Source organism: Streptomyces flavotricini, from assembly GCF_020639365.1.
Lineage (GTDB): Bacteria > Actinomycetota > Actinomycetes > Streptomycetales > Streptomycetaceae > Streptomyces > Streptomyces flavotricini.
On sequence record NZ_JAINUL010000001.1, the window covers coordinates 2,589,190 to 2,645,165 of the forward strand.

At 72.9% G+C, this 55,976-nt stretch carries 50 protein-coding genes (2 of these 50 only partly in view); 16 read left to right on the forward strand and 34 right to left on the reverse strand.

Annotated elements, in window-relative coordinates; translation table 11 throughout:
* Positions 1–473, forward strand: partial view of a S9 family peptidase gene (locus K7B10_RS11560; protein WP_229336022.1) — the final stretch only. It extends 1,600 nt beyond the left edge of the window; the window shows 473 of its 2,073 coding nt (coding positions 1,601–2,073); its start codon lies beyond the left edge, outside the window; its stop codon occupies positions 471–473.
* Positions 474–514: 41 nt separating this feature from the next.
* Here K7B10_RS11560 and K7B10_RS11565 read toward each other — a convergent pair whose 3' ends face one another.
* The 7 genes from K7B10_RS11565 to K7B10_RS11595 all read right to left on the reverse strand — a co-directional run bounded on the left by K7B10_RS11565 (position 515) and on the right by K7B10_RS11595 (position 7,909).
* On the reverse strand, positions 515–1,174 hold the full coding sequence (locus tag K7B10_RS11565; RefSeq protein WP_229336023.1) for an HAD family hydrolase: 660 nt from the start codon (positions 1,172–1,174) through the stop codon (positions 515–517).
* A 98-nt stretch (positions 1,175–1,272) separates the two neighbouring features.
* Positions 1,273–2,208: an ABC transporter ATP-binding protein gene (locus K7B10_RS11570; protein WP_229344948.1), complete on the reverse strand. Its 936-nt coding sequence runs from the start codon at positions 2,206–2,208 to the stop codon at positions 1,273–1,275.
* Positions 2,209–2,306: 98 nt separating this feature from the next.
* Positions 2,307–3,356, reverse strand: a complete 1,050-nt coding sequence (locus K7B10_RS11575; protein WP_229336024.1) for an ABC transporter ATP-binding protein — start codon at positions 3,354–3,356, stop codon at positions 2,307–2,309.
* The gene (locus K7B10_RS11580; RefSeq protein ID WP_229336025.1) at positions 3,356–4,342 is read right to left on the reverse strand and encodes an ABC transporter permease; all 987 of its coding nucleotides are present in this window, start codon (positions 4,340–4,342) and stop codon (positions 3,356–3,358) included. The genes K7B10_RS11575 and K7B10_RS11580 overlap by 1 nt, the downstream gene beginning before the upstream one ends.
* Entirely contained in the window at positions 4,339–5,358 is a 1,020-nt protein-coding gene (locus tag K7B10_RS11585) for an ABC transporter permease (RefSeq protein WP_229336026.1), read from the reverse strand. The genes K7B10_RS11580 and K7B10_RS11585 overlap by 4 nt, the downstream gene beginning before the upstream one ends.
* Positions 5,359–5,378: 20 nt before the next feature.
* Positions 5,379–7,121 (reverse strand): ABC transporter substrate-binding protein, encoded by a 1,743-nt coding sequence (locus K7B10_RS11590; protein WP_229336027.1) that lies wholly within the window; start codon positions 7,119–7,121, stop codon positions 5,379–5,381.
* Positions 7,122–7,258: 137 nt separating this feature from the next.
* Positions 7,259–7,909, reverse strand: a complete 651-nt coding sequence (locus K7B10_RS11595) for an HAD family hydrolase (protein ID WP_229336028.1) — start codon at positions 7,907–7,909, stop codon at positions 7,259–7,261.
* A gap of 153 nt (positions 7,910–8,062) precedes the next feature.
* Between K7B10_RS11595 and K7B10_RS11600 the strand changes: the two genes are divergently transcribed.
* A complete protein-coding gene (locus tag K7B10_RS11600) occupies positions 8,063–9,010 on the forward strand; it encodes an SMP-30/gluconolactonase/LRE family protein (protein ID WP_229336029.1) in 948 nt (315 codons plus the stop codon).
* 60 nt (positions 9,011–9,070) lie between these two features.
* On the opposite strand, the gene K7B10_RS11605 is transcribed toward K7B10_RS11600, so the two are convergent.
* From K7B10_RS11605 to K7B10_RS11645, 9 genes are all read right to left on the reverse strand, one after another.
* Positions 9,071–9,781, reverse strand: coding sequence for a GntR family transcriptional regulator (locus K7B10_RS11605; protein WP_229336030.1), 711 nt, complete (start codon positions 9,779–9,781; stop codon positions 9,071–9,073).
* Between the two features lie 56 nt (positions 9,782–9,837).
* Positions 9,838–10,800 (reverse strand): ornithine cyclodeaminase family protein, encoded by a 963-nt coding sequence (locus K7B10_RS11610; protein WP_229336031.1) that lies wholly within the window; start codon positions 10,798–10,800, stop codon positions 9,838–9,840.
* A complete protein-coding gene (locus tag K7B10_RS11615) occupies positions 10,797–11,843 on the reverse strand; it encodes a proline racemase family protein (RefSeq protein WP_229336032.1) in 1,047 nt (348 codons plus the stop codon). The genes K7B10_RS11610 and K7B10_RS11615 overlap by 4 nt, the downstream gene beginning before the upstream one ends.
* The gene (locus K7B10_RS11620) at positions 11,840–12,844 is read right to left on the reverse strand and encodes a proline racemase family protein (RefSeq protein WP_229336033.1); all 1,005 of its coding nucleotides are present in this window, start codon (positions 12,842–12,844) and stop codon (positions 11,840–11,842) included. The genes K7B10_RS11615 and K7B10_RS11620 overlap by 4 nt, the downstream gene beginning before the upstream one ends.
* A 28-nt stretch (positions 12,845–12,872) precedes the next feature.
* Positions 12,873–13,805 carry a dihydrodipicolinate synthase family protein gene (locus K7B10_RS11625; RefSeq protein WP_229336034.1) on the reverse strand — a complete coding sequence of 311 codons (933 nt, stop codon included), beginning with the start codon at positions 13,803–13,805 and terminating at the stop codon, positions 12,873–12,875.
* 97 nt (positions 13,806–13,902) lie between these two features.
* Positions 13,903–15,309, reverse strand: coding sequence for an FAD/NAD(P)-dependent oxidoreductase (locus K7B10_RS11630; RefSeq protein ID WP_229336035.1), 1,407 nt, complete (start codon positions 15,307–15,309; stop codon positions 13,903–13,905).
* Positions 15,290–15,604, reverse strand: coding sequence for a (2Fe-2S)-binding protein (locus tag K7B10_RS11635; RefSeq protein WP_229336036.1), 315 nt, complete (start codon positions 15,602–15,604; stop codon positions 15,290–15,292). The genes K7B10_RS11630 and K7B10_RS11635 overlap by 20 nt, the downstream gene beginning before the upstream one ends.
* 89 nt (positions 15,605–15,693) lie before the next feature.
* The gene (locus K7B10_RS11640) at positions 15,694–16,845 is read right to left on the reverse strand and encodes an NAD(P)/FAD-dependent oxidoreductase (protein ID WP_229336037.1); all 1,152 of its coding nucleotides are present in this window, start codon (positions 16,843–16,845) and stop codon (positions 15,694–15,696) included.
* Positions 16,846–16,948: 103 nt separating this feature from the next.
* Complete coding sequence (locus K7B10_RS11645) at positions 16,949–19,351, reverse strand: collagenase (RefSeq protein WP_229336038.1); 2,403 nt, start codon at positions 19,349–19,351, stop codon at positions 16,949–16,951.
* 201 nt (positions 19,352–19,552) lie between these two features.
* Between K7B10_RS11645 and K7B10_RS11650 the strand changes: the two genes are divergently transcribed.
* Positions 19,553–20,947 (forward strand): aminopeptidase P family protein, encoded by a 1,395-nt coding sequence (locus tag K7B10_RS11650; RefSeq protein ID WP_229336039.1) that lies wholly within the window; start codon positions 19,553–19,555, stop codon positions 20,945–20,947.
* Positions 20,948–21,011: 64 nt separating this feature from the next.
* Here the strand turns inward: K7B10_RS11650 and K7B10_RS11655 are convergent, their stop codons facing one another.
* Positions 21,012–21,431 (reverse strand): peptidoglycan-binding domain-containing protein, encoded by a 420-nt coding sequence (locus K7B10_RS11655; protein WP_229336040.1) that lies wholly within the window; start codon positions 21,429–21,431, stop codon positions 21,012–21,014.
* Positions 21,432–21,917: 486 nt separating this feature from the next.
* On the opposite strand from K7B10_RS11655, the gene K7B10_RS11660 reads away from it, so the two are divergent.
* From K7B10_RS11660 to K7B10_RS11680, 5 genes are all read left to right on the forward strand, one after another.
* A complete protein-coding gene (locus K7B10_RS11660) occupies positions 21,918–26,015 on the forward strand; it encodes a golvesin C-terminal-like domain-containing protein (protein ID WP_229336041.1) in 4,098 nt (1,365 codons plus the stop codon).
* A gap of 136 nt (positions 26,016–26,151) precedes the next feature.
* Positions 26,152–27,225 carry a peptidoglycan recognition protein family protein gene (locus K7B10_RS11665; protein ID WP_229336042.1) on the forward strand — a complete coding sequence of 358 codons (1,074 nt, stop codon included), beginning with the start codon at positions 26,152–26,154 and terminating at the stop codon, positions 27,223–27,225.
* Positions 27,226–27,449: 224 nt separating this feature from the next.
* Positions 27,450–28,328: a DUF2690 domain-containing protein gene (locus K7B10_RS11670; protein ID WP_229336043.1), complete on the forward strand. Its 879-nt coding sequence runs from the start codon at positions 27,450–27,452 to the stop codon at positions 28,326–28,328.
* Positions 28,329–28,564: 236 nt separating this feature from the next.
* A complete protein-coding gene (locus K7B10_RS11675; RefSeq protein ID WP_229336044.1) occupies positions 28,565–28,957 on the forward strand; it encodes a peptidoglycan-binding domain-containing protein in 393 nt (130 codons plus the stop codon).
* A gap of 92 nt (positions 28,958–29,049) precedes the next feature.
* On the forward strand, positions 29,050–29,445 hold the full coding sequence (locus K7B10_RS11680; protein ID WP_229336045.1) for a peptidoglycan-binding domain-containing protein: 396 nt from the start codon (positions 29,050–29,052) through the stop codon (positions 29,443–29,445).
* Positions 29,446–29,793: 348 nt separating this feature from the next.
* Here K7B10_RS11680 and K7B10_RS11685 read toward each other — a convergent pair whose 3' ends face one another.
* The 3 genes from K7B10_RS11685 to K7B10_RS11695 all read right to left on the reverse strand — a co-directional run bounded on the left by K7B10_RS11685 (position 29,794) and on the right by K7B10_RS11695 (position 31,978).
* Positions 29,794–30,321 (reverse strand): hypothetical protein, encoded by a 528-nt coding sequence (locus K7B10_RS11685; RefSeq protein ID WP_229336046.1) that lies wholly within the window; start codon positions 30,319–30,321, stop codon positions 29,794–29,796.
* A 110-nt stretch (positions 30,322–30,431) separates the two neighbouring features.
* Positions 30,432–30,836, reverse strand: coding sequence for a RidA family protein (locus K7B10_RS11690; RefSeq protein WP_229336047.1), 405 nt, complete (start codon positions 30,834–30,836; stop codon positions 30,432–30,434).
* The gene (locus tag K7B10_RS11695) at positions 30,833–31,978 is read right to left on the reverse strand and encodes an acyl-CoA dehydrogenase family protein (RefSeq protein ID WP_229336048.1); all 1,146 of its coding nucleotides are present in this window, start codon (positions 31,976–31,978) and stop codon (positions 30,833–30,835) included. Before K7B10_RS11695 ends, K7B10_RS11690 begins: the two co-directional genes overlap by 4 nt.
* Before the next feature lie 139 nt (positions 31,979–32,117).
* Between K7B10_RS11695 and K7B10_RS11700 the strand changes: the two genes are divergently transcribed.
* The 4 genes from K7B10_RS11700 (at position 32,118) to K7B10_RS11715 (ending at position 35,988) form a co-directional block, all read left to right on the forward strand.
* The gene (locus K7B10_RS11700; protein WP_229336049.1) at positions 32,118–33,761 is read left to right on the forward strand and encodes an AMP-binding protein; all 1,644 of its coding nucleotides are present in this window, start codon (positions 32,118–32,120) and stop codon (positions 33,759–33,761) included.
* Between the two features lie 27 nt (positions 33,762–33,788).
* Positions 33,789–34,595: a PaaX family transcriptional regulator gene (locus K7B10_RS11705; RefSeq protein WP_229336050.1), complete on the forward strand. Its 807-nt coding sequence runs from the start codon at positions 33,789–33,791 to the stop codon at positions 34,593–34,595.
* 150 nt (positions 34,596–34,745) lie between these two features.
* Positions 34,746–35,108, forward strand: coding sequence for a hypothetical protein (locus K7B10_RS11710; RefSeq protein ID WP_229336051.1), 363 nt, complete (start codon positions 34,746–34,748; stop codon positions 35,106–35,108).
* Positions 35,109–35,148: 40 nt separating this feature from the next.
* The gene (locus K7B10_RS11715; RefSeq protein ID WP_229336052.1) at positions 35,149–35,988 is read left to right on the forward strand and encodes a GNAT family N-acetyltransferase; all 840 of its coding nucleotides are present in this window, start codon (positions 35,149–35,151) and stop codon (positions 35,986–35,988) included.
* An 81-nt stretch (positions 35,989–36,069) separates the two neighbouring features.
* Here K7B10_RS11715 and K7B10_RS11720 read toward each other — a convergent pair whose 3' ends face one another.
* From K7B10_RS11720 to K7B10_RS11750, 7 genes are all read right to left on the reverse strand, one after another.
* Complete coding sequence (locus K7B10_RS11720; protein ID WP_229336053.1) at positions 36,070–38,355, reverse strand: bifunctional salicylyl-CoA 5-hydroxylase/oxidoreductase; 2,286 nt, start codon at positions 38,353–38,355, stop codon at positions 36,070–36,072.
* Between the two features lie 4 nt (positions 38,356–38,359).
* On the reverse strand, positions 38,360–39,187 hold the full coding sequence (locus K7B10_RS11725) for an enoyl-CoA hydratase family protein (RefSeq protein ID WP_030868826.1): 828 nt from the start codon (positions 39,185–39,187) through the stop codon (positions 38,360–38,362).
* Positions 39,188–39,320: 133 nt separating this feature from the next.
* Positions 39,321–40,334, reverse strand: coding sequence for an ornithine carbamoyltransferase (argF, locus tag K7B10_RS11730; RefSeq protein WP_229336054.1), 1,014 nt, complete (start codon positions 40,332–40,334; stop codon positions 39,321–39,323).
* A gap of 77 nt (positions 40,335–40,411) precedes the next feature.
* Complete coding sequence (locus K7B10_RS11735) at positions 40,412–41,638, reverse strand: arginine deiminase (protein WP_030868832.1); 1,227 nt, start codon at positions 41,636–41,638, stop codon at positions 40,412–40,414.
* 100 nt (positions 41,639–41,738) lie between these two features.
* Positions 41,739–42,206 carry a hypothetical protein gene (locus tag K7B10_RS11740; RefSeq protein ID WP_229336055.1) on the reverse strand — a complete coding sequence of 156 codons (468 nt, stop codon included), beginning with the start codon at positions 42,204–42,206 and terminating at the stop codon, positions 41,739–41,741.
* 197 nt (positions 42,207–42,403) lie between these two features.
* Entirely contained in the window at positions 42,404–44,950 is a 2,547-nt protein-coding gene (locus tag K7B10_RS11745) for a polynucleotide kinase-phosphatase (RefSeq protein ID WP_229336056.1), read from the reverse strand.
* Positions 44,947–46,410, reverse strand: coding sequence for a 3' terminal RNA ribose 2'-O-methyltransferase Hen1 (locus K7B10_RS11750; RefSeq protein WP_229336057.1), 1,464 nt, complete (start codon positions 46,408–46,410; stop codon positions 44,947–44,949). Before K7B10_RS11750 ends, K7B10_RS11745 begins: the two co-directional genes overlap by 4 nt.
* A gap of 214 nt (positions 46,411–46,624) precedes the next feature.
* On the opposite strand from K7B10_RS11750, the gene K7B10_RS11755 reads away from it, so the two are divergent.
* Positions 46,625–47,647 carry a hypothetical protein gene (locus K7B10_RS11755; protein ID WP_229336058.1) on the forward strand — a complete coding sequence of 341 codons (1,023 nt, stop codon included), beginning with the start codon at positions 46,625–46,627 and terminating at the stop codon, positions 47,645–47,647.
* On the opposite strand, the gene mmuM is transcribed toward K7B10_RS11755, so the two are convergent.
* Together mmuM and K7B10_RS11765 are read right to left on the reverse strand one after the other, a co-directional pair.
* Positions 47,626–48,561: a homocysteine S-methyltransferase gene (gene mmuM, locus K7B10_RS11760; protein WP_229336059.1), complete on the reverse strand. Its 936-nt coding sequence runs from the start codon at positions 48,559–48,561 to the stop codon at positions 47,626–47,628. The genes K7B10_RS11755 and mmuM overlap by 22 nt on opposite strands.
* A gap of 16 nt (positions 48,562–48,577) precedes the next feature.
* On the reverse strand, positions 48,578–49,501 hold the full coding sequence (locus tag K7B10_RS11765; RefSeq protein ID WP_229336060.1) for an LLM class F420-dependent oxidoreductase: 924 nt from the start codon (positions 49,499–49,501) through the stop codon (positions 48,578–48,580).
* A gap of 204 nt (positions 49,502–49,705) precedes the next feature.
* On the opposite strand from K7B10_RS11765, the gene K7B10_RS11770 reads away from it, so the two are divergent.
* Complete coding sequence (locus K7B10_RS11770) at positions 49,706–49,972, forward strand: hypothetical protein (RefSeq protein WP_229345778.1); 267 nt, start codon at positions 49,706–49,708, stop codon at positions 49,970–49,972.
* 89 nt (positions 49,973–50,061) lie between these two features.
* Here K7B10_RS11770 and K7B10_RS11775 read toward each other — a convergent pair whose 3' ends face one another.
* The 4 genes from K7B10_RS11775 to K7B10_RS11790 all read right to left on the reverse strand — a co-directional run bounded on the left by K7B10_RS11775 (position 50,062) and on the right by K7B10_RS11790 (position 52,764).
* A complete protein-coding gene (locus K7B10_RS11775) occupies positions 50,062–50,547 on the reverse strand; it encodes a DUF6099 family protein (protein ID WP_229336061.1) in 486 nt (161 codons plus the stop codon).
* 123 nt (positions 50,548–50,670) lie between these two features.
* Complete coding sequence (locus K7B10_RS11780; protein ID WP_229336062.1) at positions 50,671–51,081, reverse strand: nucleotide pyrophosphohydrolase; 411 nt, start codon at positions 51,079–51,081, stop codon at positions 50,671–50,673.
* Positions 51,078–52,301, reverse strand: a complete 1,224-nt coding sequence (locus tag K7B10_RS11785) for an AAA family ATPase (RefSeq protein ID WP_229336063.1) — start codon at positions 52,299–52,301, stop codon at positions 51,078–51,080. The genes K7B10_RS11780 and K7B10_RS11785 overlap by 4 nt, the downstream gene beginning before the upstream one ends.
* A 67-nt stretch (positions 52,302–52,368) precedes the next feature.
* The gene (locus K7B10_RS11790) at positions 52,369–52,764 is read right to left on the reverse strand and encodes a cell division protein SepF (protein ID WP_030154409.1); all 396 of its coding nucleotides are present in this window, start codon (positions 52,762–52,764) and stop codon (positions 52,369–52,371) included.
* A 163-nt stretch (positions 52,765–52,927) separates the two neighbouring features.
* Here K7B10_RS11790 and K7B10_RS11795 point away from each other — a divergent pair, with 163 nt between their 5' ends.
* Positions 52,928–53,641, forward strand: a complete 714-nt coding sequence (locus K7B10_RS11795; protein WP_229336064.1) for a DUF2470 domain-containing protein — start codon at positions 52,928–52,930, stop codon at positions 53,639–53,641.
* 49 nt (positions 53,642–53,690) lie between these two features.
* Entirely contained in the window at positions 53,691–54,611 is a 921-nt protein-coding gene (locus K7B10_RS11800) for an NADP-dependent oxidoreductase (RefSeq protein ID WP_229336065.1), read from the forward strand.
* Between the two features lie 53 nt (positions 54,612–54,664).
* Here the strand turns inward: K7B10_RS11800 and K7B10_RS11805 are convergent, their stop codons facing one another.
* A protein-coding gene (locus K7B10_RS11805) for an LLM class flavin-dependent oxidoreductase (RefSeq protein ID WP_229336066.1) crosses the window boundary here: on the reverse strand, positions 54,665–55,976 show its 3' portion. It continues 20 nt past the right edge of the window; the window shows 1,312 of its 1,332 coding nt (coding positions 21–1,332); its start codon lies beyond the right edge, outside the window; it ends in the stop codon at positions 54,665–54,667.

Consider the following 55,976-nt stretch of genomic DNA (forward strand, 5'->3'; position numbering starts at 1 on the left):
ACCAGGTCGCGGCCCTGCACGCGCTCGCCGACCGCCACCCCGACCTGGACCTCGGCCGGGTCGGGGTGCGTGGCTGGTCGTACGGCGGGTACCTCTCCGCGATGGCGGTGCTGCGCCGTCCGGACGTCTTCCACGCGGCGGCCGCCGGAGCGGCGCCGACCGACTTCCGCCAGTACGACACGGCGTACACGGAGCGGTACCTCGGCCTCCCCCAGGACCACCCGGACGTCTACGAACGGGACTCGCTGCTCCCCGACGCCCCGAACCTGGCCCGGCCGCTGCTGCTGATCACGGGCCTGGCCGACGACAACGTCCACCCCTCGCACACCCTGCGGCTCTCGCGGGCGCTGACCGACGCGGGCCGTCCCCACCAGCTCCTGGCCCTCCCCGGGGTCACGCACATGACCCCGAACGGGACCCGCGAGAAGATCACCGCGCTGGAGCTTGAGTTCTTCCGCCGCGAACTGGCCTGAGGGGCGCGCCCGGACACGGGACCTGACGGGCCCCGGGGGCCCTAAGCCGTGGGCGATCCCGCCGCGAAGGCGAGGATCGCGGGCGCCGCCTCGTGCAGGCTCGCGAAGTGGCGGTGCGCCCCGTCCACCGGGGCCGGTGTGTTGACCGCCCACACCGTCATGCCGGCCCGCAGCCCGGACTCGACCCCGGTCGGCGCGTCCTCGACGACCAGGCAGTCCTGCGGCCTCGCACCGAGGCGCTCCGCCGCCAGCAGGTACGGGACCGGCGACGGCTTGCCCTCGGCCACGGCCCCGGCGTCCACGAGCACGCCCGGAACCGGCAGTCCGGTCCGGGCGAACCGCCCGCGCACCCGGTGCTCGTAGTTCGAGGTCACCAGGGCCCAGCTTCCGGCGGGCAGGCCGGTCAGCAGCTCGGGGGCACCGGGGAAGGCGGCGTAGACACCGGAGCGGACGTCCTCGTCCTCCAGTTCGTGCAGCGCGGCCAGGCACGCCTGCGGGTCCCGCCCGGGCGCCACCTCCGCGAAGGTCTCCAGGGGGCGGGTCCGCAGTGCCACGCGGTGCACCTCGTCGGGGTCGAGTCCGTGGCGCTGCGCCCACGCCGCCCAGACCCGGCGCTGGTTCGCCACCGCATCGATCAATGTGCCGTCGACGTCGAAGAGGACGAATTTCACGGGGCCCGGCCGGGTGGTTTCGCTGATCACGTCGTGATCATGCCATCGGCGCGGCGCCGCGCGGACAGCGGGAGGACCCCGGGCCGATCGTGTCGGCCCGGGGTCCTCCTTCTTCCCCTGGATCCCCGTCAGTCACCGGGGAAGTGGCAGGCCACCTCGCGGGAGGCGGCGATCCGCAGCAGCGGGCGGTCCGTGCGGCAGACGTCCTGCGCCTTCGGGCAGCGCGGGTGGAAGGTGCAGCCCGGGGGCGGGGCGGCCGGGCTCGGCGGGTCGCCGAGCAGCACGATCCGCTCGCGCCGCCGCTCCGCCGCCGGGTCCGGCAGCGGTACGGCGGACAACAGCGCCCGGGTGTAAGGGTGCTGGGGGCTCTCGTACAGGGCGCGCTTCTCGCCGATCTCGACGATCCGGCCGAGGTACATGACGGCGACCCGGTCGCTGACCCGTTTGACCACGGACAGGTCGTGCGCGATGAACACGTACGCCAGGTCCAGTTCGCGGCGCAGCCGCTCCATCAGGTTGACGATCTGTGCCTGTACGGAGACGTCGAGGGCGGAGACCGGCTCGTCGGCGACGATCAGCCGGGGGCTGGTGGCCAGCGAGCGGGCGATCCCGATGCGCTGGGCCTGGCCGCCGGAGAACTCGTGCGGGTAGCGGTCGATGTGCTCCGGGATCAGCCCGACCAGGTCCATCAGCTCGGCCGCCCGGCGGCGCGCGTCGGAGGCGGACCAGCCCTGCACGAGCAGCGGGTCGGAGATGATCCGGGCCACCGTCTGGCGGGGGTTGAGGGAGGAGTGCGGGTCCTGGAAGACCATCTGGAGGTGGCGCCGGTGCGGACGGAGACCGCGCTGCGACAGCCTCGTGATGTCGCGTCCGTCGAAGGTGATGCTTCCGGACGTGGGCTCCAGCAGCCGCACCAGCATCCGGCCGGTGGTGGACTTCCCGCAGCCCGACTCCCCGACCAGGCCGAGGGTTTCGCCGGCCGCGAGGTCGAAGGAGACCCCGTCGACGGCGCGCACGGGCGCCCCCCGGCGCCCGGACGCGGAGCGTCTGCCGGGGAAGGTCATGGTCAGGTCGCGTACGGAGAGCAGCGGCCCGGAGGGGGCCGGGGCCGTCCCGGCCCCCTCCGCCCGGGCGGCGGTGTCCGGGCGGCGGGCCTCTACGGTCATCGGGTCGCCTCCGGAGCGGTCGCCGTGGACGGTGCGGTCGGTGCGGACGCCGGGGCACCGGCCCCCGCGAAATGGCACGCGGCGGCGCGCGGGCCGGCTCCGCGGGGCCGCAGTTCGGGGCGTTCGGTGGCGCAGCGGCCGCGCTGGTCCGGGGTGCCCGCGGCGGCGAGGCCGCACCGCGGGGCGAACGCGCATCCCGGGCCGGGCGTGAGCAGGGAGGGCGGGGAGCCGGGGATCGCGCGCAGCGGCTCGTCGTCGGCGTCGTCGAGCCGGGGCAACGAGTCGAGCAGCCCCCGGGTGTAAGGATGCGCCGGGTCGGCGAACAGCTCGTCGACACAGGCCTGTTCTGCGGCCCGGCCGCCGTACATGACCAGCACCTCGTGGGCGACGCGGGCGACGACCCCCAGGTCGTGGGTGATCATCACCACGCCGAGGCCGCGCTCCTGCTGGAGGCGCGCGATGAGCTCCAGGATCTGCGCCTGCACCGTCACGTCCAGGGCCGTGGTGGGCTCGTCGGCGATCAGCAGGTCGGGTTCGCAGGCCAGGGCCATGGCGATCATCGCGCGCTGGCGCATGCCGCCGGAGAACTGGTGCGGGTACTCCCCCGCCCGCCGGGCCGGTTCGGGGATGCCGACCTCGCCGAGCATGTCGACGGCCCGCTTGCGCGCCGCGGCCCGGCCGGCCTTGAAGTGCACGCGGAAGTGCTCGGCGATCTGCTCGCCGACCGTGTAGTAGGGGTGCAGGCTGGACAGCGGGTCCTGGAAGATCATGGCCATCTTCCGGCCGCGCAGCCGGGACAGCTCCTTCTCGGACAGGCCCGTGAGCTCCTGCCCGGCGAGCGCGATGGAACCGCCGACCTCGGCGCCCCGGTGCAGGCCCATGACGGCGAGCGAGGTGACGGACTTGCCGGATCCGGATTCGCCGACGATGCCGAGGGTGCGCCCGGTCTCGACGGTGAAGGCGAGCGAGTCGACGGCCCGTACGGGGCCGCGCGGGGTGGCGAAGGTGACGCGCAGGTCGCGCACCTCCAGCAAGGGGGCTCCCATCAGTACCTCACCCTCGGGTCGATGACGGCGTACAGGAGGTCGACGACGAGGTTGGCGACGACGATGAAGAAGGCGGCGAGCAGGGTGACCCCGAGGACCACCGGCTGGTCCGAGCTGACCAGGGCCCCGTAGAACAGCCGCCCGATGCCCGGGAGTCCGAAGATGGACTCGGTGATGACGGCGCCGGCGAGCAGTCCGCCGAGGTCCATGCCGAAGATGGTGAGGATCGGGGTCATCCCGGAGCGCAGCCCGTGCTTGACGACGACCGTGCGCTCGGGCATGCCCTTGGCGCGGGCGGTACGGATGTACGGCTCGGCCATCGCCTCGATCATCGAGCCGCGGCTCTGGCGGGCGTACATGGCCGCGTACAGCAGGGCGAGCGCGGTCCAGGGCAGCAGCAGGTTGGCCGCCCAGGCGAGCGGGTTGTCGGTGAAGGCCTGGTAGGTGGGGTAGGGCAGCAGCCCGGCGACCCGGATGACCCCGTAGATGAGCATCACGGAGGTGAAGTAGACGGGCAGTGAGGCGGCGGCGACCGCGCCGACCATCAGGGCCTTGTCGGTGGCGGTGTCCTTGCGCAGGGCGGCGGTGACCCCGGCGCCGAGGCCGAGGAGCAGCCACAGCGCGGCGGCGCCGACGGCGAGGGAGGCGGAGACCGGGAGGCGGTCCATCAGCAGGTCCCACACGGGCAGGGAGTTCTCGTACGAGTAACCCAGGCAGGGGAAGTCGCACTGGACGGCGTACTGGCCGGTGCCGAGGGTGCGGCCGGTGAAGATGCCGGTGAGGAAGTCCGCGAACTGCCGCCAGACCGGCCGGTCGAGGCCCAGGTACGCGCGTACGTCGGCGAGCCGTTCGGCGCTGCAGGTCTTGCCGCAGGCGGCCGCGGCCGGGTCGGTGGGCAGGACGTAGAAGATGACGAAGGTGACGGCGGCGATGGCGAGCAGGACGCCGGCGAGGGCGAGCAGCCGGCGCGCGAGGTAGAGGATCAACTGCGGCCGCCCCTCGGGTCGAGGATGTCGCGCAGGGCGTCGCCGAGCAGGGTGAAGGCGAGGACCGCGAGGAAGAGGAAGGTGCTCGGGATGACGAAGTACATGGGGTCGGTCTCGTAGAAGGCGACGGACTCGGCGATCATCTGGCCCCAGGACGGGGTCGGCGGGCGGACGCCCACGCCGAGGTAGCTGAGCGCGGCCTCGGTGCTGATCATGCCGGGGATGAGCAGGGTGGTGTAGGCGATGACCGGGCCCGAGACGCCCGGGAGGATGTCGCGGGTCAGGATCCGCCAGGAGCCGGCGCCGCCGACGCGGGCGGCGTCCACGTACTCGCGGTGTTTGAGGGAGAGGGTCTGGCCGCGGACGACGCGGGCGACGCCGGGCCAGCCGAAGACGCCGATGACGGCGGTCATGAGCAGGATCCTGTTGACGTCCTTGGCCACCGACAGCATCGCGATCATGAAGATGAGGGAGGGGAAGGACATGGTCAGGTCCATGAGGCGGGACAGGACCGTGTCGGTGCGTCCGCCGAAGTAGCCCGCGGCGATCCCGGCGGCGGTGCCCGCGACGACGACGATGGCGGTGGCGGCGAAGGCGATGAGGAGCGAGACCTGGGCGCCGTGGACGACGCGGGCGAACAGGTCGCGGCCGGTGACGGGTTCGACGCCGAGCCAGTGGTCGGGGCTGATCCCGCCGAGGGAGCCGAGGGGCTGGCCGCCGAGGTAGGGGTCGATGGCGCTCTTGTCGAATTCCTCGGGTGACCAGCCGCCGAGCGCGCCCAGCCAGGGTGCGGTGGCGGCCATCAGGACGAAGAGGAGGACGACGCCGAGGCTGACGCGGACGGCGGGGCGGCGGCGCAGCTCGCGCCGGGCGAGCTGCCAGGGGCTGCTGCCGGTGGCCGCCGCGGCGCGACCGTCCTCGGCGGCGGGGGCCGGGGGGCGGCCGGGGGCCTGGGCCGGAGCCGGAGCCGGGGTTTTGGCGGCCTCGCCTCCGGCGCCGGGTGCGGTGGTGGTCATGGTGTCGGGGTCCGTGTCCCTCAGCCCTGGCTCTTCGAGGGGTCCTTGAGGCCGACCGTGCCGTAGTCGATGGTTCCGGTCCACACGGGGTGGCCGTAGGCGCCGGCGATGTTGGGGCCGACGAGCAGCGGCTTGCGCTTCAGCATGACCGGGACGGCCGGGGACTTCTTCATGATCTCGGCGTCGAGGTCGATCCAGGCCTGGTTGGCCTGCTTGGCGTCGGCCATGGCATTGATCTCGTCGATCCGCTTCATGGTGGCCTCGTCGCGGAACTGGCTGTTGTTGCCCTGGTTGCCCTTCTCCTTGATGGTGCGTCCGTCGAAGACGAAGGGGATCCAGGTGGAGCCGGAGGGGTAGTCGGGGCACCAGCCGGTGAAGGTCATGTCGGGGGTGGTGGAGAGGTCGCCGATGACGTCGTAGTACGCACCGGGGTCGATGGTGTCGACGACGACCTCGATGCCGACGCGGGACAGGCCCTGCTGGATGGCCTCGGCCTTGCCCTTGTCACCGGTGGAGACGGCGAGGGAGACCTTGAGGGACTCCTTGCCGGCGGCCTTGAGGAGTTCCTTGGCCTTGGCCGCGTCTCCCGCCGGGGCGATCTTCAGGGTGTCGGCCTGCTTGCCGCCGGAGAGTGCCGGGGGCAGGTAGGCGGTGGCGACCTCGTTGAGCGCCGGGCCGCCGCCCGCGGTGATCACCGCCTCCTTGTCGACGGCGTACTGCATGGCCTCGCGGACCTTGGGGTCGTTGAAGGGCGCGCGGGAGTTGTTCAGGTAGAGCATCTCGGTACAGCCCTGGGACTCGGCGAGCAGGCGTGCCTTGACCTCCGGCTTCGGCAGCACCTTGGGGGCGCTCTCGGGGCGCATGTCCATGTACTGGACGGCGGAGGCGTCGGCGCCCTCTCCGGCGATGATCCGGTCGTCGATCTGGCCGCCCTTGAGGCCCATGACCACGACGAACTTGTCGGGGTAGGCCTTTCTGACGGTGTCGGTCTTCGGGTCCCAGTGCTCGTTGCGGACGAGGACGAGCTTCTTGTCGCGGTCGTACGACTCGATCTTGTACGGGCCCGAGGAGAACGGGCGGGCGTCGTACTGGGTGCCCTTCTCCTGGGACTGCGGGACCGGGGCGAAGGTGGGGAGGGTGGCGGTGGCGGAGAACTCGGCGACCGGGCGCTTCAGTTCGAAGACGATGGTGCGGTCGTCGGGGGTCTTGACGGAGTCGAGGTGCTGTCCCTGGAGCGGGCCCTTGTAGCCCTCGCCGCCGGCCAGGTACTGGGCGGCGTAGTCGGGGCCGCCGGTGAGGTCGGGGGCGAAGGAGCGCTCGACGTTGTACTTGATGTCCTGTGCCTTGATGGGCGATCCGTCCTCGTACTTCACGCCTTCCTTGAGGGTGAAGGTCCAGGTCTTGCCGCCGTTGGAGGGGGTTCCGAGGTCGGTGGCGAGATCGGGGACGAGCTCGCTGCCGCCCTTGCCGGGCTCGGCCTTGAAGGTGACGAGCGTGCGGTAGAGGAGGCGGGTGCCGAAGTCCATGGCCGGCATGACCCAGTTGCGGGCGGGGTCGAGGTGGGCGAAGTCCTGGTTGGACAGGACGGTCAGGGTCCCGCCCTTGACGGGGGTCCCGCCGAGGGCCTTGCCGTTGTTGGCGGCGGCGGGGTTGCTCGCGCCGGCGCCGGCCGAGCCCTTCTTGGGGTCGGAGCAGCCCGAGGCACCGAGTGCGAGTGCCGCCACGAGGGCGGTGGCGAGGGCGAGTTGGGTGCGCTTGGTCATGGGTCACTCCAGTGAAGGGCCGCGCTCTATGATGTGACCGGTAACATAGTAATGTGAAATTGCACTGACAAGGGTTTGGCAACGCCGTTATCCAGCCGTGCCCAAATCCCTTCCTTCCCGCGGGTGTTGCCGGCGGCTCAGCGTCCGGCGAGCAGCTCCGGCAGCCTGCGCATGTCGTCGAAGACGACGGTGCCGGGACCTTCGAGCCGCCCGGCGGGGGTCGGACCACCGCAGTAGCCGAAGGCCCGCATGCCGGCCGCCCTGGCCGCCCGGACGCCGGGCCCGCTGTCCTCGACCACCGCGCACACGTCCGGATCGAAGCCCATCCGCCGGGCCGCGTACAGGAAGAGGTCCGGGGCGGGCTTGCCCCGGGTGACCTCGCTCGCACTGTAGATGCGGCCCTCGAAGTGGCCGTAGAGGCCGGTGCGGCCCAGGGTGTGCCGCATCTTGGCGTGCGAGCCGCTGGACGCCACGCAGGTCGGCAGCGTGATCGCGGCGAGCGCCTCGGGCAACCCCTCCACCGGGTCCAACCCGAGGTCCACCGCGTCCCGGTGGCGTTCGATGAGCTGCTTCCACCAGAGCCCGGCCGTCCGCGCGCCGAGCCGCTCGGTGAGCTGTTCGACGATCGACTCCTTGGCGCGCCCGATGAATCGCTCGACCACCTCGTCCGCGGTCAGCGGCCAGCCCAACTCCGCCCCGAGCTGCACCTGGAGGCGGACGGCGAGGCGTTCACTGTCGACCAGGACACCGTCGCAGTCGAATATCACGAGCTCTATCGGCTTGATCATTCCCACAGGGTAGGTGGCGGGGCGACCGGCGGCGAGCGATGTGATCCACGCCTCTTCATTCGGAATTCACTGGCATTGACCATAGATCATCTCGCAATCTTCTTTATGTACCAGATGAGATTCGGCCAGTGGCCGCCAGAAGGGGAGGGCCCCATGACCAGCCAGCGCCCTGGGCTGTACGAGATGCTCGACGACCGCTTCCGGACCGGTCGGTGCATGAACGGTGATGACGCGCTGGAGGTCCTCCACACGGGCTGCCGCTGGGCCGAGGGGCCGATCTACCTGCCCGCCTGGCGGCAGGTGATCTGGAGCGACATCCCGAACGACCGGATGCTGCGCTGGGACGAGGAGACGGGATCCGTCGGCGTCTTCCGCCGCTCCGCCGGGAACACCAACGGCAACACCCTCGACCGTCAGGGCCGGCTGATCACCTGCGAGCAGGGGAACCGCCGCGTCACGCGCACCGAACACGACGGCACGATCACCGTGTTGGCGGACCGCTGGAACGGCAGACGTCTGAACAGCCCGAACGACGCGGCCGTCAAATCCGACGGTTCGATCTGGTTCTCCGATCCGGACTTCGGCATCACCAGCGACTACGAGGGCCACCGCGCGCAGAGCGAGATCGGCGCCAACAACGTCTACCGCGTCGATCCGGCCACCGGCGCGGTGCGGTTGGTCGCCGACGGCTTCGGTGCGCCGAACGGGCTGGTCTTCTCCCTCGACGAGCGGCAGCTGTTCGTCTCCGACACCCGGGCCGGCTTCATCCGGGTCTTCGACGTACGCGACGACGGCACGCTGTCCGAGGGGAGGGTCTTCGCCGAAGCGGCGCCCGGGAAGGCCCGCTTCGACAACCTCCGCTTCGACGACGGCGGCCGGCTCTGGGCCGCCGCGATGGACGACGGAGTGCACTGCTACGACCCCGACGGCACCCTGATCGGCCGGCTCAACGTCCCCGAGACGGTCTCCAACATCGCTTTCGGCGGCGCCAAGCGCAACCGCCTCTTCATCACCGCCGAGACCAGCCTCTACTCGATGGTCACGGGCGTCACCGGCACGCACCCGACCGGCCCCGGGCGCCGGCGCTGGCTCGACGACTGAAGACGCCCCCGCGGCCCCGGGGCGGCGCCGCCCCGGGGCCGAACCGCCCCGGGGATCCGCTCACAGACCCGAGCCGAGGCCGCCCGGGGTGCGGCCCACCGGCTCGTCGCGGCCCTGGGCCCACAGGGAGCGGACGTGGCCGAGGTGGCGGACCATGCAGGCCTCGGCCGCCTCCGCGTCCCCGGCGATCATCAGGTCGAGCAGCTCGATGTGCTCCTCGGCGGAGGAGACCAGCTTCCCCGCCTCGTCCAGGCCCGTCAGTCCGTACAGGCGCGAGCGCTTGCGCAGGTCGCCGACGGTCTCGACCAGGCGGTCGTTGCCCGCCAGGGCCAGCAGGGAGAGGTGGAAGCGGCGGTCGGCCTCCAGGTAGCCGATGAGGTTGTGCTCGCGGGCGCTGGTGACGATCTCCTCGGCGATGGGCCGCAGCTCCTCCAGCTGCTCCGCCGTGGCGATCTTCGCGATCCGGCCGATGGTCGGCACCTCGATCATCGTGCGCAGCTCGGTGTACTGGTCCAGATCGCGCTCGCTGACCTCGGTGATCCGGAAGCCCTTGTTGCGGACGGGCTCCACCAGCCCCTCGCGGGCCAGGTCGAGCATCGCCTCGCGCACCGGAGTGGCGGAGACCCCGAGCTCGGCCGCCAGGCCCGGCGCCGAGTAGACGCTGCCGGGGCGCAGTTCACCCGCTATCAGGGCTGCTCGAAGGGCGTGGCCGACCTGGTCGCGGAGCCGTTCCTGGGCCTTGATGAGACTGTGCTGCTTCAGGTCACCCATTTGCTCTTCCTCCGAACACCGTTGCACCACCGAGTGCAGAGGAACAGCGTACAATGTCACGTTGCGCATGATCCCCGAGCGGTGGCGCCTCCCGCGGCGCGATACATCGCCACCGCCACAGCGAGATCTTCCCAGGCCATGCCCACACTCTTGAAGAGCTGTGGAGAACCCGGCGCCCCGGCCGCCGGCATCCGGCCCGCCACCAGGTCGGCCAGGGTGCCGTTGATATGACCGGGCCCGATCGCCCCTTCCGCCTCCGGCACCAGCAGGTCCCCCGCCTCGCGCAGGGCCGCCGCCCGCGATTCCACGTACACCGCCGCCCGCCGCACCAGCGCGGTGTCGGTCTCCCGAGCCTCCGGCTCGTGCGAGCCGACCGCCACCACCGTCACCGCCGGGGCCACCAGCCGTCCGTCGAAGAGGGGTTCGCGGGCCGTGGTGCAGCAGAGCACCAGGTCCGCCTCCGCCACGTCCGCCGGGACGCCCGTACGGGCCGGGACCCCCAGGGCGCGGGCATGCGCCGTCAGCTTCCGCGCCGACACCGGGTTGCGGCCCACGACCACCACCCCGGACAACTCCCTTGCCCCCAGTACCGCTTCGAGGTGCCCGTACGCCTGCGGTCCGCTGCCGAAGAGCACCATCCGCAGGGCCCGCCCGGCCGGCGCCAGGTGGCGCAGGGCGAGCGCCGAGACCGCCGGGGTGCGCAGCGCGGTCAGGGCCGCGCCGTCGAACAGGGCCAGCGGGCGCAGCGTAGGCCCGTCCATCAGCAGGTACGAGCCGGTGATGCGCGGGAGCCCGAGCGCCGGATTGCCGGGCGCCACCCCGGCGATCTTCACCCCGGCGTACGCCCCCGCCGCGGCCGGCATCAGCAGCAGCTCGCCCCCGCCCGGCACGGGCAGCGCCGAACGCTGCGGGCAGGACTCCGGATCCAGCCCGGCCCGCAGTACGTCGGCGAGCGCGTCGGCCGCCGCGGCCGGGGTGAGCAGCGCGGCCGTCTCCTCCGCTCCGAACTGCGGGATCACAGCAGGAACCCCGCGCCGAGGGAGTCCTGCGGATCGCGTACGAAGGCGTGCTCGCCCGTGCGGTACGCCGTCCCGGTGACCTCCGTGACCAGGCCGTCGGGGGAACCCACCGCCGCCACCCGGCCCGTGAACACCGTGCCCACCACCGACTCGTGGAGCAGGTCCTCGCCCGGCCCGATCCGGCCGTCCTCCGCGAGCAGCGCGAGGCGCGCCGAGGTGCCCGAGCCGCAGGGCGAGCGGTCGATCTGGCCGTCGGCGAACACGGTGACGTTGCGCTGGTGCGGCCCGAAGGGGGTGCCGGGCAGCTCCTCGTGGAGGATCACCCCGTAGACCCCGGAGAGCAGCGGTCCGCCTGGGTGCCAGGTCCCGGGGTGGGCGGCCAGCGCGGCCCGGATCTCCTGCCCGGCGCGGACGAGTTCGGGCAGCGCGGCCCGGGTGACCTCCAGTCCGAGGTCCCGGGCGGCGACGGAGGCGTAACAGGCTCCGGCGTGCGCGATGTCCACCTCCGCCAGGCCCAGGGTGGTCGCCACCGGCACCTTGCGGGCGCCGACCCGCGCCGGGACGTTGCGGAAGGTGACCCCGGTGGTGCGGCCGCCGGCGCGGTGCACGGTCGCGGCGACCCGCCCCGACGGGACGTCGATCCGCACCTGCGCGTCCCCGTCGTCCGGCGCGACGACCCGGCCGGTGTCCACGGCCCAGGCGCCGAGGGCCATCGTGCCGTGGCCGCAGGCGGTGGAGTAGCCGTCCTTGTGCCAGAACAGCACGCCGAAGTGGGCCCCGTCGTCGTCCGGGGGCACGACGAACCCGCCGTACATCCCGGCGTGCCCGCGCGGCTCCTGCACGAGGAGCCGCCGTACGTCGTCCAGGGGGCTGCGGCGCGGAGCCGTACCGGAGCCCCCGGGGCCGATGGCGGTGGCGCAGCGCTCGGCGACGGTGTCCCCCGGTACGGGCGGCAGGCCGGCCCCGGCCGTGTCGACGATCCGGAAGGGCTCCCCGGCGGTGTGGTAGTCCGCGGTGCGCACGAAGGCGAGCTCGCCGGTCACAGCAGGAACCCCGCGGGGAACGGGTCGGACGGGTCGAGGAAGTACTGGGCGGTGCCGGTGATCCACGCCCGCCCGGTGACGGTCGGGACGACGGCCGGGAACCCGCCGACCGTGGTCTCCCCGATCAGCCGGCCGGTGAACTCCGTGCCGATGAAGGATTCGTTGACGAAGTCCGCGCCGATCCCGAGGAGGCTGCGGGCGTGCAGCTGGGCCATGCGCGCGCTGGTCCCCGTACCGCAGGGCGAGCGGTCGAACCAGCCCGGGTGGATGGCCATGGCGTGCCGCGAGCGCCGGGCGTCGGAGCCGGGGGCGGCGAGGTAGACGTGCTTGACCCCGGAGATGGAGGGGTTCTCGGGGTGGACGGGCCGGTCGCCGGAGGCGTTGATCGCGTCCATGACGGCGAGTCCGGCGCCCAGCAGATCGTCCTTGCGGTCCCGGTCGAAGGGGAGTCCCAGGGAGTCGACTTCGACGAAGGCGTAGAAGTTCCCTCCGTAGGCGAGGTCGTAGGTGACCGTGCCGAAGCCGGGGACCTCCGCCTTCAGGTCGAGTCCGGCGCAGAAGGAGGGGACGTTGGTGAGGGTGACGGCGGCGGCCGCCCCGTCCTCGACCCGGACGTCCACGCTCACCAGGCCGGCCGGGGTGTCGAGCCGCACGGTGGTGACCGGCTCGACGACCTCCACCATGCCGGTCTCGACCAGGACGGTGGCGACCCCGATGGTCCCGTGCCCGCACATGGGGAGCAGGCCCGACACCTCGATGTACAGCACGCCGAAGTCGGCGTCGGGGCGGGTGGGGGGCTGCAGGATGGCGCCGCTCATCGCGGAGTGCCCGCGCGGCTCGTACATGAGCAGGGTCCGGACGTGGTCCAGGTGCTCGATGAAGTGGAGGCGTTTGTCGGCCATGGTGGCGCCGGGGATCACCCCGACACCCCCGGTGATCACCCGGGTCGGCATGCCCTCGGTGTGCGAGTCCACCGCGTGGTAGATGTGGCGCGTGCGCATTCCTGTCCCCTTCCGGTCCCTCGGGGGACTAGTTGTGTCCCTCGGCGAGGGCCTTCTCGGTGGCGGCGCGGACGCCCGCCTCGATCTCCCCGGTGAGCGGGAAGCGGGGCGGGCGGGTGGCGCCGCCGGGTCGTCCCGCGAGGTCCATCGAGAGCTTGATGGCCTGGACGAACTCGGTCTTGGAGTCCCAGCGCAGCAGCGAGTGCAGGGACTTGTACAGCGGCAGCGCGGTGGCGAGGTCACCGGCGACGGCGGCCCGGTAGAGCGCGGCGCAGGAGCGCGGCAGGGCGTTGGGGTAGCCGGCGATCCAGCCGACCGCGCCGGCGAGGGCGAGCTCGAGGAGGACGTCGTCGGCGCCGATGAGCAGGTCGAGGCCGGGGGCGAGTTCGGCGATCTCGTACGCGCGGCGGACGTCCCCGCTGAACTCCTTGACGGCGACGATGCTGCCGTCGCCGTGCAGGCGGGCGAGCAGGCCGGGCGTGAGGTCCACCTTGGTGTCGATGGGGTTGTTGTACGCGACGACGGGCAGCCCGGCGCGGGCGACCTCGGCGTAGTGGGCGCGTACGGTCGCCTCGTCGGCGCGGAAGGCGTTCGGGGGCAGCAGGAGTACGGAACCGGCCCCGGCCTCGGCGGCCTGGTCGGCCCAGCGGCGGGCTTCGGCGCTGCCGTAGGCGGCGACGCCGGGCATGACGCGGGCGCCGTCGCCGGCGGCCTCGACGGCGGTGCGGACCACGCGGGCCCGCTCCTCGTCGGTGAGGGTCTGGTACTCCCCGAGGGAGCCGTTGGGAACCACGCCGTCGCAGCCGTTCGCGATGAGCCAGGCCACGTGCTCGGCGTAGGCGTCGTGGTCGACGGTGAGGTCCTCGCGCAGCGGCAGCGTGGTGGCGACCATGATGCCGTGCCAGGGGCGGGTGCGGGTGTCCGTACCGGTGGTGGGCGCGGGGGTGTGCGCGTCGGTCATGAGAGAGCTCCCTAGAGTGGTGTGTGACATTTTACTAGTGGGTGTGAGGCGGCCACAAGGGGCCGGGTCTCCCGATCGCCGGCCGGTCGGTGTCCGATCAGCCGTCCGCCGGGGGCAGTTGCGCGAGGTGGCGCAGCGGGACCGGGCAGGACAGGGGCCGCCGGTCGGGCGCGGGGCCGTCGCCGGCGAGGGCGGCGACGGCCGGTCCGCACATGCGGCCCTGGCACCAGCCCATCCCGGAGCGGGTGAGGAGTTTGACCGTACGGGCGTCGCGCGCGCCGAGCTCGTCGACGGCCTCGCGGATCCGGCCGGCCGTGACCTCCTCGCAGCGGCACACGTCGGTGTCGTCGCGCAGCCAGCCGGTCCAGCCGTCGCCGGGCCGGTGGGCGGCGCCCATGGCCGCGGCGAAGGCGCGCAGCCGGGCGCGGCGGCGGGCGAGGGCGGCGGGTACGGTCCGCCCGGCGATCGCGTGCGCGGCGATCTCCCCTTCGAGGAGGGCGAGTTGGGCACCACCGATGCCGCCGGTCTCGCCCGCGGACCAGATCCCGGCGACGGAGGTCCGCTGCTCGGCGTCCAGGGCGAGGGCGAGCGTGCCGTCGGCGGTCGGGCGGGTGGCGCAGCCGAGGCCGGTGGCCAGCTCCAGCTGGGGCACCAGCCCGTGGCCGACGGCGAGGGCGTCGCAGGGGATCCGGCGGGCGGTGCCGGGCAGGGGCCGCCAGTCCCGGTCCAGGCGGGCCACGGTGACGGCCTCGACGCGATCGGTGCCGTGGGCCTCGGTCACGGCGTGCCGGGTCAGGAGGCGGATGTGGCGGCGCAGCAGGGCGCTGCCGTACGTGGCGGCCTCGCCGAGCTTGCCGGGGTTGCGGAGCAGGGCGGGGAGATGGCCCGCGTACGCGCTGTAGGCGGCGGCCTCGACCACGGCCGGCACCCGGGCCCCGGCGGCCGCGAGCGAACCGGCGACGGCGAGCAGCAGCGGGCCGCTCCCGGCGACGACGACGCGCTTGCCCGGCAGTACGAGCCCGCTCTTGAGCATGGCCTGGGCTCCGCCGGCCCCGACCACTGCGGGCAGGGTCCAGCCGGGGAAGGGCAGTTGCCGCTCGTAGGACCCGGTGGCCAGGAGCACGGCCCGGGCGTGCAGGGCGGCGGCGGCCTCGTCGGGGCCGGTGCCCGCGACGGCGTGCAGGGTCCAGGCGTCGCCGTCGGGGACCACGGCCCAGACGTGGTGGGCCGGGAGGTACGTGATGCGACCGGCCTCCTCATGGGCCCGGAGGGCGGCCTCGCGCTCGGCGAAGGCGGACCACCCGTGGTGCAGGGCTTCGGGGCGCTCGGCCCCGAGCCCCGGAGCGGGATGCCGGTAGTACTGCCCTCCGGGCCGCTCCCCCGCGTCGACGAGGGTGACCCGCAGTCCGAGCCCGGCGGCGGTGACGGCGGCGGCGAGCCCGGCGGGGCCGGCGCCGACGATCGCGAGGTCGGGCGGGGCGGTGTCAGACGCCGAGCTCGGCATGACCGGTTCCCTCCTGGGTGGTGACGGTGTCGCCGGGGCGGGCCGGGACGAGGCAGGCGCGCTGGTTGGGGCGGCCGTTGACGGTGACGAGGCAGTCGTAACAGCTGCCGATCCCGCAGAACGCCCCGCGGGGTGCGCCGCCTTGGCGGGTGGTCCGCCAGGCGAGGATCCCGGCGCCCCACAGCACGGCGGCGATGCTCTGCCCCGCCTGGGCGGTGAGCTCGCGTCCGTCGAAGCGCAGCAGGTACGTGGCCGAGGGGGCACCGCCGACCAGGGTGCGGGGGGTGGGACTCATCGGGGGTTCTCCTTGGGCGGCGTGGTGCGGGTGGCGGGCGCTGCCGGGTTCCGCCGTACGGGCCTTCCCCGCCCGGCCCTTCCTCCCGGTCATCCGGCCGGGTCCGCTGCGAAGCGGGCCGGGCGGAACGGGTCCGCGGACAGCGGGGGTCGCGCCCCCGTCAGGGCGGCGGCGATCAGGACACCCGTGGCCGGGGCCAGGCCGATGCCGGCTCCTTCGTGGCCGCAGGCGTGCAGGAGGCCCGGGAGGCGGGGGTCCGGGCCGATCGCCGGCAAGTGGTCCGGGAGGTAGGGGCGGAAGCCGTGGTAGGTGCGCAGCACCCGGGCGTCCGCCAGGAAGGGGAAGAGGGCCGCGGCCTGCGCCGCCAGGCGGCGAAGGGCCTCCACCGAGAGCGAGCGGTCGAAGCCCACCCGCTCCCGGGTCGCCCCGATCAGCACCGGCCCCGCCGGCGTACCCTCCACCACCGCCGAGGACTGCAGGGCCGCCGAGCCGCTCGCCACGTCGGCGATGTAGTCCGCGGCGTAGACCTTGTGCCGCACCACCCTCGGCAGCGGCTCCGTCACCAGGACGAACCCGCGGCGCGGAAGCACCGGGAGGGACACCCCCGCGAGTTCCGCGATGCGCCCTCCCCAGGTCCCGGCCGCGTTCACCACCGCCGGGGCGAGGAGTTCGCCGCCGCGCGTGCGCACCCCGCGGACGCCCCCGGGCCCCGTGAGGATCCCGGTCACCTCCTCACCCAGGTGCACCGAAGCCCCCGAGGCCGCCAGCAGCCTGGCCGCCGCCTGGGCCGGCTGGACCTGGGCGTCCTGCGGGTACAGGAACCCGCCGACCGGCCCGGGGGCCAGATGGGGCTCCAGCTCGCGGAGTTGGTCGGCCCCCGCCTCGACGGCTTCGACCCCGGCGGCGCGCTGGCCTTCGGCGAAGTCCCTCAGCGCCCCCAGCGAAGCCTCGTCCGGGGCGACGACGAGCCCGCCCTTGGCCTCGTACTCGATCTCATGGGGGAGGACGGCGGCGAGTTCGCGCCACAGGCCGGCCGACAGCAGGGCCAGGTCGAGCTCCGGGCCGGCCTCCTTGTCGGAGACGAGCAGGTTGCCCTCCCCGGCTCCCGTCGTACCGCCCGCGACGGGGCCGCGGTCGACGACGGCCACGGAGAGTCCGGCGCGGGCCGCGTAGTACGCGATCGCGGCTCCGACGACGCCGGCGCCGATGATCACGACGTCCAGGGGATGTCTCTTGGACACGGCAGTAATATGTCACATTCTTTAGTGGGTGCCTAGGGTCGCCGAGGGGTCCGGCGGCCGGTCCCGCCCCCCGTTCGGACCGGGACCGGCCGCCGGCCGCGGATCAGCTGCGCAACGGGCCCTCGCAGCTGTAACTCGACGTCCCCGCCCTGTGGTCGGTCCAGATCTCCACCGGGCCGAAGGAGCAGTTCATGTCGGCCAGGTTGTTCGAGGCCGCGCCCGCCCGGTCGAGGATGAAGTAGTCCACCGTCTCCGACATGTCCTTGAAGTTCTGGTCGTCGCTGCGCCAGTCCTTCAGGTTGGCGGTGATCCGGCCGGTACAGGTGAACCGCCGCTTGCCCGGGTCCCCGTTCTCCACGCAGTCCGGGGTGTTGTACGTGGCGGTGGCGAAGGCCGACTTCACGTTGGCCAGCGCCGCGTCCCGCAGCTGTCCGTTGGGCGTGAAGCTGGTGTTCGGCACGTACAGCTGGTCGACCTTGGCGATCTGCGCGTCCAGGAAGCGGTCGTAGTCGCGCTGCAGGTAGGTGTCCGAGCCCATCCGGTGGCGCCAGGCGTCGTACCCGGCCACGTCGTTGGCCCGCAGGTGGGTGTACATCTCGCGCAGCAGCGAGGGCTTCTCGGTCCACAGGAACTCGAAGAAGGTGCCCGCGTAGTTGTAGAAGCGGAAGCCGTCGCCGTCGTAGGTGGCGTTCAGCAGCTGCTCGACCGTCATCCGCGGGCCGCCGCCGGCGGTGTCGTTGATGACGCCCTTGACCAGGGACTTGCGGACGGCGATGCCGTTGTCGCGGGTGGCGCCGTCGAAGAACTCGGCGGTGCCCTCGTCCATGGCGGTCGTACGGTCGCCCTCGTACCAGGGACCCTCGCCGAAGAAGCCGGGGACGGCGAACCGGCCGTTGAGGTAGTGCGTGTACTCGTGCCGGAAGAGCTCTTCGAGGGTCAGGGAGGAGTCCTGCGGGACGCGGCGCTGGTAGGTGTAGAAGGTGGCGCCGTTCTCGATGTACATGCCGCCGTTCTCGGTGCCGTAGCCGTACAGCATCGTCTGGTAGGTCACGTAGTCGGCGCGGGAGGCGTACAGCACGATGTTCAGCGTGGCGTTGGGGTCGCCGGCCAGCGGCCGGTCGGTCCCGAGGACCCGGTGGAACTGGGTCTTGACCTGCTTGCTCGCGTAGTAGAGCTGGTCGACGGTGGCCCGGTCGAGGGCCGTGCGGACCTTGATGGCGCCGTTGTCGTAGGTGTACGTGTTCGGGAAGAGCATCTTCTCGATGTCCTCCTTGCACACCCCGTACTGCTTGCACGCGTTGTAGGTGTTCAGCCAGGAGACGATCTTGGCCCAGGGCTCGCTGCCGTTGCCGAAGGCGGCCTTGACCGGCTCCAGGAGGCCGCCGAGGTCGGCGGAGATCTGGCTCTGGAGGCCCTCGATCTGGCCGAAGCGGCCGTACTCGCCGAGCGCGTCGCGGACCACCCACGCGTTCGTGGTGCCCTTGAGGTGGGTGTAGCCGGCGAAGGCCTTGAAGGCGGCCCGGTAGGCGGGGTCGGCCTTGGCCGCGGCCTGGAAGGCGGCGTCCTGGTTGCCCGGGTACACGCCGAGGTAGTTGACCGTGAGGGCGGCGAGGGCGGCGCCGCCCCAGTTCGCGTCGCCGCTGGTGGCGGGGTGCGAGGCGTCCAGGGTGGCCAGCACCTTCTTGATCAGGCCGAGCTGGGTCTGGCGCATGCCGGGGCCGGTGGCGTAGAGGGCCTCGCGCAGGGTCCGGGCGTTGGAGGCGGTGACGTCGAAGGTCCGGGCGGCGTTGCCGAAGTCGGTGACGGCCCGGCTCATGGCATCGGCGGTCGCGGCGTCGGTGAGGTCGATCTCCTCGCGCGAGAAGTCGTGGTAGACCGCCGCGTGCAGGTACGTGAACATCTCCTCCAGGTGCGAGGAGTTGCGGCCGTCGTGGGCGGCGGCCAGGCCGGATATCCGGCGGGCCACGGCCTGGACGTGCGCGTCGTCCATGACGGGCGCGAGGCGGGCGTCCCACGTCCAGACCAGCGTGCGCATGCAGCCGTCGGCGGTGACGGCCGGGTCGGCCAGGAAGTCGGCGAACTGCTCCGGGCTGAGGCCCGTGATCCCGTCGAGGGTGCAGGGGACGCCCGCGGCCACGCTCTGCGCGGTGGGCGCGGCCTGGGCGGTGGAGGCGCGCTCGCGGCTCTTCTCGGCGCGCTCGGTGAGACGCGCGGCCGGGGCGGCGGACGGGGCGGCTCCGGGGACGCGGCCGTCGGCGGCGATCCCGCCGGGGGCCTGGCCCGTCGCGGGTGCGGCCTCCTTGGGCGAAGCGAGGTGCTCCACCTCGTCGAACGGGTTCGCACCGGGCGCCCCGGAGGTGAAGGTGCCGGGCACGGCGGCCGGGGCGGGGGCGGCCGCGGGGGCCCGGTCCGCGGTCTGGGACACGGCCTGGCCGGCGGAGGCGAGGAGCGTCACCGCGACGGCGGCGGAGAGGAGGGACGTACGCACAGCTCTGTGCTGAGACACCAAGGACTCCTGATTGGGAGGGGAGGTGGGGGAAGTGGTGCGCGAGGTGGTGCGTGAAACCTGAAATGCCTGAACTGCCCTGCGTCACACGGCGTTTGACGGGGATTAACGTGCCGCGGTGTGAGCTGTAACATAGTAATGTGAAATTGCACTGACAAGACCCGTGCGCCCACCAGTTCGCATCTTCTTGAGGGAGCCTCCATGTCCGACACCCCCACCGGCACCTCCCCCGGCCCCGCCTCCCGCCTCAACATCGGCAGCCACGACCTGCCGGTATCACCGGAGTTGTCCCGGTTCATGGCGGCCGAATGGGCGCCGTCGCCCCTCCCCGACTCCGCGCGGATCCCGGCGTACGAGGTCACCCCGTCCCGGCGCGAGCGCCTCTCGGCACGCTTCCCGGGCGAGCGGCTGATCATCCCGGCCGGCGAGCTCAAGGTCCGCTCCAACGACTGCGACCACCGCTTCCGCCCGCACAGCGCTTACGCCTGGCTGACCGGGCTGACCGGAGAGGACCAGGTCGGCCACGTCCTGGTGCTGGAGCCCACGGGCCCGCACGGCCACGAGCCCGTGCTGTACCTGCGCCCCCGCTCCCCGCGCGCGGGCGGGAACGAGGAGTTCTACCGGGACCGCCGGTACGGGGAGTTCTGGGTCGGGCGCCGCCCCGACCTGGCCGAGGCCGAGCGCCTGACCGGCCTGCGCTGCGCCCACCTGGACGACCTCGGCTCCCCGGCCGGCCGCAACGCCGCCACCGACTCCGAACTGGCCGCCGCCCTCTCCGAGTTGCGCCTGGTGAAGGACGCCTGGGAGGTCGGCCAGCTCCAGCTCGCCGTCGACCACACCGCCGCCGGTTTCGAGGACGTCGTACGGGCGCTGCCGCGCGCACTGGCGCACCCGCGCGGCGAGCGGTGGATCGAGGGGGTCTTCGGACTGCGCGCCCGGGCCGAGGGCAACGGCACCGGGTACGACACGATCGCGGCGTCGGGCGCGCACGCGTGCGTCCTGCACTGGATCCGCAACGACGGCCGGCTCGACCGCGGCGACCTGCTGCTGCTGGACGCGGGCGTGGAGACCGACAGCCTCTACACGGCGGACATCACGCGCACGCTCCCGCTGTCGGGGCGCTTCTCCTCCGTCCAGCGGCAGGTGTACGAACTGGTACTGGCGGCGCAGGACGCGGGCATGGCGGCACTGCGTCCGGGCGCGAGCTTCCGGGACTTCCACCGGGCCGGGATGCGGGTGATCGCGGAGGGCCTGGCGGAGTGGGGCGTCCTGAAGGACGCGCGGGGGGACCTGCACCGGCGGTACACGCTGTGCAGCAGCGGCCACATGCTGGGCCTGGACGTCCACGACTGCGCGAAGGCGCGGGCGGAGACCTATCTGGACGGGGTCCTGGAGGAAGGTCAGGTGCTGACGGTCGAGCCGGGCCTGTACCTGCAGCCCGACGACGAGACCCTGCCGCCGGAGCTGCGCGGCATCGGCGTGCGCATCGAGGACGACCTGGTCATCACGGCGACGGGCGCCCGGCTGATGTCGGGCGCCCTGCCCCGCACGGTCGCGGGGATCGAGGAGTGGATGGGGAACCTGCTGGCCGGCTGAGCATCCGCCCCACCCCCGTGGGGGTGGATGCCCGGCCGGCCGCAAGGGTGGCGGGCCGGTCGGGTCAGACGACGCTGGGGAGGTACTCGTTGCAGTATCCGGCGTGGGTGACCTTGTCGTCGTAGCCGTAGTACGGGTCGCCGTACCACAGGAGCGCGTAGCCGGTGTCCGGGCCGACGATGCCGTCCACGTCCTTGGGCACGAACATCACGCTCTGGAAGAAGCGGATCGCCTCTTCGGTCTGGGGGCCGAACCTGCCGTCCTCGGAGATCTGGCCGTGCGAGCCCGGACGCCCGGTCCAGTTGTGCGCGAAGGCGTAGTTCAGCTGGTGCTGCACGCACCACACGGCGTGCGTGTTGTTCGTCTTGCCGTACCCGATGTACGGGGCGCCCTGCCGGGCCTGTGCGGTACCCGACAGGCTGAGCACGGTCAGGGCGGCCGCGGCGGCGAGGGCGGCGGCCCGTGAAACGGTCTTCTTGAGCATGGCGAACCTGCTTTCCGTGAGGAGCGGGGCGGGGATCCGTGCCGGACGGGCTGGACCAGGCGCCACCGGACAGCCGGAACACTAGGCCGGTCCCGGCCACGTCCCGGTGTCCCGTCCGTCTCCGGGAAGTCCCGGACGGCCCGCGGGTCGGTCCCGTGGGGGCGTGACCCGCGGCCGGCGCGGAGAAGTCCCACGCACCGGCCCGGGACGGGCGGCCCGTCCCGGGAGGGCCTCTTCGCGTCCCCCGCCCGGGACGGTGTTCCCGTCCCGCGGACCGGGCTCCGCACGGGACGTCCTGGGGACGGATCCGGCCCCGAACGGCCGGGCGCGGCCCCTAGATTGCTCGCGTCGGACGGTCCCGGGCCCCACGCGGCCCGCAGTGTGCCCGTCCTCCCTCCCCGCTCCCCCGCCGAGGCCGGCCCCTGCCCGTGACGCGTCATCGCGCCTCACGTCACCTCGGTGCGGATGTCACGGAAGAGAAGACCCTTGAAACGACACAGACGACGGCATGCGTCCGTCGCCGTGGTGCTCACCACGGCGGCGGCCCTGATGGCGCCGCTCGCCCTCCCCGCCCAGGCGGCGCCGCCCGCTCCGGCCGGCACCCCGGGGCCGAGCCCGTCCGAACCCGGTCCCGACCGGCACCCCACCGCCGTCCCCCCGCGCGACCGGGCCAAGGTGGTCGGCGGTGCCTCGGACCGGGCCTGGACCACGTCCGGGGACGCCTCCGGGTTCCACGTGCTGGTGGCCGACGCGAAGGCGGGCTACCCCTGGAAGACCGCGGCCACCCTCGCCGAGCCCGGCTTCGACACGGACACCTGGATCGGCAACGCGTGCGTCACCGCCTCCGGCGAGCGCGCGGTCGTGGCGTACGCGCCCCGTACGTTCACCAACAAACCGGAGCTGATGACGCGCGGCGCGTTCACCGCCGTGGTCGAGCTGACCACCGGCAGGGTGACGAAGCTGCCGGTGCAGGCCTCGCTGTCGTACTTCTCCCCCGGCTGCGGCGAGGGCGAGACGGCCGTGCTCTCCCAGTTCAGCGATGACGCGGGGAAGGAGAACGCCACCCGTCTGATCACCGTCGACGCGAAGGCCGGCCGAGCGTCGTCCCCGCTCAAGCTCACCGGCCAGGTCACCTCGGCGATCCCGTACGGCGGCGGCGAGATCGTCGCGGCCGAGGGCCCGCAGCTGGTCCGCATCGGCAAGGAGGGCGCCCGGCACCCGATAGCCGCCGCGGACCGGGTCCCCTTCCAGATCACCCGGGACGCGGCCGGCGGCATCACCTTCCTCGACGGGCCCGGCGGGGCGGACCCGGGCCCCAAGGCGGTCGGCCAGGTCAAGCACGTCGACGCCGCCGCGGTCCGCTCGGCCCGGAACGGCAAGGCCCGACCGCGCCCGATCGCCTCCGGGCAGCTCGACGCCCTGGACCTGGCGGGGTCGCCCTCCGGCGAGGTCTTCGTCACCGGCCGGGCCGAGACCGAGGGCAAGCTGCCCGCGCACGTCCACAACCCCGGCGGGCTCGACAAGGGCGCGGTGATGAGTGCCCGCGGCCAGTCGGCCGTCACCAGCCGCTGGGCCCACGGCCAGGACGGCAGCCCGGTCCGGGCCGAAGAGGCCGCCACGGAGCGCACCGTCGTCAACCAGGTCAAGGTGCTCGGCACCGGCAAGAGCGTCGAGCTGGAGGCCGCTCCCGGTGCCGAGGCCGTGGCCCCGGCCCGGCTCGCCGACGGGCTCGCCCCCTCCCCGGCCCTGCGCTCCTCGGCCGGGCCGGCCGGCGCCCCGGAGGGTCCGCTCGTCCCGCAGGGCGCGAGCAAAAGCCCGTTCACGGCGGCCGCCGTCTCCGGCGCCGCCGCGGCGGCGGCCCCCTCGGCGCACGACCCCGTCGAGGCGGAGCGCACCTGTGCCGTACCGCGCGGGGACGTGCGCAAGCAAGCCTTCCAGCCCACTCCGCGCCAGGTCGAGTGGGCCGTGGACCAGGCCGTGATCATGGGCCTGAACCAGCACGTCAACCGGCCGCCCAACTGGAAGGGCACGGGCATGACGGGTTACAACCCGCAGCTCCTCTTCCCGCTGCGCGTGCTGAGCGGCGACCCCAACGGCTACATCGACAAGGCCGACGAGTGGCACATCCCGGCGCAGATCCTGCTGGGCATCACCGCTCAGGAATCCAACATGTGGCAAGCCAGCCGGTACGTCGTCCCGGGCGCCACGGGCAATCCTCTGATCGGCAACTACTACGGCATCGACTACGCGCCGAACGGCACGCAGGGTGACCCGTGGGCGATCAACTGGGCCAAGGCGGACTGCGGTTACGGCATCACGCAGATCACCGACGGCATGCGGCTGCCGGGACACGACCAGCCGGCCATGTCCGTCGTCCAGCAGGAGGCCGCGGCCCTGGACTACACGGCGAACATCGCCGCCGGCGCCGACAAGCTCGCCGAGAAGTGGAACCAGACCCGCGACGCCGGTCTGACCGTCAACAACGGCAAGCCGAAGTACATCGAGAACTGGGCCTTCGCCCTGTGGGCGTACAACGCGGGCTTCTACCCGCAGTCCGACGCGGCGAAGAACAACGGCACGTGGGGCGTGGGCTGGACCAACAATCCGGCCAACCCTCTGTGGAAGGCCAACCGCACCCCCTTCCTGGAGTCGACGGGGGGCCGGGACGACTACTCGCACGCCTCCCACCCGCAGGACTGGCCCTACCAGGAGAAGGTGATGGGCTGGGCGGCCCGGCCGCTCTCGGCGATGTTCAAGCCCGGCACGATGGGGGTCGCGTACCGCCAGGCCTGGTGGAGCGACTGGACCTTCCGCACCGGCGGCCTCCACCCGCCGGAGGGGCTGTTCTGCAACTCCTCGAACGAGTGCGACCCCGCCAAGATCGGCCCGAACGACAAGAACGAGCCCGGGCTCGGCGCCTGCACCCGTGCGGACCTGCACTGCTGGTACCACCAGCCGGTGAAGTACGTGGACTGTGACAGGAACCAGTGCGGGCAGGCGACGCACCGCTTCGACGCCACCTACCCGGAGCAGCCGGACGAGGACTCCTCCTACCCGCCGCGGTGCAGCAGCGGTCTGCCCGCCGGTTCACTGATCGTCGACGACCTCCCGAACGGCACGCGGCCGGCCGGATCGGACGCCCGCAGTTGCGGTGCGGTCGCCTCGTCGGGGTCCTTCGCCTTCGACTTCAACCTGTGGAACGGGACGTATCCCGGGAAGATCGACATGCACCAGATCGGCGGGGGCTACGGCGGCCACTTCTGGTTCTCCCACACCCGTGACACGGCCGACACGGACGGCGGCCGGCTGCTGACCACCGGCACCTGGACGCTGGGCCAGAACATCCCCGGCAGCGGCTGGGCCCGGGTGATGGTGCACATGCCGGACCACGGCGCGCAGACCCGGCAGGCCAAGTACGTGGTGTACGGGACGGATTCGACCAGCCCGGTACGGGTGGTGCCACAGCGCACCCGGGAGAACCGCTGGGTGGACCTGGGCGTGTTCCACTTCACCGGCACTCCCAAGGTCTCGCTGAGCACGCACGCCGACGGAGGCAACGGCACCGAGGACGTGGCCTGGGACGCCGCGGCCTTCCAGCCGCTGCCCGGGAAGCCGGCCGACTCCGTCGTCGCCCTCGGCGACTCGTACTCCTCCGGTGAGGGCGCGTCCGTCTCCGGCGGAGCCGACTACTACAAGGAGAGCAACTACCGGGACACGACGAACGGTGCCACCCGCGACGCCTGCCACCGCTCCACGCAGGCCTGGTCCCGGCAGGCCGCGCTGCCCGGCTCCACCACCTCGATCGGCGCGCTCGCCGACGTCCGTGACCCCTCGATGGACTACCACCTGATCGCCTGCTCCGGCGCGCGGACGTACAACGTCCTCAGCAAGGCGGACGGCGGCGGGAAGGCGGAGTACGGCGAACTCCCGCAGCTGGACCAGGGCTACCTCGACCAGAACACCACGCTGGTGACCATCTCCATCGGCGGCAACGACACGCTGTTCACGCCCATCTTCACCTCGTGCCTGATCACCTCCGAATTCTGCCAGGCGGACTCGATCGACGACGTCGACGTGAACGGCAACAAGACGGGGAAGAAGACGGGCCCGCTGTCGGCCTACGTCCCCGACCGCATCAAGAACCTGGTGCGGCCTCAGATCGTGAAGACCCTGAAGGCGATCCAGGCGCGGGCGCCACAGGCCAAGATCGTACTGATGGGCTACCCGCCGCTGCTGGAGAAGGACGGTGGCTGCCTCCCGACCATCAGCACGCTGGAAGGCCCCTGGCTGAACTCCATCGGGGAGACCCTGCTCCAGGAGATGGACGGAGCGGCCCGGGACGCGCGGGCCCAGGGCGTCAAGGCGTGGTTCTCGAACCCCAAGGAGGCCTTCAAGGGGCAGGCCGTCTGCGGAACTCCCGAGACGGTCCACGGCATCGTCATGGACCTGGTCGAGAGCGACACCCCGCAGCTCGACACCAACGTGATCAAGCTCGGCAGCTCGGCGCAGTCGTTCCACCCGAAGGTCGCCGGCGCGCGGCACTACGCCGACGCGCTCGAGCAGACCCTGCGCACCATGCAGTGACCTGCTGACGACACCCGTCCCGTGCCGTCCCACGGTCCCGTGGGACGGCACGGGACGCCGGGACGGCCTCCCGGCTTGTCCCGGCGCCTTTCAATTCCTAGCGTTCACCTGCAACTTCTCGATGGAACGGACTCACATGACCACGCCGACGGCACGACCGCTGCTCCGCCGACGCACCCTGCTGGCCGGCGCGCTGTCCCTGGGGGCGGCACTGGCCGCGCCGGGTACGGCCGGACGGGCGCGGGCCGCCGACGGCCCGCTCGTATCCGACTGCGAGGCCTGGGGAGCGCGGGCACCGAAGAGCCCCGTGAAGGTGCTCGCGGCCCGGCCGCAGAAGATCATCGTGCACCACACGGCGACCGCGAACGTGGCCGAGTACGGGCAGGACCGCGCCTTCGCGCTGGCCCGCGCGATGCAGACGTACCAGATGGACACCGAGGGCTGGATCGACACCGGGCAGCACTTCACCGTCAGCCGGGGCGCGTTCGTCACCGAGGGGCGGCACGGCAGCCTGGCCGCGCTGGACAGCGGGGGGCAGATCGTCGAGGCGGCGCACTGCACCGGCCAGAACACGGTGGCCATCGGCATCGAGAACGAGGGCACCTACACCACCGAGGAACCCCGCGCCGAGCAGTACGCGGCGCTCGTCGGCCTCTGCGCCCGCATCTGCCTCCAGTACGGGCTGCAGCCGTACCAGATCTACGGGCACCGGGACTTCAACAACACCCAGTGCCCCGGCGACCGCCTCTACGCCCTGCTGCCGCAGCTGCGCGCGGACGTGGCGGCCCGGATCGGCGGCGACCCGGCGGCTCCCGTGTGGCCGCTGCTGCGTGCGGGCGATGTGAACGAGCGCGTACGCGTCCTGCAGTGCCTGCTCGTCCAGCGCGGGGCGGCGATCACGCCGGACGGATCGTTCGGGCCGGCGACCGACGGCGCGGTGCGCGCGTTCCAGAAGCAGATCGGCGCCGCCATCGACGGGTTCGCGGGGAACCAGACCTGGAACCAGCTGTGCGCGCCGGTGGCGCAGGGAGCGGCCGGGGAGGCGGTGAAGGCGGTGCAGAGCCGGCTGTCGGCACTCGGCTTCCCGACGACGGCGGACGGTGCGTTCGGGCCCGGCACCGCGGCCCGCGTGGCGGCGTTCCAGGCCTCGCGCGCGCTGCCGCAGGACGGGGTCGTGGACGCCCGTACCTGGAGCCGCCTGCTCGCCTGACATCCGTGTTCGCAGGCACCGCGAAAACCCTGCACTGACCTTGGCCTCCCGGGAGTTGGCTCCCGGGGGCCACAGTCATGAGCACGCCACTTCGTGGCTGATACTGTTCCCCGCGGCCAACGGCCGGGGGGACGGAATGAGCACGAGATGGGGGACCCACCTTGATGGCAGGGGGATCAGGGGCGGCCGGCGGGGACGCTCCGAGAGGCGACCTTTTCGCCGAAATGCGGCGGATCAAGGACGCGTCGCAGCTGAGCTACAACCGCCTCGCGGACAAGACGCACTACAGCCGTTCCTCTTGGGAGCGGTTCCTCAACGGCAAGCAGGTCCCGACCCGTATCGCGGTCGAGGAGTTCGCGACCGCGGCCGGGGCGGACCCCGAACCTCTGCTCGTGCTGCTCGAGCTGGCCGTCGTACGCGATGAGGCGCCGGCGGAGGAGCCCGCGGTCCGGGCCCCGGAGCGCCCGAGGCCGGGTGTCCCCGTCAAGCCGGCGACGGTACGGCCGGCTCCGGACCCGGCCCCGACCCCGGCCCCGACCGTGGAAGGAGCCGTCCTCACAGGGCGGTTCGCCTGGTCCAGGATCCTGCGCACGGCGGCCGGCGTCCTGGCGGGCGCCCTGCTGGGCAGCCTGCTGACGGTCTTCCTCGTCGAACCGGCCGGCGCGGGCACCGCCCAGGGCCCCACCGCCGGGGCGACGGGCTCGCCCGGCGCCACACCCGCCCAGGCCCGCCCGAGCGGGCCGGTCAAGGTCGGCTGCAAGAGCGACACCTGCATGCGCCGCGAACCGCAGGCGGAGGACTGCCAGTGGGACGCGGTCACGGTGCGCCAGACCTTCCTGCGCGGCATGAGCATCCAGTTGCGCTACAGCGAGGCCTGCCAGGCGGTGTGGGGGCGCGTCGAGAACGGCAACATCGGGGACACGGTCATGATCCAGGACAAGCGCAACTCGTCCGACGAGGCCACGATCCGGATGGAACACGACACCTACACGCGGATGCTGGCCGTCACCCCGGACGCGACATGGGAGACCATCACGATCTGCGGGGCGATTCCCAGCCAGAAGGAACAGGAGTGTTCCCCGCTGGGTGCGATCAAGCCCTGACCCCGGCACGGGACAGGGCGGGACGGGACGGCGTCCGGGACACACCCGGGACGGTACGGGACGGTCGGCCCGCCCGCCCGGGAAGCCCGGTCGGGACGTCCCTGGGACGAGCCCCGGGAATCCGCTCTGAGCTGGTTGGACGCTCGTCCCCCGCTTCCCAGGACAGGTGGGAAGCGGGAGCCGGACGCGCCCCGTGTGGCAGCTTTTCGCTGTCACCAGCGAAGGGCTCTTCCGACATGCGCACATCTCGCCCCACGAAGGGCGTCACCTCACTCCTCCTCGCGGCGGTCTCCGCCGGCGCCCTGTTCGTCTCCGCGCCGGCCGCCCAGGCGGACGACTCCTCGTACAAGATCTGCAAGGACACGTACGGCACGCGGCTCTCCCCGAGCGGCTACACCATCCCGCGGTACGACTACTCCCAGGGTGACTCCGACGTCTGCGTGGCCGGGCTCCAGGAACTCGTCTCGCAGTACGGCCTTTCCCCGTGGGAGCAGAGCGGCGGCAACTTCGTCGACGGCGTCTTCGGCGCGCGTACCGCCTCGGCCGTCCGCAGGTTCCAGAGCGGCCACCACCTCGACCCCGACGGCGTCGTGGGACCGCGGACCTGGGAGAAGCTCCTGACGGGCTGAGCCCCGCCCCTCCTCGCGCCCCGCCCTCTCCTCCTCGCCCGGCTTCCGCCCTCTTCGTCATCGTCATCGTCATCGTCAGGAGACGCTCTTCCATGTCCTCGTCGCGCCGCATCCGCCCCCTCACGGCCCTCGCGCTCGCCGCGTCCGCCGTCGGCACGCTGCTGGTCACCGCCCCCACCGCCTCGGCCGGTGACTACCGCGACGCCTGCACCCGCAGCGTCGGCACCCGCACCTCTCCCAACGGCTGGTCCATCCCCGCCCGCAACTTCCAGTACGGCTCGTCGGGCGTGTGCGTGCGCGAGATCCAGTTCGACATCGCCGCCACCGTCGGCATCGCCCCCGCCGACTGGCCCGGCTTCATCGACGGCATCTTCGGCTCGAAGACCGACGACTACGTGAAGGAGTTCCAGCGCCAGTCCCACCTGGACCCGGACGGCGTCGTCGGTCCCAGGACCTGGGAGGCTCTCATCTCCCGGACCACGGACTGATCGCCATGACGGACAAGGCAGCGCGTCGGCGCCACGGTGGTGCTCGCCAAGGGCTCGTCCGGGGTGTGCGTCCGGGAACTCCAGGAGGAGCTGCTCCAGGCCGGAGCGGTCGCCGGCGAGGACCAGCCCGGCTTCGTCGACGGCGACTTCGGCCCCAAGACGTACAGGGGTCGTGAACTTCCAGCGCAGCGCCTCGGTCACCGGCGGCGCGGACGGCGTCGTCGGGCGCTACACCTGGCACCACCTGATCGCCACGGTCTACTTCGACCAGGGCGGGCATCCGGCAGCACGGGAAACGAGCCTTACCCGCCGATCGGCGGGTAAGGCTCGTTTCCCGTGCTGCCGGAGCTATCTTCCGCCCCCGCCGCCCCCGCCGTTGCCTCCCCCACCGCCGTCGTGGCCGCCGCCCCCACCGCCACCGCTGCCTCCGCCGTAGCCGCCGTTGCCTCCGCCGCCGTCGTGGCCACCACCGCCACCGCCACCGTCGCCGCCATAGCCACCGCGGCCGGATCCGTTGTCGCTCCAGCCGTTGTCGTGGCCACCGTTCCAGTTGTTGTCGTTGCGGTTGCCATGGTCGGAGCGGTTGTCGTTCCAACGGCCGTTGTTCCAGTTGTCGTTCCAGTTGGCGTTGTCGTGTCGGCCGTTGTTCGAGTCGTTGTCCCAGCACCAGCTGGGGCGGTCGTTCCAGTTGTGCCAGCGCGTGGAGTCGCAGCAGTCACGCCAGTTGTTGCTACCGCGCCAGTCGTCGGAGCACCATCCGGAGTTGTGCTGCTGGGTCTGGGGAAGACCCGCGGCAACCGCTCCGCCGACAGGCATCAGGCCGAGCGCGACGCCCGCGGCTCCTGCCACGATCGTCGCGGTGATGACACGGCGCATGACCATGCACCTCCGAGGATTGAGACATTCCTTATAAAAAGGTCATTTCCACCCTCACCCCTCTCTGGCCCGCTGTCAAAAGCACCTGGTCAGCGATCCGGCAACGTGAGTTACGCCGTTCCGAGTACGGCGATACCGTCCAGTTCGACCAGGGCGGGCCCGTCCCAGAGCCGGACGACCCCGATGACCGCCATGGCCGGGTAATCGCGGCCGGCCAGCCGGCGCCAGATGCGGCCGAGTTCGGGGGCGTGCACGCGGTACGCCTCCACGTCGACCGTGTAGACGGTCACCCGGGCCAGGTCCGCCGGGGTGCCCCCGGACGCGGCGAGGGCCGTCAGCAGGTTTCCCAGCGCGCGTTCGAACTGCTCGGGCAGGGTGTCCCCGACCACCTTGCCCTCGGTGTCGAGTGCGGTCTGGCCCGCCAGGAAGACCAGCCGGGAGCCGCTCGCGGCCACGGCGTGGGAGAAGCCCGTCGGCGGGGAGAGCTCCGCCGGATTGATCCGCTCGACACTCACCGGTAGAGCTCCTTCGCGATGATCGTGCGCTGGACCTCGCTGGCACCCTCGTAGATCCTCGGGGCCCGGACCTCCCGGTACAGGTGCTCCAGCAGGTGGCCGCGCTGGAGGGCGACGGCCCCGTGCAGCTGTACCGCGTGGTCCACCACGTACTGGGCCGTCTCCGTCGCGAGCAGCTTCGCCATCGCCGACCGGCGCGGGACGTCCGCCGAGCCGGCGTCGTACGCCCCCGCCGCCGCGTACACCAGGAGCCGGGCGGCTTCGGTGCGGGTGGCCATCTCGGCCACCCGGTGGCCCACCGCCTGGAGGTCGCCCAGCACCCCGCCGAAGGCGCGCCGCGCCCCCGTGTACGCCAGGGTCGCGTCCAGGGCGGCCCGGGCCATGCCGACGGCGAAGGCGCCCACGCTCGGCCGGAACAGGTTCAGGGTGTCCATCGCGACGCGGAAGCCCCGGCCGGGCTCGCCGAGCAGGTCCTGCGGGCCCACCGGGACCCCGTCGAAGGACAGCCGGCCGATCGGGTGCGGGGAGAGCATGTCCAGGGGCTCGCCCGAGAGCCCGGGGCGGTCGGCCGGGACCAGGAAGGCGGTGACCCCCTTGGCCGCCGGCCCTTCGCCCGTCCGGGCGAACACCGTGTAGAAATCCGCCTCGGGGGCGTTGGAGATCCAGCACTTCTCACCGCTGAGCCGCCAGCCGCCGCCCGCGCCGCCACCGCCCCCGTCCGCCGTGCCCCCGCCGTCCCGTACGGCCTCCAGTGCCAGCGCGGCCGCGTCCGAGCCCGCCCCCGGCTCGCTGAGCGCGAAGGCCGCCACCGCCCGCCCGGCCCGCACCTGCGGCAACCAGCGCTCCCGCTGCTGCGGCGTGCCCGAGCGCAGCACCGGATGCGCCCCCAGGCCCTGCAGGGCCAGGGCCGTCTCCGCCTCCGTGCATCCGTACGCGAGGGATTCACGGAGCAGGCACAGCTCCAGCGCCCCCGAGGTGAAGACCCGCTCCAGCAGGCCCAGCTCGCCCAGCGCCGCGAGCAGCGGGCGGTTGACCCGCCCCGGTTCCCCCTTGTCGGCCAGCGGCCGCAGCCGGTCCGCCGCCAGCGCGCGCAGTTGCCCGCACCACTCCTCTTGTTCCGCCCCGAGCGCGAATCCGGTCATCCGAACATCCCCGCTTCTATCGCGTCCTGTTGACTGCCGTCACCATCACGATACGCTCGTAGCGCACCCGCACGGCCTGCTCCGCCACTTCGGTCCCCCACCCGGGGTGCCGCTGTCGTTGCAAGGGGGCGAACCCGCCTTGGAGCTCAAGCCTTCCGCCCACGCCGACACCTTCGCGCGCGACCATCTGCCGCCGCCGCACGCCTGGCCGCGGCTCGTCTTCGAGCTCCCCGAACTGGCCTACCCGGACCGGCTCAACTGCGGCGCCGAGCTGCTCGACGCCACCATCGACCGGTTCGGGCCCGACCGCCCGGCCTTCCGCAGCGGATCCGGCGAGGTGTGGTCGTACGGCGGGCTGCGCAAACGCGTGGACCGCATCGCCCACGTCCTCACGGCCGACCTCGGCGTGGTCCCCGGGAACCGCGTGCTCCTGCGCGGCCCCACCGGCCCCTGGCTCGCCGCGTGCTGGCTGGCGGTGATGAAGGCCGGCGCGGTGGCCGTGACCGTCCTCGCCCAGCAGCGCGCGCAGGAGCTGGCCACGGTCTGCGCGATGGCCCGGGTGCAGCACGCGCTGTGCCACGTGGGCGTGGTCGAGGATCTGGCCAAGGCCGAGGTGCCCGGCCTGCGGATCACCCCGTACGGCGGCGAGGGGTCCGACGACCTGCTCCGGCTGGCCGAGCGCCACGAGGCGCCGTTCCGGGCCGTCGACACCTCCGCCGACGACGTGGCCCTGATCGCCTTCACCTCGGGCACCACCGGCCGGCCCAAGGGCTGCATGCACTTCCACCGCGATCTGCTCTCCGTCGCCGACACCTTCTCCCGCAACGTGCTGCGGCCCCGACCCGACGACGTCTTCGCGGGCAGTCCGCCGCTCGGTTTCACCTTCGGCCTCGGCGGCCTGGTCGTCTTCCCGCTGCGCGCCGGCGCCTCCGCGCTCCTGCTCGACCAGGCGGTCCCGCGCCGGCTCCTGCCCGCCCTCGCGCAGCACCGGGTGACGGTGCTGTTCACCGCGCCCACCGCGTACCGGACGATGCTGGACGAGCTGGGCCCCCACGACGTGAGCACGTACGACCTCTCCGCGCTGCGTCGCTGCGTCTCGGCCGGGGAGAACCTTCCGGCGGCCACCTGGGAGGCCTGGTACGAGCGCACCGGGCTGCGGATCATCAACGGCATCGGCGCCACCGAGCTGCTGCACATCTTCATCTCCGCGGCCGACGAGGACATCCGCCCGGGGACGACGGGCCGCGTGGTGCCGGGCTGGCAGGCGCGGGTGGTGGACGCCTCCGGCCGCCCGGTCGCGGACAACGAGCCCGGGCTGCTGGCCGTGCGCGGCCCGGTGGGCTGCCGGTACCTGGCCGATCCGCGGCAGGAGGAGTACGTGCGGGAGGGCTGGAACCTGACCGGGGACACCTACGTCCGCGACCCGGAGGGCTATTTCCGGTACGTCGCCCGGGCCGACGACATGATCGTCTCGGCGGGGTACAACATCGCGGGCCCGGAGGTGGAGGAAGCCCTGATGCGCCACCCGGACGTGGTGGAGGCGGCGGTGGTGGGCCGCCCGGACGAGCGACGCGGGCAGATCGTGGTGGCGTACGCCGTCGCCCGGGAGGGCGCGGCGCCCAGCGAGGAGGAGCTGCGCGCGTTCATGCGGGCGGAGCTGGCCCCGTACAAGTGCCCGCGCGCCTTCGTCTTCCTCCCGGCCCTCCCCCGGACCGCGACCGGAAAACTGCAGCGGTTCCGGCTGCGCGACGGGGGGAGCGTCCTGCCGGCGGGCCCGGCATGATCGGCAAGGCACCTCTAGAGTGAACCCGTGGTCGAGCAGCACACTCCGCGATCTCTGATCGTCACGTTCTACGGCGCCTACGGGCGGGCCTTCGAGGGTCCGGTCCCGGTGTCCGCGCTGGTCCGCCTGCTGGGCGCGGCCGGTGTCGACGCCCCGTCGGTCCGCTCGTCGGTGTCCCGGCTGAAGCGGCGCGGCTTCCTGCTGCCCGCGCGCGCCGCGGACGGCTCGGCGGGGTACGAGCTCTCCGAGGAGGCCCGGCAGCTCCTGGACGACGGCGACCGGCGGATCTACGGGGAGCGCGGTGGGCAGCCGGCGGGTGAATGGCTGCTGGCGGTGTTCTCCGTACCGGAGCAGGAGCGCAACAAGCGGCACCTGCTGCGCTCGCGGCTCGCCGGCCTCGGCTTCGGCGCGGTGGCGCCGGGGGTGTGGATCGCGCCGGCCCACCTGTACGAGGAGACCGGGCACACGCTGGACCGGCTGCACCTGACGGCGTACGTGGAGCTGTTCCGCGGCGGCCACCTCGGCTTCGCCCCGACCGCCGAGGCGGTGGCCCGGTGGTGGGACCTGACCTCGCTGGCCAAGCAGCACGAGGAGTTCCTGGACCTGCACGAGCCGGTGCTGCGCGCCCTGCAGTCGGGCCCGGCGCCGACCGCGGAGGAGGCCTACCGCGGCTACCTGCTCGCGCTGGACACCTGGCGGCGCCTGCCGTACGCCGACCCGGGGCTGCCGCGGGAGCTGCTGCCCGCGGACTGGCCGGGCGACCGCGCGGCGGCGGTCTTCACCGAACTGCACGGCCGGCTGCGGGACATCGGGGCGGGGTTCCTGGAACCGTAGGCGGCGCGGGGCGCGTCACGTCGGGGTGTGACGCGAAACGATCTTCCTGCCGGGGCGCCGCCCCCGCCCCCTCACCCACCGCACGCCCAGCCGCCGGACGGTTCCCCGCCGCCCGGATTCGGGCCGCCGCCCACCAGGGCGGGCGGGCGGGTGCGGTGGCAGGGCCTGGTGGCCTCGGCGCTGGGCGGCGCCGTCGCCGGCTACCTCGCGCACGACCTTGCCGCCAACGCCCGCGCCTACTGCGACGCGGGCTGGGAGGCGGGCGGCAGGTTCGAGCTGTTCTTCGAGATGCTCCTGCTGGTCCCGGGGTGCGCGGTGCTCGCCCTGCTGGTCTGGCTGCTCGCCCGGCGCGTGAACCCGGTGGCGGGCGTGGCGGCCGTGGTGCTGGTCCTGTCGGTGGTGGTCGTCTGGTACTTCGCCACGCAGGGCACCCTGGACGGCTACCCCGGGGATTCGGGGCTGTGCGGGCCCGACAACGTGCCGCCGTGGTGGCCGGCCTGGCTGCCCTCGTAAAAGCCCGTGCGCGGGAAACGATCCGGCGCCATCATGAGCCATGACGTGGACGTTCACCCATGACCTGGCGGCCTATCGGGCCGCGGCGGGCCCGGCCGTGGCCGCCGAGCCCGTGGCCAACACCATCCTGCTGACCGTGCTCGCCGCGCTGGAGCGGCACGGCACGGACGCCTATGGGTCCGCCGAGCCCTTCTTCGGCTGGTGGACTGGGGCCGACGGGGGCGTCACCGGCGCCCTGCTCTGCACCCCGCCGCGCCCTCTGCTGATCGGGGCCCTGCCCGAACAGGCCGTGCGCGAGCTGGGGGCAGCGCTCGCCACCGAGCCGGTGCTCGCCGGGGTCGACGTGCTGAACGCCCGGCGCCGCGACGCGCAGGCGCTGGCCGCGGCCTGGGGCAGGCCGAGCGAGGTCACCGAGGAGAACCGGCTGTACCGGCTCGCCGGACTGCTCGCCCCGGACCCCGCCCCGGCCGGGCGGGCCCGGACCGCCACCGAGGCCGACCTGCGACTGCTGCTGGACTGGGCCGGGGCCTTCAAGCGGGAGACCGGGGAGCGGGGCGGACCTTCCGAGGCCTTCCTGCGCGACCGGCTCTCGTACGGGGGCATGCTGCTCTGGGAGCACGCCGGGACCCCGGTGTCGATGGCCGGGTTCTTCCGCCCGGTCGGCTCGGTCTCCCGTGTCGGCCCGGTCTACACCCCGCCGGAGCTGCGCGGCCGCGGGTACGCGGCCGGGGTCACGCACGCGGTCAGCGAGGCGGCGTACGCGGCCGGCGCCTCGCAGGTGCTGCTCTTCACGGACCTGGCCAACCCGACCAGCAACGGCGTCTACCAGCGCCTGGGTTACGTCCCGGTGGAGGACCGCGTCGAGGTGGCGGTGTTGTGAGCACCCCGGCGCGACCGGCGCCGGCGACGAGCCCGAAGACCCTTCGAACCCCCGTGCCGCGCGCCGCCGCGTGAACGCGCTTCAGCCGCGGCCGGTCGGGGGTTTGCGGCTGCCGGCGCGGTAGGGGGCGGGCCAGGGAGCGGCCGGGCCCTCGTAGGACTGGTCGGCGGCCGCGTGCAGGGTCCAGTGCGGGTCGTACAGGTGCGGGCGGCCCACGGCGCAGAGGTCGGCGCGGCCCGCGAGCAGCAGGGAGTTCACGTCGTCCCAGGAGGAGATGGCGCCGACGGCGATGACCGGGATGCCCAGCGCGTTGCGGATCCGGTCCGCGTACGGGGTCTGGTACGAGCGCCCGTACTCGGGGTTCTCGTCCGCCACCACCTGGCCGGTCGACACGTCGATGGCGTCGGCGCCGTGCGCGGCGAAGGCGGCCGCGATGTCCACCGCGTCCTGGGCGGAAGTGCCGCCCGGGGCCCAGTCGGTGGCCGAGATGCGGACGGTCATCGGCCGGTCGGCGGGCCAGACGGCGCGGACCGCGTCGAAGACCTCCAGCGGGAAGCGGAGCCGGTTCTCCAGGGGGCCGCCGTAGGCGTCCGTACGGTGGTTGGTGAGCGGGGACAGGAAGCCGGACAGCAGGTATCCGTGGGCGCAGTGCAGTTCCAGCAGGTCGAACCCGCAGTCGGCGGCCCGTACCGCGGCGGCCGCGAAATCGGAGCGGATCGACGCGAGGTCCGCTGCCGTCAGTGCGCGCGGGACGGCCGAGACGCCCGGCCGGTAGGGCAGCTCCGAGGCCGCCACGAGCGGCCAGTTGCCCTCCGGGAGAGGGTCGTCCATGCCCTCCCACATCAGCCGCGTCGAGCCCTTGCGGCCTGAGTGGCCGAGCTGGACGCCGAGCGCGGTGCCGGGGGCGCAGGTGTGCACGAAGTCCGCGATCCGGGTCCAGGCCGCGGCCTGGCCGGCCGTGTACAGGCCGGTGCAGCCGGGGGTGATCCGGCCCTCCGGGGACACGCAGACCATCTCCGTCATCACCAGGCCGGCGCCGCCGAGGGCCCGCGCGCCCAGGTGCACCAGGTGGAAGTCCCCCGGCGTCCCGTCGCCGTCCTGCGCGCCGTACATGTCCATCGGGGAGACCACGATGCGGTTGCGCAGGGTCAGCCCGCGCAGCTTCAGCGGGGTGAACATCGGCGGGGTGCGCTCGTCCGGGCAGCCGAAGTCCCGTTCCACGGCCCGGGTGAACCGCTCGTCGCGCAGCCGCAGGTTGTCGTGGGTCACCCGGCGGCTGCGGGTGAGCAGGTTGAAGGCGAACTGCCGGGCGGGCTGGTCGACGTACCCGGCGAGCTCCTCGAACCACCGCATGCTGGCGGCGGCGGCCCGCTGGGTCGAGGCCACCGCCGGCCGCCGGGCGGCCTCGTACGCGGCGAGGGCGGCGGGTACGTCCGGCTCGGAGCCCGGCCGGGCGGCGGCCACCGCCCCCGCCACCGCTTCGGCGAGGGCGAGCGCGTCCTCCACCGCCAGCTTGGTGCCGGAGCCGATGGAGAAGTGCGCGGTGTGCGCCGCGTCGCCGAGCAGGACGACGTTGTCGTGCGACCACCGCTCGTTGACGACGGTACGGAACTCGGTCCACGCCGAGCGGTTGCCGTGCAGCGGGCGCCCGCGCAGGGCCTCGCCGAAGATCTTGGCGCAGCGCGCGGCCGATTCGGCCTCGTCGCACAGGTCGAAGCCGGCGGCCCGCCACACCTCCTCGTGCATCTCCACGATCACGGTCGAGGCGTCCGCGGAGTACGGGTAGGCGTGCAGCTGCATGACACCGTGCTCGGTCTCCGCGATCTCGAAGCGGAACGCGTCGAAGGCGAAGTCGGCGGCGAGCCAGATGTACCGGCAGCGGCCGCCCGTCAGTGTCGGGCGGAAGTGCGCGGCGCCGCTCTGCCGGGTCGCGCTGTGTACCCCGTCGGCCGCGACGACCAGGTCGTACGAGGCCGCCAGGACCGCGGCGGCCGGCGCCGGGGTGCGGAAGCGGAGCCTGACCCCGAGGCCGGCGCAGCGCTCGTGGAGGATTTCCAGCAGCCTGCGCCGGCCGAGGGCGGCGAAGCCGTGGCCGCCGGAGGTCAGCAGCCGCCCCCGATGGACGACGTCGATGTCGTCCCAGCGCACGAACTCGGCGCCGAGGGCCGCGTAGACCACGGTGTCGGCCCGTTCGATGCCGCCGAGGGTCTCGTCGGAGAGCACCACGCCGAAGCCGAAGGTGTCCTCGGGGGCACCCCGCTCCCAGACCTCGACCGTGTGTCCCTGGCGGGCCAGCAGCGCGGCGGCGTACAGGCCCCCGGGCCCGCCGCCGACGACGGCGACCCGCAATGCTCTGCCTGCCGGCATGGTGCTACCTGCCCTTCCACTCCGGGGGCCGCTTCGTGGTGAAGGCGGCGTGGAACTCGGCGTAGTCCCGGCCGTTCATCAGCAGGGCCTGGGTGTTGGCGTCGAGCTCGACCGACGCGGCCAGCGGCATGTCGAGCTCGGCGGTCAGCAGTGCCTTGGTCTGCGCGTAGGCGAGGGCCGGGCCCGCGGCGAGGTGCGCGGCGAGCTCGGCGGCCCGCAGGCCGGCCTTGCCCTCCTCGGTGACCTCGCTGAGCAGGCCGATGCGCTCGGCCTCCGGCGCGCGTACGGGCTCTCCGAGCATCAGCAGCCGGGTGGCGTGGCCGAGGCCGACGACGCGGGGCAGCAGGTACGCGGCGCCCATGTCCCCGCCGGAGAGGCCGACGCGGGTGAAGAGGAACGCGAAGCGGGCGGTGGGGTCGGCGATCCGGAAGTCGGAGGCGAGCGCGAGGACGGCGCCGGCGCCGGCGGCGACCCCGTGCACGGCGGCGATCACCGGGAAGGGGCATTCGCGGATGGCCCGTACCACCTGGCCGGTCATCCGGTTGAAGTCGAGGAGCTGGGCCGTGTCCATGGCGAGGGTGGCGCCGATGATCTCGTCGACGTCGCCGCCGGAGCAGAAGCCGCGCCCCTCGCCGCCGAGGACGAGGGCGCGCACGGACCGCTCGCGCGAGAGCTCGGCGAGCAGATCGCGCAGGTCGGCGTAGGCGCCGAAGGTGAGGGCGTTGAGTTTCTCCGGGCGGTCGAGGGTGACGGTGGCCACGCCGTCCTGCCGGGTCACCCGCAGGTGGCGCCACCGTTCGGTCGCTGCTGTGGAACCGATGAAGGGGCTCACACGATCGACGGTATCACTGCATCGTGACTGCCGTCACAGAAACGCGACACACGGGTGAGGGTGCACCCCGCGCAAAGCCGTCCGGTTCACCCCTGGCGGCGCCGTCCGCATGACTATGCGGAACCGACTGCAATCAGGTCGCAGTCGGTCCGGCGAGGGTGGCGACGAGTACGGCCTTGATGGTGTGCAGCCGGTTCTCGGCCTCGTCGAAGACGACGGAGTGCGCGGATTCGAACACCTCCTCCGTCACCTCCAGCGAGTCCAGCCCGTGCCGCTCGTGGATCTCCCGGCCGACCTTGGTGCCCAGGTCGTGGAAGGCCGGCAGGCAGTGCAGGAACTTCACGTCCGGGTTGCCGGTCGCGCGCAGCACGTCCATCGTGACGGCGTACGGGACGAGGGCGGCGATCCGCTCGTCCCAGACCTCCTTGGGCTCGCCCATGGACACCCATACGTCGGTCGCGACGAAGTCCGCGTGGGCCACGCCCTCGGCGACCTGCTCGGTCAGCATGATCCGGGCCCCGCTGGCGGCCGCGAGCTCGCGCGCCCCGGACACCACGGACTCGGCCGGCCAGTAGGCCTTCGGCGCGACGATCCGCACGTCCATGCCGAGCAGCGCGCCGGTCACCAGGTACGAGTTGCCCATGTTGAACCGGGCGTCGCCGAGGTAGGCGAAGACGATGCGCTCCAGCGGCTTGGCGCAGTGCTCGGTCATGGTGAGCACGTCGGCCAGCATCTGGGTGGGGTGCCAGTCGTCCGTGAGGCCGTTGAACACCGGCACGCCGGAGTGGGCGGCGAGCGCCTCGACGGCCTCCTGGCTGTCACCCCGGTACTCGATGCCGTCGAACATCCGGCCGAGCACCCGCGCCGTGTCCTTGACCGACTCCTTGTGGCCGATCTGGGAGCTGGAGGGGTCGAGGTAGGTGGTGTGCGCCCCCTGGTCGGCGGCGGCGACCTCGAACGCGCAGCGGGTGCGCGTCGAAGTCTTCTCGAAGATCAGCGCGATGCTCTTGCCCTGGAGGCGGCGCTGCTCGGCGCCGGCCTTCTTGGCCGCCTTGAGGTCGGCCGCGAGCTCGATCAGACCGCGGAACTCGGCGGCGGAGAAGTCGAGCTCCTTGAGGAAACTGCGGCCGACGAGGTCGGTGGCCATGGGGACACTCCAAGGGTCACGCTGACAGGGGATGCTGGAAGTCTATACGATCCCCCGTATTGATATACAGAGGGGCCTCAGACCGGATCCCGCTCCACCGGGCAGCTCATGCACCGCGGCCCGCCCCGTCCCCGCCCCAGCTCGCTGCCCGGGATCTCGATGACCTCGATGCCCTCCTTGCGCAGGTGGGTGTTGGTCGTCACGTTCCGCTCGTAGGCCACCACCACCCCCGGCTCGACGGCCAGCACGTTGCAGCCGTCGTCCCACTGCTCGCGCTCCGCCGCGTGCACGTCCTGCGTCGCGGTCAGCACGCGGATCGAGTCCAGCCCGAGCGCCGCCGCGATCGCCCGGTGCATGTGCTCCGGCGGGTGGTCGGTCACCTTCAGCTCCTGCAGACCCGCGCCCGGCTCGATCGTGTAGGAACGCAGCATGCCCAGGCCCGCGTACTGGGTGAACGTATCTCCGTCCACCATCGTCATCACCGTGTCCAGGTGCATGAAGGCCCGCCGCTTCGGCATGTCCAGCGCGACGATGGTGGTCGCCGACCCGGCCGCGAACAGGCCCCGCGCGAGCATCTCCACCGCCTGCGGCGTGGTCCGCTCGCTCATCCCGATCAGCACCGCGCCGTTGCCGATGACGAGCACGTCCCCGCCCTCGATGGTCGAGGGGTAGTCCGACTGCCCCTGCGACCAGTAGTGGAAGGCCCCGGAGGAGGTGAAGAGCGGGTGGTGCTTGTAGATCGCCTCGAAGTGCACCGTCTCGCGCTGCCGGGCCGGCCAGCGCATGGCGTTGATGGACACCCCGTCGTAGATCCAGGCGGAGGTGTCCCGGGTGAACAGGTGGTTGGGCAGCGGCCCCAGCAGGAAGTCGTCCAGCTCCATGGCGTGGAAGCGGACCGACACCGGCTCGGCGTGCCGCTCCAGGAACTCGCGCTTGGTCATCCCGCCGACCAGCGCCTCGGCCAGCCCGGTCACCGGGAGCTGGTCGAAGACCGCGCGCAGGTGGTCGGTGGCGAGCGGTCCGTACTCCTTCTCGTCGAACACCCGGTCCAGGACGAGGTGTCTGGCCTCCGGGATCTCCAGGGCCTCGCACAGCAGATCACCGAAGAGGTGCACCTCCACACCGCGGTCGCGCAGGACGTCCGCGAAACCGTCGTGCTCCTGACGGGCCCTGCGCACCCACAGCACGTCGTCGAAGAGCAGTGCGTCCTTGTTGCTCGGTGTGAGCCGCTTCAGCTCCAGGTCCGGCCTGTGGAGGATGACGCGGCGAAGCCGCCCGGTCTCGGAGTCGACATGGAATCCCATGGCGTACACGTTCGCAGACCGGACGGCTTTTTGAAGTGGCGTTCGCTCAGGAGACCGAGCGGAACCGGCAGCCCCCGCAGGCCCGGCGGCTCCCGCGGGATCAGCGCAGACCGAGAAGTGCCGCCGGGGTCCCGACCAGCTCCGGGGCGGTCAGACCCAGCTTGGGCGTGGTCAGGTTCGGAATGCCGTAGTTGCTGCCGTCCGGCATCGTCAGCGGGGCGCCGACGATCGCACCGGGGGTGCGGGTGAGGACGTTGGTGGCCGGGGACTCCAGCGTGCCCTCGCCGTCCGTCTTCGGGTCGCCGAGCAGGTTCGGCACCGGCGCGCCGACCAGGGTGTCGCCGAGCTCGGTGCTGACCGGCAGCACCGGGAGGATGGGGCTCGGGAGCAGGTCCCCCGAGTGGTAGCGGGGCGCCTCCGGGGCGCCGACGACGGGCATCGGCACCGCGGTGGCCACGCGCGGGGTGTCCACGCCCAGCGTGGTCTTCACGGCGTCCAGGGGGACACCCACCGGCACCGAGTCGGCCACGGCCGGGGTGGCCGCGCCGGCCGCGGCCATACAGGTCATGAGTGCCGCAATGCTTCCGCGCGCGGTCATCTTCATAGGTGACGTTCCGTCCTTCCAGGGTCGCGGACATTCCGCTGCCCTGGATGAACGATCCCGCCGGTGGTTTTCCCGGCGTTCTCCCGGAAAGTTCCCCCATACGACCTAATTCACGGCCGTACGGGGGCCTCGCCTTTACGGCTGTGCTGACCCGCCCCCGCTCACAACCGGGGGTCGACAGGCTCCGATTCGAGGGCGAGCACCGCGAAGACCGCCTCGTGCACCCGCCACAGCGGCTCCTCGCCCGCCAGCCGGTCCAGGCCCTCCAGCCCGAGCGCGTACTCGCGCAGGGCCAGCGAGCGCTTGTGCCCCAGGAACCGCTGGCGCAGTTTCTCCAGCTGCTCCGGACGCGTGTACTCCGGGCCGTAGATGATCCGCAGGTACTCGCGCCCGCGCACCTTGACCCCGGGCTGGACCAGGCGGCCCTTGCCGTCGCGGGCGTACGCCCGGAGCGGCTTGACGACCATGCCCTCGCCGCCCGCGGCCGTCAGCTCCAGCCACCAGTCGGTGCCCGCCCGTACGGATTCCTCGTCGGCGGTGTCGACCAGGATCCGGCCCGTGCGGCGCAGCAGCCCGGTGCCGGCGGCCTCGTCCGCGGCGACGAGCCGGTCCAGCCAGAACAGCTGCTCGTCGTGCGGTACGGCGGCCAGCGAGCGCCCGGCCGCCGCCAGCAGCTGGAACGGCGCGAACCGTACGCCGTCCAGCCCGTCGGTGCTCCAGCAGTAACGCCGGTACGCCTCGGTGAACCGCTCGGCGTCGGCGGCCCGGTCCCGCTGGCGGGCGAGCAGGCCGCCGGTGTCGACGCCCCGCTCCGCGGCCGCGGCCAGGGCGCCGAGGGCGTCCGGGAAGACGGCGCGGGAGGCCGCGCCGACGGCCGCGTACTGGTGGCGCAGCAGGCCGGTGGACTTCAGGGACCAGGGCAGCAGCTCCCCGTCCAGCAGCAGCCAGTCGGTGCCCAGTTCCTCCCACAGACCCGCGTCGGTGACGGCGCCCCGGAGCCGGGTGAGGACCTCCTCGGTGACCTCGGGGTCCTGGAAGAAGGGCCGTCCGGTGCGGGTGTAGACGGAACCGGTCGGGCCCTCGACGCCGAAGCGCTCGCGGGCCGCCCCGGCGTCCTTGCAGACGAGGACGGTGGCCCGGGAGCCCATGTGCTTCTCCTCGCACACGACCTGGGCGATGCCGTCCTTGCGGTACTGGGCGAAGGCCTCGGCCGGGTGCTCCAGGTAGCCCTCCTCCCGCGAGGTGGCGGTCGGCGCCATGGTCGGCGGCAGGTACGGGACCAGCCTCGGATCCACCGCGAAGCGGCTCATGACCTCCAGGGCCGCCGCCGCGTTCTCCTCGCGCACGGTGACGTTGCCCAGGTGCCGGGTCTCGACGATCCGGCGCCCGTGGACGTCGCCCAGGTCGAGCGGGCGCCCCTCGTGTCCGCCCGGCGCCGCGGCGGCGAGCGGCTTGACCGGCTCGTACCAGACCTTCTCGGCCGGTACGTCGACCAGTTCGCGCTCGGGCCAGCGCAGGGCGGTCATCTTCCCGCCGAAGACGGCGCCCGTGTCCAGGCAGATGGTGTTGTTGATCCACGCGGTGTTCGGGACCGGGGTGTGGCCGTAGACCACGACCGCCTTGCCGCGGTACTCCTCGGCCCACGGGTAGCGCACGGGCAGGCCGAACTCGTCGGTCTCGCCGGTGGTCTCCCCGTAGAGGGCGTGCGAGCGGACCCGGCCGGAGGTGCGCCCGTGGTACTTCTCGGGCAGGCCGGCGTGGCACACCACCAGCTTGCCGCCGTCGAGCACGTAGTGGCTGACCAGGCCGCGGATGAACTCCCGCACCTCCTGGACGAACTCCTGCGGCTCCCGGCCGAGCTGCTCGATCGTCTCGGCGAGCCCGTGGGTCTGCTGGACGTTGGAGCCCTTGAGGTAACGGCCGAGCTTGTTCTCGTGGTTCCCGGGCACGCACAGGGCGTTGCCGGAGCGGACCATCGCCATCACCCGGCGCAGGACGCCGGGGCTGTCCGGGCCGCGGTCGACGAGGTCGCCGACGAACACGGCGGTGCGGCCCTCGGGGTGGACACCGTCCTCGTACCCGAGCTCGCCGAGCAGGGTCTCCAGCTCGGAGGAACAGCCGTGGATGTCACCGATGATGTCGAAGGGGCCGGTGAGGTGAGTGAGGTCGTTGAACCTCTTCTCCAGCACCACCTCGGCGGTGTCGGCCTCCTGCGGAGTGCGCAGCACGTGCACCTTGCGGAAGCCCTCGCGCTCCAGTCCGCGCAGCGAGCGGCGCAGGTCGCGCCGGTGCCTCTGGATGACGGCGCGGGGCAGCCCGGCCCGGTCGGGGCGGGCGGCGTTGCGTTCGGCGCAGACCTCTTCGGGCATGTCGAGGACGATGGCGATCGGCAGGACGTCGTACTCGCGGGCGAGCTGCACCAGCCGGCGGCGGGCCTCGGCCTGCACGCTGGTGGCGTCGACGACGGTCAGGCGGCCGGCCGCGAGGCGCTTGCCGGCGATGTAGTACAGGACCTCGAAGGCGTCACGGCTCGCACTCTGATCGTTCTCGTCGTCGGCGACGAGGCCCCGGCAGTAGTCGGAGGAGATGACCTCGGTGGGCTTGAAGTGCTTGCGGGCGAAGGTGGACTTCCCGGATCCGGTGGCCCCGATCAGGACGACGAGGGACAGGTCGGTGACGGGGAGCACGCGCGTGCCGTTGGTGGTCATGCGACCTCACCCTCCTTCTGGGTACCGGTGTCGATCCGAGTGAAAACGGCCATCTGGGTGGGCGGCCCCACCTCGGGGTCGTCGTCGCCGACGGGCACGAAGGCGACCTCGTACCCGTGGCGGCCGGCCACGGAGGCGGCCCAGCCGCCGAACTCCGCGCGGTTCCACTCGAAACGGTGGTCGCCGTGCCGGACGTGCCCGGCGGGCAGGGTCTCCCAGCGGACGTTGTATTCGACGTTGGGTGTGGTGACGAGGACCGTACGGGGGCGGGCCGCGCCGAACACCGCGTACTCCAGGGCGGGCAGCCGCGGCAGGTCCAGGTGCTCGATGACCTCGCTGAGCACGGCCGCGTCGTAGCCGGCCAGCCGTTTGTCGGTGTAGGCGAGCGAGCCCTGGAGCAGCTGGACGCGGCTGCTCTGCTGCTCCCCCATCCGCTCCAGGCGCAGCCGCTTGGCGGCCATGCCGAGGGCCCGCATGGACACGTCGACTCCGACGATCTCGGTGAAGGCCGGCTCCTTGAGGAGGGCCTGCACCAGCTGCCCCTGGCCGCAGCCGAGGTCGAGGACCCGGGAGGCGCCGGCGGCGCGCAGCGCGCCGAGGATCGCCTCGCGCCGCCGCACGGCGAGCGGCACGGCCTTCTCCTCGGTCTCCCCCACGGCGTTGTCGAGCTCCTCGACCTCGCTGCCGTCGGCCTCGGCCAGCCGCAGCAGCTCCAACCGGTCCAGGGCCTCACGGGTCAGCCCCTTGTGCCGGGCCAGATAGCGGGCGCTGATGAGCCCGTTCTCGGGGTGCGCGGCCAGCCAGCCGTCTCCGGCGCGCAGCAGCTTGTCGACCTCGTCGGGCGCGACCCAGTAGTGCTTGGCGTCGTCGAGCACGGGCAGCAGGACGTAGAGCTGCCGCAGGGCGTCGGCGAGCCGCAGCTCGCCCTCCAGCACGAGCCGTACGTAGCGGGAGTCCCCCCACTCGGGGAACTGCTCGTCGAGCGGTACGGGTTCGGCCCGTACGAGGTCCCAGCCGAGCGGATCGAACAGCCGGTGGACGAGCTGCGCCCCGCCGCGCGCGGGCAGCGCCGGTATCTCGATCCGCAGCGGACGGGCCTGCTCCGGCAGCTCGGGGCGGGCGGTGCAGCGGCCGCCCAGCGCGCTGCGGAAGACGGAACCGAGGGCGACGGCGAGCAGTGAGGAGGCCGCGTACGGGCGGTCGTTGACGTACTGCGCGAGCGCGGCGTCGGGCGCCCCGCCCCGCCCCTTGCCCTGCCCGCGCCGCACGAGCGCGACGGGATCCACCTCGAGCAGCAGCGCCGCCGTGCACCGTTCGTCGGCGGCCTCGGGGTAGAACACGTGGGCGATGCCGTGGGAGGTGGAGAACGCCTGCACCTTCCCAGGGTGCTTGTGCAGCAGAAAACCCAGGTCGGTGGCCGGGTCCTCAGCACTGCCAGTGGTGGAGATCGTCAGGAACATGCAGCTCAGCATGGATGCGGCCACTTGTCGGGGGCCACCGAATTTCTTCCCCGGCCTGCCCCCGCCCCACCCGCGGATCCCGATTCGGGCAAGTGCCCGACGCGCGTGCGCCCCGCGCTGTACGGTCCGCGGAACACGTCGTTCCCCGTGCCCCCGGCATCCCGGCAGCCCCTGGAGGGCCTCTCTCGTGTACCCGCCGCAGCCCTACCCACCCATGCCCGCGCCCGTGCGCCGCTGGTGGCAGCATCCCGCCCTGATCATCACCCTGCTGGTCGTGATCCCGCCCGCGGGCATCGCGCTCGCCTGGACCAGCCGGTGGGGGCAGGCCAAGAAGATCGTGGCGACGGTCCTGGCCGGTCTGTGGTTCCTCACGCCCTTCCTGGGCGACCCGCCGAAGGAGACGGAGGCCGACGCCAAGACGGCCGCCGTCGCGTCCGCCTCGCCGAGCGCGAGCCCCGGCCGGACCGAGCCGCCCTCGCTCGTCGGCCGGAACCTCAAGGAGGCGCGGGCCACCGCGCTCGCCGCGGGATTCCAGGCGCTCTCGCACGACGCGTCCGAGGGGAGCGCCGCCCAAGTGGCGGAGGCCGACTGGAAGGTGTGCTTCCAGAGCCTGGTCACCGAGAAGGCCGGTGCGATACCCGCGCTCGACTTCGGCGTGGTCCGCACCGACGCCCCGTGCCCCGCGAAGGACGGGGATCCGATCCCCTATCCGAAGATGCCCAAGGTCGTCGGCCTGACCTTCGCCAAGGCCTCCGAGACGCTCGGGCCGATCGGCTTCGGGAAGATCGAGCCGCAGAGCGCGTTCACGGACGTCACCCTGCCGGCCGCCGTGGACGACTGGGCCGTCTGCTTCCAGGAGCCCGAAGAGGGCAAGGAGATCAGCGCGCCCGGAACCACCACCGCCGCCCTGAAACTCGTGTCTCCCGGCACCACTTGCCCGGGTGCGCCGAACACCCGGCTCCACCCCGAGCCGGTGCCGGTGCCGACGCATGACGACGACTCCGGCAGCTCCGCTTCGGGCGGCACTTCCTCCGGGGGATCCACGTCCGGCGGGTCCTCCTCGGGCGGGTCCTCCTCAGGAGGGTCTTCCTCCTCAGGAGGGTCCGACAGCGGCGGTGGAGGCGGAAACACCGTGACGCCCGGCGCGTTCTGCTCCCCGGCCGGGGCGACCGGGGTCAGCAAGAAGGGCACCTCCTACACCTGCAAGGGGCCCGGTCAGCCACGCTGGCGCCAATGACCGGTCCCACCCCGGGACGTCCCGGCGGCCAGTTCGGCGATGCCCGCCGGGCCGATGCGGCAGCAGCCGCCGATCAGGCGGGCGCCCGCCGTGCGCCAGGCTGCGACGGGCCAGGGTGTGGGGTGGGGCGGGGCGTGCCAGGTGGCGGTGGGGGCGTCCCAGACGGAGCCGTCGTTGGGGTAGGCCAGGAGCGGCTTCCGTGTGACCGAGGCGGCCGCCTCCAGGGCGGGCAGCACGTCCGCGGGGTCGCAGCAGTTGACGCCGACCGCGATGATCTCCGGGGCCCCGGCCGCGAGGGCGAAGGCTTCCGGCAGCGGCCGGCCGGCGCGGGTGCGGGCGCCGGCCACCGTGTAGCTCAGCCAGGCGGCCGCCCCCGTCCCGGCGAGGACGCCGAGCAGCGCTTCGGCCTCCTCCGCGTCCGGGATGGTCTCCAGCGCCAGGACATCGGCGCCCGCCGCGAGCAGCGCCTCGATCCGCGGTCGGTGGAAGGCGGCCAGCTCGCGCACGCTCAGCCCGTACCGCCCGCGGTACTCGGAGCCGTCCGCGAGCACCGCCCCGTACGGGCCCACCGAGGCGGCGACCCAGACCTCGTGGTCGGCGGCCTCGGCCGCCCGGGCGGCCAGCGCGACGCTGCGGTGCAGCAGGGCGGTGGTCTCGGCCCGGTCGTGGCCGTGCGCGGCGAAGGCCTCGTACCCGACCTGGTAGCTGGCGGTGATCAGCACCTCGGCCCCGGCCCGTACGTACGCCGCGTGGGCCGCCTCGACCTGGTCCGGCCGCTCGGCGAGCACCCGGCCCGACCAGAGCCCGCCGGACAGGTCGCAGCCCTGTTCGGCGAGCTGGTTGCTCAGCCCTCCGTCCAGGACCACGACCCTGCGGGCCAGGGCTTCGGCGAGCGGGCCGGAGGCTCGGGGCACGGCTGTTCCGCCTCCCTCAGCCGAGCTGGGACAGCACCTGGGCCGAGATCAGCTCCAGGTGGTCCAGGTCGTCGAGGTCGAGCATCTGGAGGTAGATGCGGGAGCTGCCGACGGCCCCGTAGGCACCGATCTTCTCCACCACTTCGGCCGGGGAGCCGGCCAGGCCGTTGGCCTTGAGCTCGTCCACGTCCCGGCCGATGGCGGCGGCCCGGCGGGCGACCTCGGCGTCGTCCCTGCCGACGCACGCCACCAGGGCGTTGGAGTAGACGAGGTCGTCGGCCCGCCGCCCGGCCTCCTCGGCGGCCCGGCGCACCCGGCCGAACTGCCGCTCGCTGTCCGCGATCGACGCGAACGGCATGTTGAACTCGTCCGCGTACCGCGCGGCCAGGCGCGGGGTGCGCTTCGCGCCGTGGCCGCCGATGAGCACGGGCACCTTGGCCTGGGCCGGCTTGGGCAGCGCCGGGGACTTCTCCACCCGGTAGTGGGTGCCGGTGTAGTCGAACGTGCCGCCGGGCTCGGTCGCCCACAGGCCGGTCACGATGGCCAGCTGCTCCTCCAGCCGGGCCATCCGCTCCGCCGGGAAGGGGATGCCGTACGCCTTGTGCTCCTCCTCGAACCAGCCCGCGCCCAGCCCCAGTTCGACCCGGCCCCCGGACATCTGGTCGACCTGGGCCACCTGGATGGCGAGCACGCCGGGCAGCCGGAACGTCCCGGCCGTCATCAGCGTGCCGAGCCGGATCCGCCGCGTCTCCCTGGCCAGGCCCGCGAGCGTGATCCATGCGTCGGTGGGCCCCGGCAGGCCGTCCGCCGACCCCATCTTCAGATAGTGGTCCGACCGGAAGAACGCGTCGAAGCCCAGGTCCTCGGTGGCCTTGGCGACGCTCAGGAGGGTGTCGTAGCTCGCGCCCTGCTGGGGCTCGGTGAAAATGCGGAGATCCATGACTCCCATCCTGCCTCGCCCACCCCGGCAGGGTGAATCTGCGTCAACCGGACGGTCCACCCCGGGCGCGGCCAGTGACCAGCCCGGATGGGGCTCGTTGGCTCGGACGGAGCCGGACCGCCCGGCCCGCGCGCCGGCGGCCCTTTCGCCGGTGCGTCCACCGCCCCCTTCCGCCTTGGAAGGGCCAGGGCCGAGGAGGCCGCCATGTCCCACGAGTCCGTGCCCGAGCACATCGGACAGACCGGACAGGCAGCACACGACCATGCACGTCAGGAGCCCGCGGCGGCCGCCCAGGGCGGCGCGCCGAAGGGCCTGCTCCAGCAGATGGAAGAGCTGATGGCGGCGCTGAACGCCGACCTGTCGCAGCTCGACGCCGACCTCCAGTCCTCCACGGACCGCGGCCCCGGCGCGCCGCTGACCCCCGGCAGCCCCTCCCCCGGCAGCGAGCGCCCGCCCTACCCGTCGTACTGACCGTGCCGGTCGGATGACCGTGCGGGTCCCGTCGCGCGCGGCGGGACCCCCGATTCGGCTCTCACTCTTTCCCCGTCGGGCCACGCCCGTCAGACCACACCTGAGGCTGACCCCCGTTCGCGCACCGTCAGCCGGCGCAGGACGGCCCGGACCCGGTCACTCGATTCGTCGGCCGCGTCTATGGACTCTATGCACTGCCAGTACAGGCTTTCGTCGTCCGTCGCGCAGGCCACCCCGACCAGGGCTATCCCCACTTCGCCGAGCAGCGCCTGCAGTCCGAGCAGAGCCTGGCGGACGTCCGCCACCTCGGTCAGCTGTGCTGCTTTCGGCGGGTAGTCGGGCGCGCTGCCCTCTCCGCGCAGGGCCGCTCTGTCGAGCACCCCGCAGCCTCTGCCTCCCGCTTCACCCAGCCCCCGTGCCTCCGATCTCAGCTCCGGCGGCCCCGTGACCGCCAGCCAGCTCCCGATCCCCTGTACGAGCGCCTGGGCCTGCCAGGCCTCGCCCACGATGTCCATCGCCGCCCCGCTCCGCGCCAGCGCGTGCCGGCCGGCCGCGATGAGCCGTACCGCATCCATATGCCGTCCCCCGTCCGCACGACATCCGCCGTTCTCACCACTACCCAGAGTGAGGGCAATGGGCCAGTAAAGCCAGGGGTATTCGGAAATCTGTGGACACAAACATGATTGCGGACGACGCCATCACTCCGAAGAGTGACAATTCGATGTCGGAGGCCCCGCCACCGGGAAGCGGAGCTCGTTCCTCTCGATCTTCGCGGCGAGCGCATCCAGCACATCCACCCCGAGAACCTCACAGAATTGCAGCAGATACGCCAGCACGTCGGCCACCTCATCGGCCACCCGGTGCGCGGTTTCCGGCTTCTCCATGACCTCCGCCGACTGTTCCGGGGTCAGCCACTGGAAGATTTCGACCAGTTCGGACGCTTCCACGCTCAGCGCCGCCGCCAGGTTCTTGGGCGTGTGGTAGGGCTCCCAGCCGCGCGCTGAGGCGAACTCGGCCAGTCTCCGCTGGAGTTGGTGCAGCCGCTCCTGCGGCCTCGGATCCTGCGGGCCCGGCTCGCCCCCGTGCCGTACGTCCTGCTCATCGCTCATGGGATCAGGTCTACCACCGTCACCCCCGGGGTCGCCCGGGCGGCCTCGGCCGCCCCCTCCCCCACCGCCGCGAGCAGCCGGACGTGGCCGCGGCCGCAGGACAGCAGGGCCAGCCGCAGCAGTTCGGCGCTCTGCCGCCGGTCCAGATCGCGGTCGAAGCCGTCGGCGAGGACGGTCAGCGCCTGCCGGGCGGAGAGCAGCTCGGCGGCCGGGTCCATGGCGAGCACCCCCGGGCCGGTCAGCAGGACCAGCGCCAGCGCGAGGAAGCGGAGCTCGCCCGCGCCGAGCCGGCCCAGCTCCGTGGCGGGCCCGGCGCGGCCGCGGTCCAGCACCGCCGTGACGGGGCCCTGCGCGGGAGCCCGCACGTCCAGCCCCGCCACCGGGCCAGCGCAGCCGGTGCGCGCCGCCGCGGCGAGCAGCGCGTGGCGGGTGCCGCATTCGTGGCGGGTCCGGCGCAGGACGTCGGCCAGGTTGGCGCAGTCGCCGAGCAGCCTGCCCCCGCCCGTCGGGACGGGTGCGCGCATCCGGTCGGGGCGCGGGTCGCAGGAGAAGACCGAGCGCAGCGCCACCACCACCTGCTCGGCGGCCGCGAGGACCAGGCGCTGCCCGGCCGTGGAGCCGGCGACGCGCAGCGGGAGCAGGGCGGTGCCGAGCCGGTCGTCGGGGAGCGGGGCCCGGGTGACGCCGACGGCTCCACCGGTCAGCCAGGAGGCCTGCACGGAGCGGCGGCCGGGGTCGCGCAGGGCGGTGGCGAGCAGGATCTGCCCGCCGACCGCGAGCCGCTCCCCGACGATCCGGAGGGTGGGCTCGGCCTGTACGGCGAGGTCGAGGCGGACGGGCCCGGCGGGGCCGTCGACGGTGCAGCCGATGCGGAATCCGCGCCGCCCCTGGCCGTCGGGCAGGGCCCGGTCGGGGATCCGGCCCAGCGGATCGGGGAACGCCTCCTCCAGCGTGGCCCCTGCCCCGAGCCCGGCCAGGGCCTCGTAGGCGGCCAGGACCTGGGACTTGCCGCTGCCGCTGGGCCCGGCGAGGAAGGTGACGGGCCCCAGCGCGAAGGCGGCGCCGCGGTGCGCCCCGAAGGCGGAGAGCCGCAACCCGGTGACGACGGGCCGGTGGTGCACGACGGCGGGCGGGACCGCGGCGTCGACGAGGGCGGTGGATAACTCGGCGCGGTCGGGGGCCGTGGCCCCCGGCGCGCCCGAGTCCAGGGTGGCGTCCATGCGTCGGACGGTACGGGCCGCCGGGCCCCCGGTGGGCACGGCGAACCGTTCCGCCCCGGCGACCTTCCTACGATCGGGGGACGGCGGCGGCCGCGATCCCCTCGACCTCGGTCCCGACGGGCGCCAGCAGGAAGACGTTCCGGTCGACCCGGTGCATCCCGCTGCCCAGGCCGAAGACCACTCCGCTGCTGAAGTCGAGGATCCGCTTGGCCACTTCGCCGTCCGCGCCGGTGAGGTCGAGCAGCACCGGGATCTGTGCGATCAGGTACTCGGCCACCTCCCGCGCGTCGGCGAAGACCTGGACCCTGATCACGACGAAGCGCCGCTGCTCCGCCGCGGACGCCCCCGGCGCCGTGGGGATCGTGCGGTGGTCCACCCGGGAGGGCCACTCGTTGCGACTGCGCAGGGGGACCACCTGCGCGAGCCCCTCCCACTGTTCGTCCGTGACGTCGTACCTGCTCACCGGGCCGCCTCGGCCGTGCGCTTCATGTGCATCCCCCCATCCTCTCGCGTTTCACCCGTTCAGCCCAACAACGACACGAGCGACACGGGGTACTCCCGCAGAAGCGAATAAGTTAGGTTAGGCATACCTAAGTCACTCGCCCAGGACGATGGAGAGATCCCGCATGCGCATGCCCGGTGCCGCCCCCGCCACCCCGGCCGCCGGCCGGCCCACCGATGCCGAGCGGGTCCGGTCGATCCTGGCCGCCGCCCACTCCATGACCGTGGTCACGGACGGGCTGAGCAGCGAGGTCCGCCACCTCGACGGAGCGGACCCGATGGGCCGGCTGCACCTGCACCCGTCCGAGCCGGGCGGCGAATCCGAGTACCGGCCCTCGATCCGGCTGGAGTTCACCGACATCGCCCCCGCCCCCGCACGCGACCGGGTCCGCGCCCGCGTCACGATCACGGGCCGCCTCCTCACGCCGTACACGGACGAAGGCGCCGATTCCACCTGCATGGAATTCGGCCGGGCCGTCCTGGAGGCCGACGGGGGACGCACCTGCGTCAGCCTCGAAGAGCTCGACGCGGCCCGCCCCGACCCCCTCGCCCCGTACGAGGCCGGCATGCTCACGCACCTCCTCGACGACCACGCCGAGCTCGTCAGGCTCCTCCTGCGCCTGGTCCGGCCGCTGCCCGCCGCCGCCATCGTCCGCGTACTGCCGCTCGCCATGGACCGGTACGGGATCACCCTGCGGCTGGAGCTGCACCGCGGCCACCAGGACGTGCGGCTGCCGTTCCCCTCGCCGCTCGACGACGTCGAGCAGTCCGGGGTGCAGATCCAGGCCCTGTTCAGCGCTGCCCGGCGGCGCTCGCACCCCAACACCCTGCCCGCGTGAGAAGCCCCGTACGGGAATAGGCCCACCCGGGACCCCGTTGGGAACGATCATGAAGGCAATCACGTACGACGCATACGGAACTTCCCAGGACCTCAAGCTCGTTGACGTACCGCAGCCCAAGGTCGGCCCCGGCGAGGTGCTGGTCCGGGTCAAGGCCGCCGGGGTCAACCCGGTCGACTGGAAGCTCGCCGCCGGATACCTCGACCCGATCCTCGAAGTCCGATACCCCGTCATACCCGGCTGGGACGTGGCCGGAGTCGTCGAGGCCGTCGGCCCCGACACCTTCGACTTCGCCGTCGGCGACGAGGTGTACGGGTACGTCCGCAAGGAGTGGGTCGAGCTCGGCACGTACGCCGAACTCGTCTCGGCCCCCGTGCGGACGCTGGCCCGCAAGCCCCGCTCCCTCGGCTTCGAGCAGGCCGCGGGCCTCCCGCTGGCCGGCCTCACCGCGTACCAGTCCCTGCAGCGCGCCGGCCTCAAGTCCGGCGAGACCGTCGTCATCCACTCCGCCGCCGGCGGCACCGGCTCCTTCGGCGTGCAGATCGCCGTCGCGCTCGGCCTGCGCGTCATCGGCACGGCCGGCGCGCACAACCACGACTACCTGCGCGCGCTCGGCGCCGAGCCCGTCCTGTACGGGGAGGGCATGGCGGACCGGATCCGCGCGCTCGCCCCCGAAGGCATCGACGCGGGACTGGACTTCTTCGGGGACGGCGCCGTCGAGATCCTCCAGTCGCTCGTCACCGAGCGCGGCCGCGTGGTCTCCATCGCCGACTACGAGGCCGCCGCCAAGGGCGCGCACCAGCTGTGGGTGCGCCCGGACACGGCCGACCTGACGTTCCTCGCGGAACTCGCCGACGCGGGCGGGCTCACGGTCAACGTGGAGCACGCGCTGCCGCTCGCCGAAGCCGCGAGGGCCTGGGAGCTCAGCGCGGCGGGCCGCACCCGCGGCAAGATCGTCCTGACCGTCTGACGACGCGCGGAAGCCGCCGGAGCGCGGAGCTCCGGCGGCTCGCGGCGGGCCCGTCAGGCGCCGGCCCGCGCGTACCGGTTCGCCGGGCGCGGAAGGCCGTAGTTCTCGCGCAGGGTGGTACCGGTGTACTCGGTGCGGAAGAGTCCGCGCCGCTGCAGGATCGGCACGACGTGGTCGACGAAGTCGGTGAGACCGGTCGGCAGCACGGGCGCCATGATGTTGAACCCGTCGGCGGCGCCCTGGGTGAACCACTCCTCCAGCTGGTCGGCGATCTGTTCGGGCGTGCCGGCGAAGACGCGGTGTCCGCGGCCGGCGCCGAGGCGGGCGATCAGGTCGCGCAGGCTGAGGCCGTCGCGGCGGGCCAGCTCGGCTACGAGCGTGAAACGGCTCTTGTTGCCGTTGATGTCCCGCTCCTCGGGGAGCTCGGGCAGCGGGCCGTCGAGGGGGAGGCCGGTCAGGTCGGTGCCGAGCATGCCCGACAGCTGCGCGAGCCCGTACTCCGGCACCTGGAGATCGGTGAGCTGCTGCTCCAGGGCCTTGGCCTCGGCCTCGGTGGAGCCGATGACGGGGGCGATGCCGGGCAGGACGAGCAGGTCGGACTCGGTCCGGCCGTACTTCGCGAGGCGCGACTTGAGGTCCTTGTAGAAGGTCTGCCCGTCGGTGAGGGTCTGCTGGGCGGTGAAGACGGCCTCGGCGTACTGCGCGGCGAACTCCTTGCCGTCCTCCGAGGAGCCTGCCTGGACGAGCAGCGGGTGGCCCTGCGGGGAGCGGGGCACGTTCAACGGGCCGGCGACGCCGAAGTAGGTACCGCGGTGGGCGGCGGGGTGCAGCCTGTCGGTGTCGGCGTAGATGCCGCGCTCCTTGTCGAGGACGATCGCGTCGTCCTCCCAGCTGTCCCAGAGCTTGGTGGCGACGTCCAGGAACTCGCGGGCGCGGTCGTAGCGGAGGCCGTGTTCGAGGTGCTCGTCCTGGCCGAAGTTGCGGGCCTCGTCGACGGTGCCGGAGGTGACGATGTTCCAGCCGGCCCGGCCGTTGCTGATGTGGTCGAGGGAGGCGAACTTGCGGGCGAGGTGGAACGGCTCGTTGAAGGTGGTGGAGACCGTGGCGATGAGCCCGATGTGCTCGGTGACGGCGGCGATGGCCGAGAGCAGGGTGAGCGGCTCGAACCCGCCGAGGGCGTTGTAGCGGGCCTTGCCCCAGAGGGCGAGACCGTCGGCGAAGAAGATCGAGTCGAGCCGCCCGCGTTCGGCGGTCCGCGCCAGATCCTGGAAGTACCGCAGGTCGGTGACCCGCTCGGGGCTGCTGTCGGGATGCCGCCAGGCGGCGTCGTGGTGCCCGGCGTTCATGAGGAAGGCATTGAGGTGC

What these genes read in the sequence shown, in the direction of transcription:
- K7B10_RS11655 (WP_229336040.1), bottom strand. Translation starts at nt 21,431, where the DNA reads ATGCTCAAGAAGACCGTTTCACGGGCCGCCGCCCTCGCCGCCGCGGCC.
- K7B10_RS11770 (WP_229345778.1), top strand. Translation starts at nt 49,706, where the DNA reads ATGTCCCACGAGTCCGTGCCCGAGCACATCGGACAGACCGGACAGGCA.
- K7B10_RS11775 (WP_229336061.1), bottom strand. Translation starts at nt 50,547, where the DNA reads ATGGATGCGGTACGGCTCATCGCGGCCGGCCGGCACGCGCTGGCGCGG.
- K7B10_RS11695 (WP_229336048.1), bottom strand. Translation starts at nt 31,978, where the DNA reads ATGACCGGATTCGCGCTCGGGGCGGAACAAGAGGAGTGGTGCGGGCAA.
- K7B10_RS11800 (WP_229336065.1), top strand. Translation starts at nt 53,691, where the DNA reads ATGAAGGCAATCACGTACGACGCATACGGAACTTCCCAGGACCTCAAG.
- K7B10_RS11750 (WP_229336057.1), bottom strand. Translation starts at nt 46,410, where the DNA reads ATGTTCCTGACGATCTCCACCACTGGCAGTGCTGAGGACCCGGCCACC.
- K7B10_RS11620 (WP_229336033.1), bottom strand. Translation starts at nt 12,844, where the DNA reads ATGCGCACGCGCCACATCTACCACGCGGTGGACTCGCACACCGAGGGC.
- K7B10_RS11585 (WP_229336026.1), bottom strand. Translation starts at nt 5,358, where the DNA reads ATGACCACCACCGCACCCGGCGCCGGAGGCGAGGCCGCCAAAACCCCG.
- K7B10_RS11675 (WP_229336044.1), top strand. Translation starts at nt 28,565, where the DNA reads ATGCGCACATCTCGCCCCACGAAGGGCGTCACCTCACTCCTCCTCGCG.
- K7B10_RS11785 (WP_229336063.1), bottom strand. Translation starts at nt 52,301, where the DNA reads ATGGACGCCACCCTGGACTCGGGCGCGCCGGGGGCCACGGCCCCCGAC.
- K7B10_RS11650 (WP_229336039.1), top strand. Translation starts at nt 19,553, where the DNA reads ATGTCCGACACCCCCACCGGCACCTCCCCCGGCCCCGCCTCCCGCCTC.
- K7B10_RS11575 (WP_229336024.1), bottom strand. Translation starts at nt 3,356, where the DNA reads ATGGGAGCCCCCTTGCTGGAGGTGCGCGACCTGCGCGTCACCTTCGCC.
- K7B10_RS11680 (WP_229336045.1), top strand. Translation starts at nt 29,050, where the DNA reads ATGTCCTCGTCGCGCCGCATCCGCCCCCTCACGGCCCTCGCGCTCGCC.
- K7B10_RS11630 (WP_229336035.1), bottom strand. Translation starts at nt 15,309, where the DNA reads ATGCCGAGCTCGGCGTCTGACACCGCCCCGCCCGACCTCGCGATCGTC.
- K7B10_RS11605 (WP_229336030.1), bottom strand. Translation starts at nt 9,781, where the DNA reads ATGGGTGACCTGAAGCAGCACAGTCTCATCAAGGCCCAGGAACGGCTC.
- K7B10_RS11590 (WP_229336027.1), bottom strand. Translation starts at nt 7,121, where the DNA reads ATGACCAAGCGCACCCAACTCGCCCTCGCCACCGCCCTCGTGGCGGCA.
- K7B10_RS11735 (WP_030868832.1), bottom strand. Translation starts at nt 41,638, where the DNA reads ATGGGATTCCATGTCGACTCCGAGACCGGGCGGCTTCGCCGCGTCATC.
- K7B10_RS11625 (WP_229336034.1), bottom strand. Translation starts at nt 13,805, where the DNA reads ATGACCGACGCGCACACCCCCGCGCCCACCACCGGTACGGACACCCGC.
- K7B10_RS11745 (WP_229336056.1), bottom strand. Translation starts at nt 44,950, where the DNA reads ATGACCACCAACGGCACGCGCGTGCTCCCCGTCACCGACCTGTCCCTC.
- K7B10_RS11595 (WP_229336028.1), bottom strand. Translation starts at nt 7,909, where the DNA reads ATGATCAAGCCGATAGAGCTCGTGATATTCGACTGCGACGGTGTCCTG.
- K7B10_RS11720 (WP_229336053.1), bottom strand. Translation starts at nt 38,355, where the DNA reads ATGCCGGCAGGCAGAGCATTGCGGGTCGCCGTCGTCGGCGGCGGGCCC.
- K7B10_RS11780 (WP_229336062.1), bottom strand. Translation starts at nt 51,081, where the DNA reads ATGAGCGATGAGCAGGACGTACGGCACGGGGGCGAGCCGGGCCCGCAG.
- K7B10_RS11795 (WP_229336064.1), top strand. Translation starts at nt 52,928, where the DNA reads ATGCGCATGCCCGGTGCCGCCCCCGCCACCCCGGCCGCCGGCCGGCCC.
- K7B10_RS11600 (WP_229336029.1), top strand. Translation starts at nt 8,063, where the DNA reads ATGACCAGCCAGCGCCCTGGGCTGTACGAGATGCTCGACGACCGCTTC.
- K7B10_RS11755 (WP_229336058.1), top strand. Translation starts at nt 46,625, where the DNA reads ATGCCCGCGCCCGTGCGCCGCTGGTGGCAGCATCCCGCCCTGATCATC.
- K7B10_RS11740 (WP_229336055.1), bottom strand. Translation starts at nt 42,206, where the DNA reads ATGACCTGTATGGCCGCGGCCGGCGCGGCCACCCCGGCCGTGGCCGAC.
- K7B10_RS11570 (WP_229344948.1), bottom strand. Translation starts at nt 2,208, where the DNA reads ATGACCTTCCCCGGCAGACGCTCCGCGTCCGGGCGCCGGGGGGCGCCC.
- K7B10_RS11665 (WP_229336042.1), top strand. Translation starts at nt 26,152, where the DNA reads ATGACCACGCCGACGGCACGACCGCTGCTCCGCCGACGCACCCTGCTG.
- K7B10_RS11670 (WP_229336043.1), top strand. Translation starts at nt 27,450, where the DNA reads ATGCGGCGGATCAAGGACGCGTCGCAGCTGAGCTACAACCGCCTCGCG.
- K7B10_RS11635 (WP_229336036.1), bottom strand. Translation starts at nt 15,604, where the DNA reads ATGAGTCCCACCCCCCGCACCCTGGTCGGCGGTGCCCCCTCGGCCACG.
- K7B10_RS11765 (WP_229336060.1), bottom strand. Translation starts at nt 49,501, where the DNA reads ATGGATCTCCGCATTTTCACCGAGCCCCAGCAGGGCGCGAGCTACGAC.
- K7B10_RS11685 (WP_229336046.1), bottom strand. Translation starts at nt 30,321, where the DNA reads ATGCGCCGTGTCATCACCGCGACGATCGTGGCAGGAGCCGCGGGCGTC.
- K7B10_RS11715 (WP_229336052.1), top strand. Translation starts at nt 35,149, where the DNA reads ATGACGTGGACGTTCACCCATGACCTGGCGGCCTATCGGGCCGCGGCG.
- argF (WP_229336054.1), bottom strand. Translation starts at nt 40,334, where the DNA reads ATGGCCACCGACCTCGTCGGCCGCAGTTTCCTCAAGGAGCTCGACTTC.